The organism is Pseudomonas sp. UBT, assembly GCF_050915955.1.
In the GTDB taxonomy this organism is placed as follows: Bacteria; Pseudomonadota; Gammaproteobacteria; order Pseudomonadales; family Pseudomonadaceae; genus Aquipseudomonas; species Aquipseudomonas antarctica_A.
On sequence record NZ_CP168079.1, the window covers coordinates 4,513,820 to 4,571,490 of the forward strand.

At 60.4% G+C, this 57,671-nt stretch carries 45 protein-coding genes (1 of these 45 cut by a window edge); 19 read left to right on the top strand and 26 right to left on the bottom strand.

What is annotated here, in order from left to right; genetic code table 11:
- Window positions 1-171 precede the first annotated feature (171 nt).
- Window positions 172-1,047, bottom strand: a complete 876-nt coding sequence (locus ACDZ94_RS20855; RefSeq protein WP_064452932.1) for a Dyp-type peroxidase — start codon at window positions 1,045-1,047, stop codon at window positions 172-174.
- A 148-nt stretch (window positions 1,048-1,195) separates the two neighbouring features.
- Here ACDZ94_RS20855 and ACDZ94_RS20860 point away from each other — a divergent pair, with 148 nt between their 5' ends.
- The gene (locus tag ACDZ94_RS20860; RefSeq protein WP_221295094.1) at window positions 1,196-2,812 is read left to right on the top strand and encodes an NADP-dependent glyceraldehyde-3-phosphate dehydrogenase; all 1,617 of its coding nucleotides are present in this window, start codon (window positions 1,196-1,198) and stop codon (window positions 2,810-2,812) included.
- A gap of 186 nt (window positions 2,813-2,998) precedes the next feature.
- The gene (locus ACDZ94_RS20865) at window positions 2,999-4,060 is read left to right on the top strand and encodes an FUSC family protein (RefSeq protein ID WP_064454963.1); all 1,062 of its coding nucleotides are present in this window, start codon (window positions 2,999-3,001) and stop codon (window positions 4,058-4,060) included.
- A gap of 91 nt (window positions 4,061-4,151) precedes the next feature.
- On the opposite strand, the gene ACDZ94_RS20870 is transcribed toward ACDZ94_RS20865, so the two are convergent.
- Window positions 4,152-8,267: a YncE family protein gene (locus ACDZ94_RS20870; RefSeq protein WP_432750740.1), complete on the bottom strand. Its 4,116-nt coding sequence runs from the start codon at window positions 8,265-8,267 to the stop codon at window positions 4,152-4,154.
- Window positions 8,268-8,564: 297 nt separating this feature from the next.
- Window positions 8,565-9,317, bottom strand: coding sequence for a TetR/AcrR family transcriptional regulator (locus ACDZ94_RS20875; protein WP_064452935.1), 753 nt, complete (start codon window positions 9,315-9,317; stop codon window positions 8,565-8,567).
- Window positions 9,318-9,685: 368 nt separating this feature from the next.
- On the opposite strand from ACDZ94_RS20875, the gene ACDZ94_RS20880 reads away from it, so the two are divergent.
- Genes ACDZ94_RS20880 through ACDZ94_RS20895 form a run of 4 tightly spaced genes read left to right on the top strand, consistent with a single transcriptional unit; the run spans window position 9,686 to window position 14,333 of the window.
- Window positions 9,686-10,393: an ABC transporter ATP-binding protein gene (locus ACDZ94_RS20880; protein WP_064452936.1), complete on the top strand. Its 708-nt coding sequence runs from the start codon at window positions 9,686-9,688 to the stop codon at window positions 10,391-10,393.
- The gene (locus ACDZ94_RS20885) at window positions 10,390-11,607 is read left to right on the top strand and encodes an ABC transporter permease (protein WP_432750741.1); all 1,218 of its coding nucleotides are present in this window, start codon (window positions 10,390-10,392) and stop codon (window positions 11,605-11,607) included. Before ACDZ94_RS20880 ends, ACDZ94_RS20885 begins: the two co-directional genes overlap by 4 nt.
- Window positions 11,600-13,087: a TolC family protein gene (locus tag ACDZ94_RS20890; RefSeq protein ID WP_432750742.1), complete on the top strand. Its 1,488-nt coding sequence runs from the start codon at window positions 11,600-11,602 to the stop codon at window positions 13,085-13,087. The genes ACDZ94_RS20885 and ACDZ94_RS20890 overlap by 8 nt, the downstream gene beginning before the upstream one ends.
- On the top strand, window positions 13,077-14,333 hold the full coding sequence (locus ACDZ94_RS20895; RefSeq protein ID WP_432750743.1) for an efflux RND transporter periplasmic adaptor subunit: 1,257 nt from the start codon (window positions 13,077-13,079) through the stop codon (window positions 14,331-14,333). Before ACDZ94_RS20890 ends, ACDZ94_RS20895 begins: the two co-directional genes overlap by 11 nt.
- A 121-nt stretch (window positions 14,334-14,454) precedes the next feature.
- On the opposite strand, the gene ACDZ94_RS20900 is transcribed toward ACDZ94_RS20895, so the two are convergent.
- The 11 genes from ACDZ94_RS20900 to ACDZ94_RS20950 all read right to left on the bottom strand — a co-directional run bounded on the left by ACDZ94_RS20900 (window position 14,455) and on the right by ACDZ94_RS20950 (window position 25,461).
- Window positions 14,455-15,849, bottom strand: a complete 1,395-nt coding sequence (locus ACDZ94_RS20900) for an FAD/NAD(P)-binding protein (protein WP_432750744.1) — start codon at window positions 15,847-15,849, stop codon at window positions 14,455-14,457.
- 12 nt (window positions 15,850-15,861) lie between these two features.
- A complete protein-coding gene (locus ACDZ94_RS20905; protein ID WP_432750745.1) occupies window positions 15,862-16,629 on the bottom strand; it encodes an ABC transporter ATP-binding protein in 768 nt (255 codons plus the stop codon).
- A 3-nt stretch (window positions 16,630-16,632) separates the two neighbouring features.
- On the bottom strand, window positions 16,633-17,973 hold the full coding sequence (locus ACDZ94_RS20910) for an ABC transporter substrate-binding protein (protein ID WP_221295101.1): 1,341 nt from the start codon (window positions 17,971-17,973) through the stop codon (window positions 16,633-16,635).
- A gap of 22 nt (window positions 17,974-17,995) precedes the next feature.
- Window positions 17,996-19,045 (bottom strand): branched-chain amino acid ABC transporter permease, encoded by a 1,050-nt coding sequence (locus tag ACDZ94_RS20915; RefSeq protein ID WP_432750746.1) that lies wholly within the window; start codon window positions 19,043-19,045, stop codon window positions 17,996-17,998.
- Between the two features lie 4 nt (window positions 19,046-19,049).
- Window positions 19,050-19,931 (bottom strand): branched-chain amino acid ABC transporter permease, encoded by an 882-nt coding sequence (locus ACDZ94_RS20920; RefSeq protein ID WP_064452944.1) that lies wholly within the window; start codon window positions 19,929-19,931, stop codon window positions 19,050-19,052.
- Entirely contained in the window at window positions 19,931-20,701 is a 771-nt protein-coding gene (locus ACDZ94_RS20925; RefSeq protein WP_432750747.1) for an ABC transporter ATP-binding protein, read from the bottom strand. The genes ACDZ94_RS20920 and ACDZ94_RS20925 overlap by 1 nt, the downstream gene beginning before the upstream one ends.
- The gene (locus ACDZ94_RS20930) at window positions 20,698-21,609 is read right to left on the bottom strand and encodes an AMP-binding protein (protein WP_432750748.1); all 912 of its coding nucleotides are present in this window, start codon (window positions 21,607-21,609) and stop codon (window positions 20,698-20,700) included. The genes ACDZ94_RS20925 and ACDZ94_RS20930 overlap by 4 nt, the downstream gene beginning before the upstream one ends.
- 183 nt (window positions 21,610-21,792) lie before the next feature.
- Window positions 21,793-23,172 (bottom strand): LLM class flavin-dependent oxidoreductase, encoded by a 1,380-nt coding sequence (locus ACDZ94_RS20935; RefSeq protein ID WP_064452947.1) that lies wholly within the window; start codon window positions 23,170-23,172, stop codon window positions 21,793-21,795.
- Complete coding sequence (locus ACDZ94_RS20940; RefSeq protein ID WP_221295105.1) at window positions 23,172-23,534, bottom strand: acyl-CoA dehydrogenase; 363 nt, start codon at window positions 23,532-23,534, stop codon at window positions 23,172-23,174. Before ACDZ94_RS20940 ends, ACDZ94_RS20935 begins: the two co-directional genes overlap by 1 nt.
- 12 nt (window positions 23,535-23,546) lie before the next feature.
- Window positions 23,547-24,743, bottom strand: a complete 1,197-nt coding sequence (locus ACDZ94_RS20945) for an SfnB family sulfur acquisition oxidoreductase (RefSeq protein WP_432750749.1) — start codon at window positions 24,741-24,743, stop codon at window positions 23,547-23,549.
- Between the two features lie 154 nt (window positions 24,744-24,897).
- On the bottom strand, window positions 24,898-25,461 hold the full coding sequence (locus ACDZ94_RS20950; protein ID WP_407016719.1) for a helix-turn-helix domain-containing protein: 564 nt from the start codon (window positions 25,459-25,461) through the stop codon (window positions 24,898-24,900).
- Window positions 25,462-25,553: 92 nt separating this feature from the next.
- Here ACDZ94_RS20950 and ACDZ94_RS20955 point away from each other — a divergent pair, with 92 nt between their 5' ends.
- From ACDZ94_RS20955 to ACDZ94_RS20985, 7 genes are all read left to right on the top strand, one after another.
- The gene (locus tag ACDZ94_RS20955; protein ID WP_064452951.1) at window positions 25,554-26,483 is read left to right on the top strand and encodes a DMT family transporter; all 930 of its coding nucleotides are present in this window, start codon (window positions 25,554-25,556) and stop codon (window positions 26,481-26,483) included.
- Window positions 26,484-26,694: 211 nt separating this feature from the next.
- Window positions 26,695-29,616, top strand: coding sequence for a monovalent cation/H+ antiporter subunit A (locus tag ACDZ94_RS20960; protein WP_407016717.1), 2,922 nt, complete (start codon window positions 26,695-26,697; stop codon window positions 29,614-29,616).
- Window positions 29,616-29,960, top strand: coding sequence for a Na+/H+ antiporter subunit C (locus tag ACDZ94_RS20965; protein ID WP_007986256.1), 345 nt, complete (start codon window positions 29,616-29,618; stop codon window positions 29,958-29,960). Before ACDZ94_RS20960 ends, ACDZ94_RS20965 begins: the two co-directional genes overlap by 1 nt.
- Complete coding sequence (locus tag ACDZ94_RS20970; RefSeq protein WP_064452953.1) at window positions 29,957-31,639, top strand: monovalent cation/H+ antiporter subunit D; 1,683 nt, start codon at window positions 29,957-29,959, stop codon at window positions 31,637-31,639. The genes ACDZ94_RS20965 and ACDZ94_RS20970 overlap by 4 nt, the downstream gene beginning before the upstream one ends.
- On the top strand, window positions 31,636-32,124 hold the full coding sequence (locus ACDZ94_RS20975; protein ID WP_064452954.1) for a Na+/H+ antiporter subunit E: 489 nt from the start codon (window positions 31,636-31,638) through the stop codon (window positions 32,122-32,124). The genes ACDZ94_RS20970 and ACDZ94_RS20975 overlap by 4 nt, the downstream gene beginning before the upstream one ends.
- Window positions 32,121-32,399, top strand: a complete 279-nt coding sequence (locus tag ACDZ94_RS20980; RefSeq protein ID WP_064452955.1) for a K+/H+ antiporter subunit F — start codon at window positions 32,121-32,123, stop codon at window positions 32,397-32,399. Before ACDZ94_RS20975 ends, ACDZ94_RS20980 begins: the two co-directional genes overlap by 4 nt.
- The gene (locus ACDZ94_RS20985; RefSeq protein WP_221295109.1) at window positions 32,396-32,740 is read left to right on the top strand and encodes a Na+/H+ antiporter subunit G; all 345 of its coding nucleotides are present in this window, start codon (window positions 32,396-32,398) and stop codon (window positions 32,738-32,740) included. Before ACDZ94_RS20980 ends, ACDZ94_RS20985 begins: the two co-directional genes overlap by 4 nt.
- Before the next feature lie 27 nt (window positions 32,741-32,767).
- Here the strand turns inward: ACDZ94_RS20985 and ACDZ94_RS20990 are convergent, their stop codons facing one another.
- Complete coding sequence (locus ACDZ94_RS20990; RefSeq protein WP_432750750.1) at window positions 32,768-36,328, bottom strand: hypothetical protein; 3,561 nt, start codon at window positions 36,326-36,328, stop codon at window positions 32,768-32,770.
- A 481-nt stretch (window positions 36,329-36,809) separates the two neighbouring features.
- Window positions 36,810-37,268, bottom strand: coding sequence for an HIT family protein (locus ACDZ94_RS20995; RefSeq protein WP_064452959.1), 459 nt, complete (start codon window positions 37,266-37,268; stop codon window positions 36,810-36,812).
- A 238-nt stretch (window positions 37,269-37,506) separates the two neighbouring features.
- Between ACDZ94_RS20995 and ACDZ94_RS21000 the strand changes: the two genes are divergently transcribed.
- Together ACDZ94_RS21000 and ACDZ94_RS21005 are read left to right on the top strand one after the other, a co-directional pair.
- Complete coding sequence (locus ACDZ94_RS21000; RefSeq protein ID WP_432750751.1) at window positions 37,507-38,058, top strand: dihydrofolate reductase family protein; 552 nt, start codon at window positions 37,507-37,509, stop codon at window positions 38,056-38,058.
- A 332-nt stretch (window positions 38,059-38,390) separates the two neighbouring features.
- Window positions 38,391-38,726, top strand: a complete 336-nt coding sequence (locus ACDZ94_RS21005) for a DUF6124 family protein (RefSeq protein ID WP_432750752.1) — start codon at window positions 38,391-38,393, stop codon at window positions 38,724-38,726.
- Window positions 38,727-38,939: 213 nt separating this feature from the next.
- Here the strand turns inward: ACDZ94_RS21005 and cysS are convergent, their stop codons facing one another.
- Window positions 38,940-40,328, bottom strand: a complete 1,389-nt coding sequence (gene cysS / locus ACDZ94_RS21010; protein ID WP_064452962.1) for a cysteine--tRNA ligase — start codon at window positions 40,326-40,328, stop codon at window positions 38,940-38,942.
- Between the two features lie 21 nt (window positions 40,329-40,349).
- Window positions 40,350-42,050 carry a glutamine--tRNA ligase/YqeY domain fusion protein gene (locus ACDZ94_RS21015; RefSeq protein WP_432750753.1) on the bottom strand — a complete coding sequence of 567 codons (1,701 nt, stop codon included), beginning with the start codon at window positions 42,048-42,050 and terminating at the stop codon, window positions 40,350-40,352.
- A gap of 259 nt (window positions 42,051-42,309) precedes the next feature.
- On the opposite strand from ACDZ94_RS21015, the gene ACDZ94_RS21020 reads away from it, so the two are divergent.
- Window positions 42,310-42,813 carry a peptidylprolyl isomerase gene (locus tag ACDZ94_RS21020; protein WP_043205556.1) on the top strand — a complete coding sequence of 168 codons (504 nt, stop codon included), beginning with the start codon at window positions 42,310-42,312 and terminating at the stop codon, window positions 42,811-42,813.
- Window positions 42,810-43,559: a UDP-2,3-diacylglucosamine diphosphatase gene (gene lpxH / locus ACDZ94_RS21025; protein ID WP_432750754.1), complete on the top strand. Its 750-nt coding sequence runs from the start codon at window positions 42,810-42,812 to the stop codon at window positions 43,557-43,559. Before ACDZ94_RS21020 ends, lpxH begins: the two co-directional genes overlap by 4 nt.
- Before the next feature lie 125 nt (window positions 43,560-43,684).
- On the opposite strand, the gene ACDZ94_RS21030 is transcribed toward lpxH, so the two are convergent.
- The 7 genes from ACDZ94_RS21030 to ACDZ94_RS21060 form a co-directional block, all read right to left on the bottom strand.
- The gene (locus tag ACDZ94_RS21030; protein WP_064452965.1) at window positions 43,685-45,214 is read right to left on the bottom strand and encodes a DHA2 family efflux MFS transporter permease subunit; all 1,530 of its coding nucleotides are present in this window, start codon (window positions 45,212-45,214) and stop codon (window positions 43,685-43,687) included.
- The gene (locus tag ACDZ94_RS21035) at window positions 45,214-46,410 is read right to left on the bottom strand and encodes an efflux RND transporter periplasmic adaptor subunit (RefSeq protein WP_064452966.1); all 1,197 of its coding nucleotides are present in this window, start codon (window positions 46,408-46,410) and stop codon (window positions 45,214-45,216) included. Before ACDZ94_RS21035 ends, ACDZ94_RS21030 begins: the two co-directional genes overlap by 1 nt.
- Before the next feature lie 15 nt (window positions 46,411-46,425).
- Window positions 46,426-47,877 (bottom strand): efflux transporter outer membrane subunit, encoded by a 1,452-nt coding sequence (locus tag ACDZ94_RS21040; protein ID WP_262665304.1) that lies wholly within the window; start codon window positions 47,875-47,877, stop codon window positions 46,426-46,428.
- Complete coding sequence (locus ACDZ94_RS21045) at window positions 47,874-48,347, bottom strand: MarR family winged helix-turn-helix transcriptional regulator (protein WP_053256909.1); 474 nt, start codon at window positions 48,345-48,347, stop codon at window positions 47,874-47,876. Before ACDZ94_RS21045 ends, ACDZ94_RS21040 begins: the two co-directional genes overlap by 4 nt.
- 238 nt (window positions 48,348-48,585) lie before the next feature.
- Window positions 48,586-52,272, bottom strand: a complete 3,687-nt coding sequence (locus ACDZ94_RS21050) for a translocation/assembly module TamB domain-containing protein (protein WP_432750755.1) — start codon at window positions 52,270-52,272, stop codon at window positions 48,586-48,588.
- Window positions 52,272-53,999, bottom strand: coding sequence for an autotransporter assembly complex protein TamA (locus ACDZ94_RS21055; protein WP_221295117.1), 1,728 nt, complete (start codon window positions 53,997-53,999; stop codon window positions 52,272-52,274). The genes ACDZ94_RS21050 and ACDZ94_RS21055 overlap by 1 nt, the downstream gene beginning before the upstream one ends.
- 64 nt (window positions 54,000-54,063) lie before the next feature.
- Complete coding sequence (locus ACDZ94_RS21060) at window positions 54,064-54,714, bottom strand: GNAT family N-acetyltransferase (protein ID WP_064452970.1); 651 nt, start codon at window positions 54,712-54,714, stop codon at window positions 54,064-54,066.
- A 168-nt stretch (window positions 54,715-54,882) separates the two neighbouring features.
- Between ACDZ94_RS21060 and xthA the strand changes: the two genes are divergently transcribed.
- Both xthA and ACDZ94_RS21070 read left to right on the top strand, forming a co-directional pair.
- Window positions 54,883-55,695, top strand: coding sequence for an exodeoxyribonuclease III (gene xthA, locus ACDZ94_RS21065; RefSeq protein ID WP_064452971.1), 813 nt, complete (start codon window positions 54,883-54,885; stop codon window positions 55,693-55,695).
- Window positions 55,696-55,822: 127 nt separating this feature from the next.
- Entirely contained in the window at window positions 55,823-57,151 is a 1,329-nt protein-coding gene (locus ACDZ94_RS21070; RefSeq protein WP_432750756.1) for a substrate-binding domain-containing protein, read from the top strand.
- Window positions 57,152-57,280: 129 nt separating this feature from the next.
- Here the strand turns inward: ACDZ94_RS21070 and ACDZ94_RS21075 are convergent, their stop codons facing one another.
- Window positions 57,281-57,671, bottom strand: partial view of an acyl-CoA dehydrogenase gene (locus tag ACDZ94_RS21075; RefSeq protein ID WP_064452973.1) — the 3' portion only. It continues 839 nt past the right edge of the window; the window shows 391 of its 1,230 coding nt (coding positions 840-1,230); its start codon lies beyond the right edge, outside the window; the stop codon is at window positions 57,281-57,283.

Genomic DNA, 57,671 nt, shown 5'->3' on the forward strand with positions numbered 1-57,671 from the left:
TGGGTCAGTCAGTCTCGCTGTTACAGATACACCGCCATCGCGGGCAAGCCCGGCTCCCACATTGGAACTGCGGCAGGCGCAGGATTCAGGTCAGACACAAATAAGTGTGGGAGCTGGCTTGCCTGCGATGGCGGTGACGGATGGCGGGTGAAGACAGTTGCCACACAGTGTTTAGCTTTGCGCTGTAACGGCGAGTGCACTCAGGTCCAGATGCCCGTCCTTGAGCGGCGGGCACCAGTAGTAGCCACCGGTCAACGGCGTACTGATGCGATACAAGCCATCCACAATCCCATCCTCCAGCCCACTCATGCGCCGCAGTTGCGCTTCAAACGCCTCAAAGGAATGGCCAAACGCAAGGAACATCAGCCCCGCCTGGCCGTTCTCGGCCCACGGCATCGAGCGGCGGACCACGAAGGCTTCCGGGGTGAAGCTCTCCTGGGCGGTGCGCTTGGTGTGGGCGGATTCGGGGGCGTCGTCCAGCTCTTCGTTATCGCCATGGCGGCGGCCGATGATGTGGTCACGCTCCTGGGCCGGCAAGGCGGCGAAGCCATCGAGGTCGTGCTGCCATTGCTGGATGGCGGCGAAGCTGGCGCCGCTGTCGGTCATGGCGGCTTCAACGGCTGCGTCGTCGTGGGGGTTTTCGGTGCCGTCCTCGTAATCGGTCAAATCGAAACCGGTCTTGTAGCGGAAGCCCTCGGTCATCTGGACCAGGCGAAACGCCGGGGCCAGGGCTTTTTCAAAGGTGCGGCTGCGCAACAGCAACTCACCGCGATCCACGCCATGCAGCCACACCCACAGTGCCTGCTGAGTGGACGGGTTATGCGCACCCGGGCCGCTGACGGCGGGAAAGGCGCGCAGCCCTTCAACCTGAGTGCCCAGAGCGGTTACCAGCGGCTCACCGAAACCAACCACTGCGGCCGAATCCGTCAACTGCACCAGCGCGTCCAACGCAGCGGGCACAGCCTCCAGGGAATCCACGGCAAAAAACAGATGGCGTGCCTGCAATGGCACCGGTGCGGCAAGAATGCCCGGCTGGTACTGACTCATGTGAACTCCTTCAATAAAGGCGCGCAGTTTACTCCGACGAGCGCGGCACACACAGCGGTGCGCACAAGAAAGCGCACAAGCCTTGCCATAGAGCCAGTTGTTGGGCGACTCTCTAGTCATGTTTTGCAACTATTCCAGGGGTAGCGACATGACCACCAGTAACCTGCTCGCCCAGCTGTTTCCCGCCTCCACCGCCGTGATTCCCGAGCAATTTCGCCTGGGGGCGCCCATTGAACAGCGTGATTACCTGGTCGACGGCCAGTTGCAGGTGTGGAACGGTCCGCTGGCCCAGGTGCTCAGCCCGGTGCAACTGGGCGATGAGCGGGTGCATATCGGCAGCACGCCGCTGCTGGATGCCGACACCGCCCTCACCGCCCTGGACGCCGCCGTGCGCGCCTATGACCGTGGCCAAGGTGAATGGCCGACGATGCGTGTGGCTGAACGTATCCAGCATGTGGAAGCGTTTTTGCGCCGCATGCGCGAACAGCGTGATGCGGTGGTCAAGCTGCTGATGTGGGAGATCGGCAAGAACCTCAAGGACTCGCAGAAAGAATTCGACCGCACCTGCGACTACATCACCGACACCATCAACGCCCTCAAGGAACTCGACCGCCGCTCCAGCCGTTTCGAACTGGAACAGGACACCCTCGGGCAAATCCGCCGCGTGCCGCTGGGCGTAGCGCTGTGCATGGGGCCTTATAACTACCCGCTGAACGAGACCTTTACCACGCTGATCCCGGCGTTGATCATGGGCAATACCGTGGTGTTCAAGCCGGCCAAGCTCGGCGTGCTGTTGATTCGCCCATTGCTGGAGGCGTTCCGCGACAGCTTCCCGGCCGGGGTGATCAATGTGATCTACGGCAGTGGTCGCGAAACCGTCAGCGCGCTGATGGCCAGCGGCAAGATCGATATCTTTGCGTTTATCGGCACCAACAAGGCCGCCAGCGATTTGAAAAAACTGCACCCCAAACCGCACCGCTTGCGCGCGGCATTGGGCCTGGATGCGAAAAACCCCGGCATCGTATTGCCAGAGGTCGACCTGGACAATGCGGTCAATGAGGCGGTCACCGGCTCTTTGTCGTTCAACGGCCAGCGCTGCACCGCGTTGAAAATCCTGTTTGTGCATGAAGATGTGGTCGATAGCTTCATTGAGAAATTCAACGCCAAGCTTGCGACGCTAAAGCCTGGCATGCCGTGGGAAGACGGCGTTTCACTGACCCCACTGCCGGAAGTGGGCAAGGTCGACTACCTCAACGCACTGGTGGCCGATGCGGCGCAGCACGGCGCCAAGGTGATGAATGCCAATGGCGGCGCCAGTCGCGGTTCGTTCTTCTACCCGGCAGTGCTGTACCCGGTGAACCCGCAGATGCGCGTGTACCACGAGGAACAATTCGGCCCGGTGGTGCCGATCGTGCCTTACCGTGACCTGGAGACGGTGATCGACTACGTACTGGACTCGGACTTCGGTCAGCAACTGAGTATTTTCGGCACCAACGCCGTGGCAGTCGGGCGGCTGGTGGACACCTTTGCCAACCAGGTCGGTCGTATCAATATCAACGCCCAGTGCCAGCGCGGGCCGGACACCTTCCCGTTCAATGGGCGCAAGAACTCGGCCGAAGGCACGTTGTCTGTGCATGACGCGCTGCGCGTGTTCTCGATCCGCACGCTGGTAGCGACCAAGTTTCAGGAGAGCAACAAGGCGCTGGTCAGCGATATTTTGCGCAACCGTGACTCAAGTTTCTTGACCACTGACTATATTTTCTAAAGGCACCTCGGTTCCTTGGTGAAAGCAGTCCAGTGTGGGAGCTGGCTTGCCTGCGATGCCGGCACCTCGGTCGTGACGTCTGACCGCGGTGATGCTATCGCAGGCAAGCCAGCTCCCACACAAGCCTGGCTTCCATAATTGACCGCGTTCGCCCTGACTACTAAGGCCACTTTAATACCGATGAACCTGCATTTGCCCGTGTTCGCTCGGCGCTTGTTGCGCCCCTTGCTGGACCCGTACCGTCGCTATCGCCATGCCAAGCTGATTCACGCGGTACGCGTGTCCATCGGCCTGCTGGCGACAATCCTCCTCACCACCGGCATCAACCTGCCCCACGGTGAATGGGCCTCGGTGACCATGCTGATCGTCATCGGCGGCTTGCAGCACCACGGCAATATCGGCAAAAAAGCCGTGGAGCGCGCCTACGGCACCTTGATCGGCGCCAGCGTGGGCTTGCTGCTGGTGGTGCAACAGGCGTATTTCGGCCAACCGCTGTTGACCTATTTGTTGATGTCGGTGGTGTGCGGGTTCTTTTCCTACCACGCCATCGGCAAGGGCGGTTACATCGCGCTGCTGTCGGCGATCACGGTGTTTATCGTCGCCGGCCACGGGGACAATCCAATCTCGGATGGCCTGTGGCGCACCGTCGATATCCTGATCGGCATTGTGCTGGCCCTGGCGTTTTCGTTCGCCCTGCCGCTGTACGCCGTGTACTCGTGGCGCTACAACCTGGCCAGTGCGTTACGCGACTGCGCCCAGATTTACAGCCGGATCATCAGCGGCCAGTCGGTCACCGATGATGAACACCTCAAACTGCTCAACCGCCTGAATGCGGCGATGCTGCAACTGCGCTCGTTGATGCCGTCGGTGTCCAAGGAAGTTCGGATCTCCATGACCGAGCTGGACGCGATCCAGCGGCATTTGCGCATGTGCATCAGCACCCTGGAAATTCTTGGCAATACCCGGCCCGACCCTCGGGATGAGCAGGCGATGGCACGCATGCAGGTGATGCTGAAAGCCGAACACCGACAGATACGCGTGCAACTGGTGGGAATGGCGCGGGCGTTGAAGTCCGGGTTCACCGAACGGCTTGATCGGCCGGCCACGCAGGTGCCGGATGAAAGCGTACTGGAGGCGCCGGTGCAGAGTGCGTTGGATGGGTATCGGTTGTTGACGTTGCAGTTGGCGGGGAATGTCGACGTGATGCGTCAGCGGTTGGCCAGGACGGCTAGCCATTGGAAGATTTGAGTGGTTGATAAAAAATGGACAGTCTACGGTTAAGTAGAGCTGTCCACGGCTACGCCTCAGCCTCTAGTTTGCGGCCTGTTCCAGGACAGGCTCAAATACTGAAGACCAACAAGCTATTTTTCAAGTGAGACACGACATACAGCGTCGAACCATCAGGGGAAACAGCAACCCCCGACCAGAATGCTGTAGGCTCATTAATGGCATCGACCACCCGCCCTGTATTCGTATCAACCACTGATAGCTCCCCCCTCGCAGAGACAAAATAAGCCCGATCGACTTTAGGATTGAATGCAATATCGTAAGCCCTTGCTGGGATTTGTTGACGAATCGAGTTATCACGAAGGTCAATGGCTGCGACATTATTATTAGCCAAGAGGCTCGCATATATAACAGGCTCGTCCAAGTTACGTGGATTGCGGGTCATCCCAAAACAATTAAATGTGCTTGGAATCAAAACACTAGTCCAAGTATTGCTCACCGCATTGAAGACCTGAACCCCAATGTCAGTACCCATATAAACCCGACTACCATCTGCATTAGTCGCCACCCCCACAGTGCCTATACTTCGAGGGTTCGGAATGATGGAACTAGTAATGGCTTTTCCGGTAGCCGCGTCCGAAACATACAGCGTAGGCTTCGCAAGACCCAGGTAGGCGGGTGCGTACAAGCGATCACCTGCTGGATTGAGCACTATGCTGTAGCCGCCGCCGCGGGACACCCAGGCAGTTGCCTGAGTTGCGGTATTAATTGCGGTGACTGAGTTCCCTCTGAAGTTACTCACATAGAGACGAGAACCGTCTGGGTGCATGACCATGCCCCAAGGCGCATTAAAGCCACGCAGGGTATCGACAACTTTATGAGTGGCCGTATTAATAACCGAGACCGTGTTGCCACCGCCATTGCTCACATACGCCCGCGCACCGTCTGGGCTTACAACCACTCTGGTGGGAGATTGCCCCACCGCAAGAGTCGCCACCAGCCTCATCGAGCGCCTGACGGTATAGCGAGTTTGCCCAAACAGCACCGCATTTTCTTTAACGCTAGCGCCATCAAACGCGACGCTGACGGTCACAATAACTTCCCGGCCGTCCGACAATGCCGTCAGCCAACTTCTCAATACCGGGACGTCCGTTAACCCTTTCTCCGCTTCAACCGCGTTGATTGGATAGGCAGTCAATACACTCAGAGGCTCTACCCCCTCACTGCGCAGGGTTATCCATGCCTTCTGGCCTTCTGCACTCAAACGCCACTTGGGCAGTGCTAATTTCCCGTCGCTGGTGAAGTTCTTCAGGTCCAGCACCCCGCCTTCGGCAATCCCGTTAATCAACGCCTGCGGCAAATCCGTCGTGCGGATAGATTGCACCGTCAGTTCCTGGGATTCTGACGGGGTAGTCGTGGTCCCCGCCGTCACCTTGTAACGCAACGTGATGACCTTACCCACACTCGCCGCGATGATTTTTTCACTGATGGCAAAATCGACGCGCCCCCCTGTCACCCCGTCCTGCGCAGCAATCGTGGCCAAAGTACCATCTGGATAGAGCCATTCCAGGGCGATTTTCTGGTTAGTGGCCATGTTTGGGTAGGCCACCGCCACAAAAGCTTTTTGCTCATAGTCCAACGGGTAAATGGACAACTTGGCGCCTGGCGTGTTGGCGAAGCTTGGCGCCGGCAGGGTGGCCGCCAGCGCTTGAACAATATATTCGGCTACCCCAAACAAGACCGCCGTGTTCTTCTCGGGTATTTGCGCAAAACTGACCCAAAAGCGAATGGTCAGGAGAGTACCATCCTCGAGATTACGCAGATTGCCGACCGGTGTTAATTGGGAGATACCCTTGGCGACATCGTCTACCGTGAGCTCTTTGGCCGTGTAGGTTTGCTCGACATAAGGCGTCCCATCTTTAAAGGTGCCCTCGTAGGTCATCCATACAAATTGGCCTTTTTGCATCAGATCCCACGTCTGTACGCGGGTGAGGGTCTTATCATCCAACTGATAGATTGGCAACAGCGTCTCGCCAGCCCCATCGATGATCGGCGCCGGCAGCTTTTCAGGAGGCAGCAGCTTGATAGCCAAGGTATCGGACGTGTACGTGAATTGCCCGCGAGTGAAGTAGTACCGCACGTTGATGCTGTTGCCGCTCTGGCGAATGCCCCTGGAAATGACTTCGGGCGGGATCGTGGCATAGACCTTGTTGGTCTTTGGATCCCCGGCCACCTGCACCGTGATGCTACTGACGCCGAACGCGCCCAGCCATTCAACAAAGATCTGATCATCGGCACGCATCGGCTGGAACGCCACCTCCACAGTGGCACCTTTGAGCACGTCTTTGGGGTTGAGTTGGTCCTGATACTTATCAGCCTCCAGAATCCTGAGGGGCTCCAGCTTCACTTCCTGGCCAACGGTGAGGTTAAGCACTTGGGAGCGAAAGACCTGCTGAGGTTGGCCCGGACGCACCACGTTGTAACTGACATTGATGCTGGCGTTGATATTGTTGTCCAACACGTAACGGCCCACCGGGAAGAACACAGACGGCAAGACGGTCCCTGCATACGCCTGGTTAATCTTGATGGTGCCGCTGGCAGAGCCCTGCACGCCCCTGCCGATCACACTCCAATACAGCAGATCGCCCACGACCGTGCCTGAATAGGGAAACAACATCTGAATCTCAGGATCTACCACGTCGGCAGGGTCGATATTATTACCGCGAGAGCCCTGAACAATCGGCGCCTCCAACTCAGCCACACGATCACCCACCTGAACTTCCAGCTTCGATGATTCGTGGACCGACGCTGAAGTACCTTCGCCGTCGTCGGTGATGTAGTAAATCTGGAAGGCACCTTGGCCCTCAAAGTCCTTCAGAGTCTCTTTGGACACACGCCGGGTGCCACCCTGAACGCCTGCCGGTTGCAACTGGGTATAGTGTGTTCTGCCGTCACTGGTTTCGATCACCAGGGTTTCCAGCAAGCTTTCATCATGGGGCTGGTAGGTAGGAATTGTTACGGTGATGTCGGTATCCAGCGGGATAAGGCCCGCTTCAATCGGGCTGACCGTCACCGCCGGCATCGATACCGGCAGGCCCCCCACACTGATCGAGTTACTGCCTGATGTCCCCAGCAGCACCCCAGCGGAGGTATACGACTCGAACGCTACCTGGAACCGCCCGTTTGCCAGCCCGGTGAAGAGGTCGTAGCTGAGCGTGATCGTCTCGATACCCAGATTCCTGTCGGTAACAGGATTCAATCGTACAGTCTGGCTTCGACCTTTGTCCGGGAAAAGCGTCAAAACGACCGTGACCTGATTCGGTGGGTTGGGTTTCGGCGACTTGCGGGGCGGCGCAACCAACACCTCTAACGTGGACTGGCTATTGAGGTCGAGATCCAGTTCATCAAACTCCTCGCCATCTACCAGAAAAATTGGGATTGGGAGGGCGGCGCTCAGTTCCGAGATCAGTTTGTAGCGCTTGGAATGCACCCATTCACCTTCAGGGATGTTCCCTACCACGTCTCTAACCGTAAATACGACCTCTATCACGCCATTCTGACTGCCTTGGGCGATGACTTGCGGGCTGATAAACACCCGGATCGGCCCAGGCCCTGCGGCCTCTTCGGGGCTAACAATATGCTCGACGGAGATTCCGTCATATTTGACGGTAACGGTGTCGTTTTTGCGAATATACAGATACTTGGAAATCAAGCACCAGATTCCGTCTGCAGTATTGTCCTTGTTAAGGGACGAGCCACTGGGCAGGCCTTCAATCGACATATTCAACCCGCTGTGCCACTTCTTGGCGACCTCACGATCTCGACCACCGGGGTTGGTGGTTTTGATCAGGATGGTTTGCGTGATTGAGCGGCTCTCCTGCAAGCTATCGGCGCGCACAACCCGACCGAACATCTCGACTTCGCCCTTCGGCAACTCGTTGACCGTCAGGTAGTAAGCGTTCGAGGTAGTGTCTTTGACGACGTCCGAAGCGGCGGAGTTTTCCGGGTCATGAATGTAGATGGAGTAATTGTCAGCGAAGCCAAGTGCGGGCCATGCCCTAAAGGAGAACCTGGCGGGAGATGCATGACGGATACCCATGCCCCAAACGGCGGTTTCGGGGTATGTTGGGGGGGTATCGGTGACCTTGGGATCGAACTGGACAGCAGGAAAATACGAAATGGGCGGATCAAGATCGTAGTCAATATTATCAGCGGGTTGGCTGGCCATTTTTATCACCTTGCTCAGTTAATGCGCCATAAATCGCGCGGGGCAAGGCAGATCAAGCGCCTGAGGACCTATTGGAGTCTAGCTGTCAGAAATGACAGTGGCGACGAACGGTATGGCTTAAAGGAAAAATCCGACAGACAAAAAGGGGATTATAGATCTCTCGCCACCCAGTCTTTTTCTTACATATTTTTCACGCTTTATTCACATCCGAAGCCGTAGGGTGAAGCCTCATCCGTTACAAACGTTGCACATCAAGCCCGCCGCCCCAGCGGGCTTTTTTTGCCTGGGATTTGAGCGTTAACGCACGGCCTTGCTGGCGGGCGCGACAGCTTGCTCACGAATGGCCCGCTGGGTATCCAGCACCTTGGCCAACGCGGTTTCAGCTTCGGGGCTTTGCTGCGGTACGCGAATCGCGGCCGACACCAAAGTGATCAACTTGGCCATCACTTCAGCATCCGTGGCTGGCCGGCCCAGGCTCATGGAGTTCATCAGCAGCCGCAGTTCCGTCCCCGCCATCACCCCGGAAATGGCCTTGAGGGCAAATTGCAGGCGCACGCCCAGCTCGTTGCGTGGCAGATCCGGCAGCGCCAGGGCGAACGCTTCGAAGAAGCGCTGGAACACCGGCTGGTAATGCACTTTGAGGTATTCCTGGATAAACGGCGACGTGTCGCTGTAGACCCGCCCCAGGAAACGAATGAACGACCGCCCTTCCCCGCTGGCCGGGTCACTGCGCTCCAGGCCCATGGCCGGGGCAAACAGCACCCCAAGCAAGGTGTCGCAATCGAGCGGGCCGCTGGCTTCGGCTTCGCAGCGCGCGAGCAATTCCAGGCGTTGCTCGTTGAGCGGCTCCAGGCGCTGCATCAGCAGGGTTTTCATCAGGGAATCCTTGTCCCCGAAGTGATAGTTCACGGCGGCCAGGTTCACCTGCGCGCGCTCGGTAATCTGCCGCAGCAGAACGGCGTCATAGCCGTATTTGATGAAAAGCGCCTCTGTCGCATCCAGCAGTCGAGTCTTGGTAACGTTTGGAGCGCTGAGTTTCTTCGCGACCATAGGAGTTCCACGGGGGAAATATTGTTTTAAAAAATAATTTGATTTTTTATACCGGGGCGGCCTTTCGAAAGCAAGCAGTGACACGCCTTATCCCTGTAAAAGCCTGCATAACCGGGCTTTCTGAAGATAGCCGAAGGCACTCGTGACCGCCTGAACCGAGCCACAGAAAAAGCGTTTCAAAGGATGAAACCGCTCTACATCCATCGCTGGCGAAGCGGATTGAACGCGGTTACTATTCAAACAACATTCAAACAATATTTTAAAAACAAGAAACAAAACCAGTCCGTGACGCGTACCAGGCAGCTCCCGAACTTGTTACAAGGATTTACCGGGGGCATGACGGCACCGTCGAGACTGCAGGCGTAGTCATGATGACAGATACCCCCGCGCACCCAGGCTTGATCTCCCTGCAAGGCATCGGCAAAAGCTATCAGCTCGCCGGGCAACACCTGTCCATTCTCAATGATGTGTGCCTGTCCATCGCCAGCGGCGACAGCTGCGGCATTCTCGGTGCCTCCGGTTCCGGCAAAAGCACCCTGCTCAATATCCTCGGCCTGCTGGACCTGCCCAATTGCGGCCGGTATCACTTTGCCGGTCACGATATTTTCAGCGCGACGCCCGATGAACTGGCCGCGATCCGCAACCAGCAGATCGGTTTTGTATTCCAGAGCTTCAACCTGCTGCCGCGCCTCAGTGCGCTGGACAACGTCGCCCTGCCCCTCAGTTACCGCGGCGTGTCGCGCCATGAATCAGTGGAGCAGGCACTGCGCATGCTCGAGCAAGTCGGCCTGGCCGAACGTGCGCATCACCGCCCGGCCGACCTCTCCGGTGGCCAGCGCCAGCGCGTGGCAATTGCTCGCGCCCTGGTTGGCAAGCCGTCGGTGATCCTCGCCGACGAACCCACCGGCAACCTCGACAGCACCACCGCTCAGGAGATCATGGACGTGCTCCTGGCCCTCAACCGCGAGCAGCAGGTGACGCTGATCATCGTCACCCATGACCCGCATATCGCCGAGCGCCTGGAACGCAAGATTCTGGTACGCAATGGCGTGGTGCATGAGGCCGAGCGCCTATGAGCCTGCGGGTAGAGAGCAGCCTGCGGGTCGAACAGAGCCTCAGCCAACTGCTGCATGAAGCGTTCGTCAGCCTGCGCACCCTGGGCAAACGCTCAATCCTGGCGCTGCTGGGCATCGTGATCGGCAGTTCATCGGTGGTGGCGTTGATCAATATCGGCCACAACGCGGCGGTGGATGCCGCGATGATTTTCAAGGACATGGGCACCGACACCCTGGTCGCCCAGTTCCCGCCCAAAGGCAACAGCAACGCGCCGATGCGCGCCAGCCTTGACCTTGAAACCGTGCGCCAATCGGTGCCGGGCATCGCCCATATCGGCGCGCTCAGTGTGTTCGGCGGGCCCATCGTGTTCCACGGCCGCACGATCAGCGCCAACTTTGTCGGCACCACGCCGGACATCAAGGACGCCATGCGCCTGGCGGTACGTGAGGGGCGTTTTCTGTCCGGCTTCGACGCCGGCGAAACCTACGGCGTGGTCGGCGACCAGATCGCCCAGGCCCTGAGTAAACCGGGCGACCCGCTGAAGCTGGGCGACCGCGTGCGCATCAACGATTACCTGTTCCTGGTGGTGGGCATCCTGCACAACCAACCCCGGGCCATGCTGATGCCGGTGCAAGCCAACGAATCCCTGTTCATCCCCGCCGAAGGCATGCGCCGCATCTACCCGACCCCGCAAATCAGCAACGTGATTATCCGCGCCACCCCCGGGCAGGACATGGAACGCATCGCCCGCGACGCCGCCGTCGCACTGAAAAGCCAGCTCACCGACCACGATGTCGACATCCAGGTGCCCCAACAAATGATCGATGGCATGACCCGGCAAAGCCGCACGTTCGCCTACTTGTTGCTGGCCCTGGGCGCCATCTCCCTGGTGGGCGGCGGTGTCGGGGTGATGAACGTGATGCTGATGAATGTCTCGGAGCGTCGCCGTGAAATCGGCATTCGCATGGCCCTGGGTGCGCGCCAACGCGATATCCGCAACCTGTTCCTGCTGGAGGCCGTCACCCTGACGGCCGTCGGCGCATTATGCGGCGCGTTGCTGGGCATGACTGCCGCCTGGCTCTACGCCTGGCTGTCGGGCTGGCAGTTTGCGCTGGCTGCCGCCGCCCTGCCGCTGGGGGTCGGCAGCACGCTGCTGGTGGGCTTGTTCTTTGGCATCTACCCGGCGGTCTCGGCCTCGCGGCTGCAGCCGGTGGAGGCCTTGCGTGATGAATAAATGGCTAGGCCTACTCGTGCTGGTGAGCCTGCCGGGCATGGCCGCCGACGTGGTCATCAACCCGTCCGCCCCCAGCAGCACCCGCAGTGGTTACGATCGAAGCGTGTCGCTGAACGCGCAGGTCACCACGATGACCCTGGGCGATGCGGTGTACCTGGGCTTGCGCAACAACCCGGCGATCCGCAGTGCCTACCTGCAACGGGTGGCGCAGAAGTTCGACCTGCGGGTGGCCGAAGATACGTTCAACCCCAAGCTCACCCTCAACAGTTATTACCGCCAAAGTCGCGGCTCCATCGATAATTCGCGCAACGCCAACCTGGCCCCGAATGCAACCTTGCTCGGCGAGTACGGCACCCGGCTGAGCATGGCCTGGACCCAACAACTGAACACCGCCGACCGCGCTGGCCGCTACCGCAGCGATGGCCTGGACCTGGCGCTCATCCAGCCGCTGATGCGCGGCGCAGGTTTGGACGCCACCACCGCGCCGCTGCGCCTGTCGCGCCTGTCGGAGCAGGCCAACCGTCTGAACCTCAAGGCCACCGTGGCGCAGACCATCAGCCAGATCATCGCCACTTACCGTGAATTGCTGCGCGCCCAGGAGCAGTTGAGCATCGTCCAGGATGCCCTGAAACGTTCCAACACCCTGCTGGAAGTGAACAAGGCGCTGATCAGCGCGGGGCGCATGGCCGAGTTCGAAATCGTGCAGACCGAAGCCGATATCGCGACTCAGCAACTCGGTGTGGAAGAAGCCCGCAACCAGCTGGACACCAGCCGCCTGGCCTTATTGCGCCTGCTGGCCCTGGACCTGTCGACGCCGATCCGCGCCAGTGAGGCCCTGGAAGCCAAGCCAATGATCATCGACAAACGCCAGGCCTTCAACCTCGCGCAAACCCAGCAGCCGGAGTACCTCGCCGCCCTGCTCGGTAGCCAGCAGGCCGACCTCAACCTGGTCATCGCCAAGGATTCCGGACGCTGGCAAGTGGATCTGGTGGCCGGGGCCAACCAGGTACGCGATGCCTACAGCAACAGCAACATCGACAATGGCAACAGCAATAACCGCACATGGAACAGCTACGCCGGTGTTCAGGTGCAGATCCCGATCGGCGACATCAGCACGCGCCAGGCCGAGGTGCGAGCACGGGTGAATGTGGAGGATCAGGAGATCCGCATCACCGATGCGCGCCAGGAACTGGAGCGCAACGTCAACGACGTGGTGCGTGACCTTGGCACCCGCTGGCGCCAATATGAAATCTCCCAGCGTGCCGTGGAATTGTCACGACGCAAGATCGAGATCGAGCGGGAGAAACTCAGCGCCGGGCGCTCAACCAACTTCCAGGTGCTGAGTTTCGAGGCCGACCTGCGCAATGCCGAGAACGCGCAGCTCAACGCGCTGATCGCTTATTTGAACGCCCAGACCCAGTTCGACCTGACACTGGGCATGACCCTGGAAAGTTGGGAAATCGCCCTCAATGACTACTAATAAAAAACGCCTGCTGGGCGCTGCGTTGATCGTGCTGCTGACAGGCGCCGGCGTGACCGCGCTCAGCCACCGCAGCGATGCCGGGCAGACGAACACAGCCGAACAATGGCTGGCCGTGAAGCCTGACTCGCTGGTGCATCAGATTGGTCTGGTGGGCAAGATCGAACCCGACACCACCCTCACCCTTACCGCGCCGTTCGACGGCAACGTGCTGGCCAACCTGGTGGAACAGGGCCAACGGGTCGAAGCCGGCCAGGTGCTGCTGCGCATGGACCCGGCCACCCTTGAAGTGCAGCTGCGCGATGCCTTGTCCGCCCAGCTCAAGGCCCGGCGCACCGTGCAAGAGATGCAGGACTGGGACAGCAGCCCCGCCGTCAGCCGCGCGCGTCGCAGCCTGCGCACCGCCGAAATGACCGCCGGTAACACCCAGCGCAAACTCACCGAGAGTGAAAACCTGTTCAAGCGCGGCATCATCCCGCGCAACGAACTGGATGACCTCAAGCAACAGACCCAACAGCAGCAACTGGACCTCGCCTCTGCACGCAGCGATTTGCAGCAGGCACAGGCTCAGGGCCAGGGCGAATACAGGCAAATCGCTGATATGGAACTGACCAACGCCACGGTGAAGTACGACGCGCTGCACACGTTGCTCGATGGCAAGGAGGTCAAGGCGCCTTTCTCCGGCATCGTGGTGCCCGCCCCCGGCAATAATAATTCACCTCAAAGTGGCGGTAATAACAACGCGCCGGTCCAGGCCGGCAGCAAGGTGAGCCAGGGGCAGGTGCTGTTCGGCCTGGCCAACATCGAGCGGCTGAAAATTGTCGCCAGGGTGTCGGAGTTGGACATCAACCAATTGCACCAGGGCCAGGCGGTAGAGGTGATGGGCGATGGGTTCGACGGTGAGCGGCTGACCGGGTCCGTCAGTGTGGTCAGCGGCCTGGCGATTGCCAGCGATAGCCAGGGCAGCGCGCAGTTTCCGGTGACATTGTCGATTCCCAAGCTCACCGCCCAGCAGTTGCAGCGGGTGCGGCTGGGGATGAGCGCACGCTTGACCATTGTGACTTACAACAATGAGCAGGCGATCGTGGTGCCGAGCCAGGCCATTAACCGCGATGACATGACCGTGGAGTATCGCGCGGCGATGGATAAGCCGGTGGAGCGGGTGAAGGTGACGACCGGGCAGTCGACCGCCCAAGGCGTTGAAGTGTTTGGGCTCAAGCCTGGGTTCGTAAAAGCAGGAAGTTGAACACCGCCTCAAGATCAGTGGAGATCAAAAATGTGGGAGCTGGCTTGCCTGCGATGGCGGTGTATCAGTTGACACATTTCTAGCTGACCCACCGCTATCGCAGGCAAGCCAGCTCCCACAGTTAGCGTTGCGTCAACCTTGCCGCCAGCGCCTTGGCCTGAATCGCCACATCAGTCACCGCCGTGCTTTCCCACCACATCCCGCGTAACGGCGGGCCCATGGCGAACAGACGCTGGCTGACCTTGCCTTCGGCATCGACAACCGCGCCCGACACATCCGCCGCAATCCCCAGCGCGAGCGGCCCGGGCTGGATCAACCCGCGCTTGAGCAACTGCTGCGGCAACGGCCGGGCCACGCGGCGCCAATCGTATTCAATGCCGCTGGAATTGATCAGTGCCGCGCCCACCACCTGAGTGACCACCTGCTCGCCGCGACGACGCACGTTGATCGTCACTGCGTCATCGGACGCGACCAGGCCCTTGAACGACGCCGCCTGAATGCGTAGTCGCCCTTCCTCCTGCAACCGCGCCACCAACTGCGCACTCAACGGCGGCGAGCGATGGTGATGGCTTTCCCACCAGGGCCGTACATGGCGCACGAACTGGCGTTTCTCGCGCTCACCAGCCTGGCTCCACAGGCGAGCGATATGCGCGCGCACAGTGTCCAGCGGCGCCTGCCAGTCGATGCCCTGGGCCTGCGCGATGCGGCATTGACGGCGCACCTCACGCAGCAATTGTCGAGGGCTGCGCAGGCCGGGGTCAGCGGCGAGGAAATCCTCCCAGCTCGGCGGCTGTCGGCGCACATGGGGCAACAAACCGTGGCGCGAGAAAATCTCGATCGGCCCACGATGACCGGCCTGCTCCAGGGATACCACGGCATCCACCATGGTCAGCCCGGAACCAATGATCAGCACCGTCGATTGCGGGTCGATCCGGGTCATGGCCTGGACGTCCCACGGGTCCACCGCCGCTGCGTTCAAGCCGCTGGACTCGGTCTGTGGTGTGCGCGCCGCCGGGAACATACCGGTGGCCAACACCGCGTAGGCGCCGCGCAGTTGCTGGCCGTTATCGAGGGTCAAGCGTGTGGAGGTTTCGTCCACGATCAGGTCGACCACCTCGGCACGAATGTGCTCGACCGTGGACGCTGACAGCGCCTTAGCCTCCGCCAACCTCTGCTGCGCGTACACACCAAAAATCCCGCGTGGCGGGAACAGCTCACTGATCGGCACAGGCTGCTGGTGCGCCTGCGGCCAACCACCGGCGTCAAGGTAGCCGGTGAGCCATTGCGTCAGGTCATCCGCGTTATCCGGGTCGACACTCATGCGCGCGGCGTTACCATTGAGGGTGTGGCCCAATTCGACGGCGCTGTAGGCCTCGCCACGGCCAAGCTCGGCGCGCGGTTCGATCACCAGGATGTGCCGCTGCCCGGGCAAGCGCAGCAGTTGCACCGCCAACATCGTGCCGCTCAGACCGCCACCGATGATCAGCACATCAGCGTTGCGGATGGATTCAGTCATGCACATTCGCCCTTACTGTTTACCCAGATAAATATCATGCAAATCGCCCCGCGCCAGCAACTCTGTGGCGCTGCCACTCAAGGCCACCCGACCAGTATCCAGCACGTAGCCCTGGGACGCATAGTTAAGCGCGACGTTGATGTTTTGCTCGGCGATCAGAAAGCTCACCTGCTGCTCGCGGTTGAGCTGCGCGATGATCTCGAAAATCTCCTGCACGATCATCGGCGCCAACCCCATGGACGGCTCGTCGAGCAGCACCAACGTGGGGCGTGTCATCAATGCCCTGCCGATGGCAACCATCTGCTGCTCACCGCCAGAGGTCAGCCCGGCGCGGGTATGGCGCTTGGTCTTGAGTCGGGGGAACCAGGCGTAGAGGCGTTCCAGGTCGTGTTCCATGTCTTTGCGGCTCAGGCGCCGCACAAAGCCGCCGCTGCGCAGGTTGTCTTCCACGGTCAATTGGCCGAACACATGCCGGCCTTCCAACACATGGACCATGCCCTGGCGCACGCGCTGGCTGGGGTCGATGCCGGCCAGATCGCGGCCTGCATACTCGATCATGCCGCGGCTGACTTCGGCCCGCTCGGCACGCACCAGCCCTGAAATCGCCTTGAGCGTGGTGCTCTTGCCGGCGCCATTGGCGCCGAGCAAGGCAACGAAGGCGCCCTTGGGCACCGTCAATGAGACCCCGGCGACCGCCAGGATCGCGCCGTCGTAGATCACTTCGATGTCGTTGACCGTCAGCAGCGACGGGTGCGCGGGTTCAGCGGCGGGCTGACGCATGGCTTATTCGTCCCCCGTGCAGGTGCGCGGCGTCAGGCCTTTTTCCTTGGCGAACGCGGCGGATTTTTCATCGATCAATGGGCGCAGCAATGCACGGTCGGCGGCGATCCAGTCGCTGATCAGCGTCCAGTTGGCACCGTCCCACTGTTGCACCCGCGCCGAGCCGCCACCTTCGTGGTCGCGGCACGACAGTTTGAGGTTCTGCATCAGGCCCAGGTAGCCCATGGCTTTGAGACGCGCGTCATCGATGTTCAAGTGCTCCAGGCCCCAGCGACCTTCTTCACCATTCAATGGGCGCTTGCCGAACCTGGCCTGGGCGGTGCGAATCGCTTCCACGGCCACGGCGGCGTTTACCAGACCCGAGTTGTAGTAGACGCTGCCGAAGTTTTTCAGGTCTTTGAGGTCGCTGTGCCCCTTGTCGAGGACGGACTGCTTGAGGCGTTTGTGGATCTCGAAATCGGCACCGGCCGGGTATGGCGTGAGCGCCAGGTAACCTTTGGCAGCGGCGCCTGCGGGCAACACGTCTTCGCTGGAACTGGCCCAGATATCGCCGATGATGTGGTCCACCGGGAAGCCGAAACGCGCAGCGGTTTTCACCGCCACCGGGGTCGACACACCCCAGGTGCGCAGGAACACCCAGTCCGGGTTGGCCTGGCGTACCTGACGCCACTGCGCCGACTGTTCGTTGCCGGGGTCCGCCACCGGAATCTGGATATTTTCAAAGCCGTATTTCTCAGCCAACAGTTTCAACGGGCCGAGGGTTTCACGCCCGTAGGCCGAGTCGTGATACACCGTGGCGATCTTCTTGCCCTTGAGTTTGTCGAAGCCACCCTCGCGTTGGGCGATGTAGTTCACCAAGGTCGACGCTTCGCTGTAGAAGGTCAGCATCACCGGAAAGTTATACGGGAACACCGTGCCGTCGGTGGCTTCGGTGCGGCCGTAGCCAAGGGTAATCAGCGGGATCTTGTCCACCTCCGCCCGCTCGCTCAGGGCATAAGCGGCCGGCGCACCATTGGGCTGATAGACCGCAACCGGCGCGCCATCCAGGCCATTCTTGAAGCGCTCGTAGCACTCGATGCCCTTCTCCGCCGTCCATTCGGTCTCGCATTCCTGCCACACCAATTTGACGCCGTTGATGCCGCCTTCGACCTCATTGATATAGCGCAGGTAATCGATCATCCCGGCCCACACCTGCACGCCACTGGACGCGTAGGCGCCCACACGATAGGTAGCCAACGGGATAAATTGCTGGTCGGGCGACGCCACTGCCTGGGGTACCGCACCGGCCAGGGCAGCCAGTGCGAAGGCCGCGCCGACCAGAGAACGTTTGAAGGTTGCACGCATATTGGATGCTCTTGAGGGAATGTTAGAAGCGCAGCGGCCACTGCCGCAGACGGTCACGCAGGTTGTGCAGCAGGCGGATCAACCCCTCGGGTTCCTTGATCAGGAACACGATGATCAACACGCCAAAGATAATTTTCTGCAGGTTCTGCAACTGCCCCGCGTCCACCGAACCACCGAACAACGCCTGCCCGGCATGGCTGAGAAAGATCGGCAGCAGACTGATAAAGGCCGCGCCCACAAAGTTGCCGGCGATGCTGCCCATGCCACCGATAATGATGATGAACAGGACCTGGAACGAACGGTTGATGTCGAAGCTGCTCGCGCTGGCGGTGCCCAGGTAGGCGAAAGCCCAAAGCGCGCCGGCAATGCCGAGATAGAACGAACTGACGGCGAAGGCCAGGCGCTTGTAGCGCACTACCGGGATGCCGACCACGGCGGCGGCGGTGTCCATGTCGCGAATCGCCATCCAGTTGCGGCCGACCTGGCCGCGGACCAGGTTGACGGCGGTCCAGGTCAGCAGCAGCACCGTGACCAGGGTCAGCAGGTAGCGGCCCAGTGGCGTATTGAGGTCATGGCCGAACAGTGCGAGTTTTGGCGCGGAAATGGTGCCGGAGGAACCGTAGTTGTAGAACCAGGGGAATTTGACGAACAGCCATTCCAGGAAGAATTGCGCCGTCAGCGTCGTGACCATCAAGTAGAAGCCCTTGATCCGCGAGCTGGGCAGCCCAAATACCAACCCCACCAATGCACTGATGATCCCGCCACCGAGCAGCGCCACCGGCAAGCCCAGCTCCGGCAGGCGCAGCAGAAAGCCGTAGGTGGCAAACGCACCGACAGCCATGAACCCGGCCGCGCCCACCGAGGTTTGCCCGGTGTAGCCGGTCAACAGGTTCAAGCCCAGCCCGGCCAGTGACAGCACCAAAAATGGAATCAGGATCGCATTCAGCCAATAATCATTGCCCCACAGCGGCACCACGATAAAGGCCAGCACGAACAGGCCGATAAGGCCCCAGGGCACACGCCGCTGAATCAACAGCAACGGCGCAGTTTGTTGAGCAACGGGAATCGACATGGTTTCAGACTCGCTCGATGGCGCGCTCGCCGAACAGGCCGGCGGGACGGATATACAGGAAGGCCAGGGCCAATACATAGGCGAACCATGGCGTGATGCCGCCGCCGATCAGCGGGCCGATATACACCTCGGCGAGGTTCTCCGCCGCGCCGACAATCAGCCCGCCGACGATCGCCCCGCCGATCGAGGTAAAGCCACCGATGATCAATACCGGCAGAGCCTTGAGCACCACCAGCGACAGGGAAAACTGCACGCCCTGGCGCGCGCCCCACAACAGGCCCGCCACCAGGCCGACGATGCCGGCCACCGCCCAGACGATCTGCCAGATGCGGTTGAGGTTGATGCCGATGGACAACGCCGCCGTGGTGTCATCCGCCACCGCACGCAGCGACACACCGATGCGCGTCTTGTTGAACAGCAGCGCCAGCACGGTCACCAGCACCACGGCGGCTGCCGCGGCGATCAGGTCGAACTGGCTGAGCATCAGCGGCCCGACAAACAGCGGCACATCGTCGATGCCCAAATCCAGCGCGCGCACCTGCGAGCCCATCACGCCTTGGGCGAGGCCTTCGATAATGAACGACAGGCCCAAGGTGGCCATGAACAGGGTGATCTGCGAGCGATTGACCAGCGGCCGCAATACCAGACGCTCGATGAGCAAGGCGCCAACGATCATCACAATCACCGTCAGCAACAACGCCAGGGCAAACGGCACACCCTGGTCATGCAGGCTGACAAAGGTCAGCGCGGCAAACAGCAGCATCGAGCCCTGGGCGAAGTTGAACACGCCGCTGGCCTTGTAGATCAGCACGAAGCCGATGGCGACCAGCGAATACAGGGTGCCGGCGAGCAGGCCGCCGAGCAGGGTTTCGAAGAAGAACGTCATCAGTGCGTAACTCCCAGATAAGCCGCGATCACATCCGGGTTGGCCTGTACTTGGGCGGGCGTGCCGTCGCCAACCTTGCGTCCGTAGTCGAGCACCACCACATGGTCGGACAAGCCCATGACCACGCCCATGTCGTGTTCGATCAACACCACGGTGGTGCCCAGGTCGCGGTTCACGTCGGCGACGAAGCGGGCCATTTCCTGTTTTTCCTCGGCATTCATCCCGGCCATGGGCTCATCCAGCAGCAACAGGCTGGGGCTGGCGATTAACGCGCGGCCAAGCTCTACGCGCTTTTGCAGGCCATAGGACAGGTTGCCCACCAGCACATCGCGATGGGCTTGCAGTTCGAGGAATTCGAGAATGCCTTGAGCACGCAGGCGAAACGCTTCGGCCTCTCGACGCGCGCGCGGCAAGTCGAGGGCTTGTTCAATAAAGGTGGTGCGCATATGCCGCGACAGGCCGGTGAGGATGTTGTCGAGCACGCTCATCTTCTTGAACAGCGCGTTGTTCTGGAACGTGCGGCCGATGCCGCGACGCGCGGCGCCCAATGGGTCGATGCGGTGGAAGTGGTGTTGCTCAAAAACGATTTCACCAGCGTCAAAGCGATACACGCCGTTAAGCACGTTGAGCAACGAACTTTTGCCGGCGCCATTGGGGCCGATCAGCGCACAGATTTCGCCGCGCTGCACCTCGAAGGACAAGGCATTGATCGCCTTGACCCCTTTGAACGACAGCGAGATATCCCGCACCTGGAGAATGGCCTGGCTCATGCGATATCCCGTTTGAATTCAGCCAGCCATGCTGGGTCGTTGTGGGGCTTTTGCGTGCTGGGTGGCTGCCAGATGTAAGCCAGGCGCTGGAAGCCCAGCAGTTTGCGCACGCGGTTTTTGATCAGGCGCCGCACGCCACTTTGCGGGTGCGCAATGGCCCAATCGCACAGGCGTCGACGCCAGGTGCCGGGGGGCGCGAGGCGACGCTCGATAGCGTCGGCCACATGCTGCAAGCGCTCGGGCGACAGCAGCAGGCCGGTCGGCGCGACCTCGCTGCAATCGCGCCGGGCCGAGGCGAGGCTTTCCGGAAATGCCAGGCCGTGGCCGCTGTTCAGCCATTGCTCCAGGACCTCCTTCAGGCCGCCTTGCCAGTGAGTGCCCTCCTCACTCCACAACACGGTTTCACCGCTTGATTGCCACCAGCGACGCAGATGTTGCGCCGGGTCTACCGGGCCGAGCAGTTGGTTAAAATCCAACAGGTTGGCGGACTGCCAATGCCGCACTTGCTGACGCCCCTGCGCATAAGAATGGGTGGGATGAATGCGCCATAGCTGCTGGTACAGGGCTTCGGGCTCCAGGTCATCGGCCAGGGTCAATACTTGCCCGCCGATAGACTGTGCGGCCAGCGCCAACAGCAACAGGTTGGGCTCGAAAGCACCGCTGAGGGCCAGCCGCGATTGCGCGCCGAAACCCTGCTGGCGCAGGCCGTCGGCCAGGCGCTCCACATCGCGCAAGGCATCGATCCAGCGCCACGCATACCACTGGCCCTGGCGCTTGTGCCGCAAGGCGATGTGCAGCGGGGTAATCTGCGCCCAGTGGTGCAATTGCGCCTGGGCTCTGGGTAAATGGTCGAGCCGTTCAGCGGGCCATTCCAGCACCTGCGGACGTTTGAGTTCGTGCACGCTCATAGGGGTAATACTCCTATTGGGTGGTTAAGCGTGCGGTGGTCCGCTGGCTGAATTATTTGGATCGACAACGATTAACTGTGGGAGCTGGCTTGCCTGCGATGGCGGCGTGTCAGTTGGCAATTTTCCAGCTGCCCCACCGCCATCGCAGGCAAGCCAGCTCCCACATGCATTGAGTTTGTTCAGTTAGAGGGTGGTCGCTTTGAGGTCGCGATAGCCGGCACCCGGATGGTTCGACGCCAGCCGCGCGCCCTCGCCGAACAGCTTTTCGCGCAAGGTCCCCTGGGCGTATTCGGTCTTGTACACGCCGCGCTTTTGCAACTCCGGCACCAGCAAGTCCACGGCGTCGATAAAGGTTTCGTGGGTCAGCGCGTAGGCCAGGTTGAAGCCGTCCACATCGGTCTCTTCGACCCACTCCTGCAACAGGTCAGCCACGGTCTCGGGGCCACCGACAAACAGCGGGCCAAAGCCGCCAATGCCAACCCAATCGGCCAGCTCGTTGGGTGTCCAGACTTTGTTCGGGTCCGCCGTGGAGAAGGCTTCCACGGCCGATTGAATGGCATTGGTGTGCACATGCTTGAGCGGCTCATCCGGTTTGAACTGGCTGAAATCAATGCCGGTCCAGCCGGAGATCAGCGCCATTGCACCTTCGTAACTGACGTAGGATTTGTACTCCTCGAACTTGGCTTTCGCCTTGGCGTCGGTCTCGCCGACGATCACCGTCTGCAAGTTGAAGATCAGGATTTTCTTCGGATCACGCCCCGCCTCAGCGGCGCGGCGGCGGATGTCGGCGACGGTCTTTTTCAGCAGCACCTTGGATGGCGCGGCGACGAACACGCACTCGGCCTGTTCGGCGGCGAACTGCTTGCCACGGCTGGACGCACCGGCCTGGTAGAGCACCGGCGTGCGCTGCGGCGATGGCTCGCACAGGTGAATACCGGGCACCTGGAAGTGTTTGCCAACATGGCGGATCTCGTGGATCTTGCTCGGGTCGCTGAAAATCCGCCGTTCGCGGTCACGCAGTACGGCGCCCTCTTCCCAACTGCCTTCCCAGAGTTTGTAGCAAACTTCCAGGTATTCCTCGGCATAGTCATAGCGCGCGTCGTGTTCGGTCTGGGCTTTCTGGCCGAGGTTCTTGGCGCCGCTTTCCAGGTACGACGTGACAATGTTCCAGCCAACGCGGCCCTTGGTCAGGTGATCAAGCGTGGAAAGCCTGCGGGCAAACGGGTACGGATGCTCGAAGGACAACGATGCGGTGAGGCCAAAGCCCAGGTGTTCGGTGACCAGGGCCATCGGCGCAATCAGCGACAAGGGATCGTTGACCGGCACTTGCGCGGCCTGGCGAATCGCCGCGTCACCGTTGCCGTTGTACACATCGTAGATACCCAGCACGTCGGCGATAAACAGCCCGTCGAATTTGCCGCGTTCAAGGATTTTCGCCAGATCGGTCCAATATTCCAGGTCCTTGTACTGCCACGAGCGGTCACGCGGATGCGCCCACAAGCCGGGGGATTGGTGGCCGACACAGTTCATGTCGAAGGCATTCAAACGGATTTCACGGGACATCAAAGCACTCCGTTGAGGTGGTAGTTGCCGACAGCCTGGTATTTGCGGCGCAGCGGGTCGTCGAGGGTCGACGGCAGCGCGGTGCGTTGGCCGGTCAGTTCGAATTCAGCATTGCTGGCAGCAATGAGGGCTTCGGCGGCGGCGATTTGTGCTTCGATCAAGGCCACGGGGCTGGGATGGGTTTCGGCGCGTTCCAGCAGCGCGGCGGCCACGTCGATGCGAATCTGCACATCGCCGAAGCGGCTGATCACATAGGGGTCATCGCTGGCCTGGACAAAGCGTCGACTGTTCTCCAACAGTTGGCGCGCCTGATGCAGTGGGTGGTTCAGTGTATGGCTCAGTGCTTCGTTGAGTGCGGTCATGGGTCAGGCTCCTCAGTTCCAGGCGTGGCGTGCAGGCTTCACGCCGTTGAGCACAAAGTTGCCGATCAAGTGGTATTTCCAGCGTGCCGGGTCGTGCAGGGTGTGGGTGCGCGCGTTGCGCCAGAAGCGATCGAGGTTGTGCTTGCCCGTGACCGAGCGGGTGCCGGCCAGTTCGAAGAGTTTGCTGCTGGCGAGCAAAGCGGTTTCAGCCGACAGGACTTTGGCCTGGGCGACCACCAGCGAGGCGTTGGCCACGGTGTCTGCATTCGGCTCGGCCAGGGCCAGGTCAACCGCCTTGCCGGCTTTGGCGAGGATGGCTTCGGTGCCGTGCACGCGCCACTCCAGGTCGCCAATGGCCGCAATCGTGAACGGGTCTTGCCAGCCGTGATCCTGCTGGCTGTCGATCCACGGGCGTGCCTGGCGCGCATATGTTTTCGCCTGTTCCAGAGCGCCCAGGGCGATACCGGTATCGACGGCTGCCTGGATAATCTGCGAGATCGGGCCGTTGGCGGTGGGTTGGTCGAAGGCCAGGTGTGCGGGGATGACCGCACTCAGCGGCACACTGACGCCATCCAGCGTCACGCCGCCACTGGCAGTGGTGCGCTGGCCGAAGCCGTCCCAGCTGTCGACGACCGTGAGGCCCGGCGCATCGCGTTCGACGAACGCGATGAAGGCCTGGCCGTTTTCGTTGTTGCCGACGGTGGGCACGAGATGGGCGAACAACGCGCCGGTGCAGTAAAACTTTTCGCCGTTGATTTGCGCGGTGTCGCCCTCGAAACGGATCTGGGTGTCAAACGTGCCGGCGTTTTTGCTCTTGGCCTCAGAGAAGGCGTTGCCGAATCGGTAGCCCGCCAGGACCTTGCCGAAGTAGTGACGCTTTTGTTCCGCGCTGGCGGTTTGCAGCAGGATGTCCACCACGCCCAGGTGATTTTGCGGGATTTGCCCCAGGGACGGGTCGGCGGCGGAGATCAACTTGATCACCTCGGCCACGGTTACATAGGACACCTCGGCGCCGCCGTAGGCCTTGGGAATGGTGATACTCCACAGGCCGCTGGCAGAAAATTCGTCAAGCTCGTCGACGGGCAGGCGCCGCTCGCGGTCGCGCACGCTGGCGTCGACGGCAAAGCGGGCGGCCAACCGAGTGGCGACCTCAATGGCTTCAGCGTCCGAGCGGATGATATGGGCAGGGTGTTGAGGATGGGCTGACATGGGCCGACTCCAGGCTCCGATGAGATACCTGGGTGATTGCAGGAGTCGTGCCTGAATTTAATCAGCAATAAAATCAGTGAGTTGCTGGTAAAACACGGCGATTGACCACGCGTCAAACCAGCAAACTGTGCATCTACTGTTGCCTGGTAAACAGTTAGATCACCACGTTGCGCACAAAGCGCACGGCCACCTCACCGTCATTGCGATAACCGTGGGCCTGACGGCTGGCGAACATGTAGAACTCGCCGGCGGCGACGTGCTGTTCTTCGCCATCCAGAATCAGCGTCAGGCAGCCTTCGAAGACGAACAGCTGCACGCTCCAGCCTTCCGGGTCTGGCTCGGGGTTGTAACGATCACCTGGTTCCAGGCGCATCTCCCACAATTCCACTTCGCGGCGCGCGGTGGCTTTGGCCAGCAATACGGCTTTACTGCCGGGAATATCGCCGGCCCAGGCCAGCTCGTTGATACGGCTATGGTCACCCGCATCCGGGGCCTGGATCAGGTCGCTGAAGGCCACGTCCAACGCTTCGGCCACACGGTCCAGAGTGGACAGGCTGACGTTTTTCTCGCCCGCCTCGATAGCCACCAGCATGCGTCGGCTGACCCCGGACTTCTCCGATAGCGCGGTTTGGCTCAAGTCGGCAGCATGCCGCAGACGACGAACGTTCTGGCTGACGTGTTGCAGGACCGAGGCCCGTTGTGGATTTTCTTTGTGCACTATATTGCTCAATAGGTAGGTGTGCGCAGTATACTGCCCAGCGTGCGGCGCATTGTGCGGTCCGTGCCTTTCCCTTGCAAGACCGAGCCGCCATGACCGCCCCGAACGCTTCCACACGTTTCAACCGTTTCAGCAAAGCCGAATGCATCCTGGTGGTCATCACCATGATTTGGGGCGGCACGTTTTTGCTCGTGCAACACGCCATGACCGTCAGCGGCCCGATGTTTTTTGTCGGCCTGCGATTTGCAGCGGCGGCCATCGTGGTGGGTTTCTTTTCATTGCGCACCCTGCGCGGCCTGACCCTGTTTGAATTGAAAGCCGGCGCCTTCATTGGCACGTCGATCATGTTCGGCTACGGCATGCAAACCATCGGGCTACAGACCATTCCGAGCAGCCAATCGGCGTTCATTACTGCGCTGTATGTGCCGTTTGTCCCGCTGCTGCAGTGGCTGGTGCTGGGGCGCCGGCCGGGGCTGATGCCGGCCATCGGCATCATGCTGGCGTTTACCGGGTTGATGCTGCTCACCGGCCCGGCCGGCGCCTCGCTGAACTTCAGCCCTGGCGAAATTGCCACGTTGATCTGCGCAGTGGCGGTGGCGGCCGAAATCATTCTGATCAGCGCGTTTGCCGGGCAGGTGGATGTGCGTCGCGTGACCGTCGTGCAATTGGCCACGGCATCGCTGTTGTCGTTTTTGATGGTGGTGCCGATGGGTGAGGCATTGCCGGGGTTCTCCTGGCTGCTGCTGTTCAGCGCCGTGGGCCTGGGCTTGACCAGTGCAGTGATCCAGGTCGCGATGAACTGGGCGCAGCAAAGTGTATCGCCGACACGCGCCACCCTGATCTATGCCGGTGAACCGGTGTGGGCAGGCGTGATCGGGCGAATTGCCGGTGAGCGCTTCCCGCCGATTGCGATGGTCGGGGCGGCGTTGATTGTGGCGGCCGTGATTGTGAGTGAGTTGAAGACGAAGGGGCAGAAGGCGCTCGAACTACGCGATGAAAGGGAACAGGAACAGCAAGGGTAAGGTCAGACTGCTGGTGGTGGCTGTCAGATCGCCATCGCGGGCAAGCCCGGCTCCCACAGTGTAGGGTGTTGCTTGCTGGAATGGGTTCACTTGAAACAATGCTAAACCGGGGTTTTCGGCCTACCTTGTAGGATCCTGCCACACCTTGCCGTTTGGTGATCGAGAAAGCGGCACGTATGATGCATCCCAAACTCCCGCAGATTAGAAGCCTATGTCCCTGATAGTTCTACTGCTGCTGCCTTTTATCGGCAGCTGTCTGGCGGCCTTGCTGCCGCATAATGCACGTAACACGGAATCCCTGCTGGCCGGCCTTGTGGCCTTGGTCGGCACTATTCAAGTCGCCCTGCTCTACCCCCAGATCGCCCACGGTGGCGTGATCCGCGAAGAATTCATGTGGTTGCCCAGCCTTGGGCTGAACTTCGTGTTGCGCATGGACGGGTTTGCCTGGCTGTTCTCGATGCTGGTGCTGGGTATCGGCACGCTGGTGTCGCTGTATGCGCGCTACTACATGTCGCCGGACGACCCGGTGCCGCGTTTCTTCGCATTTTTCCTGGCCTTTATGGGCGCCATGCTCGGCCTGGTGATTTCCGGCAACCTGATCCAGATCGTGTTCTTCTGGGAACTGACCAGCCTGTTCTCGTTCCTGCTGATCGGCTACTGGCACCACCGCGCCGACGCCAGGCGCGGGGCTTATATGGCCTTGATGGTCACCGGCGCGGGCGGTTTGTGCCTGCTGGCCGGCGTGATGCTGCTGGGGCATATCGTCGGCAGCTATGACCTGGACCAGGTGCTGGCGGCGGGCGATCAGATTCGTGCGCACTCGCTGTACCCGGTGATGCTGGCCCTGGTGCTGATCGGCGCCTTGAGCAAAAGCGCCCAGTTCCCCTTCCACTTCTGGCTGCCCCACGCGATGGCGGCACCGACTCCGGTTTCTGCCTATTTGCACTCGGCGACGATGGTGAAGGCCGGCGTGTTCCTGCTGGCCCGCCTGTGGCCGTCGCTGTCCGGCAGCGAAGAATGGTTCTGGATCGTCGGCGGCGCCGGCGCGATCACCCTTCTCCTCGGCGCTTACTGCGCCATGTTTCAGAATGACCTCAAGGGCCTGCTGGCCTATTCCACCATCAGCCACCTCGGGCTGATCACCCTGCTGCTGGGCCTCAACAGCCCGCTGGCCGCCGTCGCTGCGGTGTTCCATATCCTCAACCACGCGACCTTCAAGGCCTCGCTGTTCATGGCGGCGGGCATCATCGACCATGAAAGCGGCACGCGGGATATCCGCAAGCTCAGTGGTCTGGTGCGGCTGATCCCGTTTACCGCGACCCTGGCAATGGTGGCCAGCGCATCCATGGCCGGCGTGCCGTTGCTCAATGGCTTCCTGTCCAAAGAAATGTTCTTCGCCGAAACCGTGTTTGTTTCATCGACCGCCTGGGTGGAAATCGCCCTGCCGATGATCGCGACCATCGCCGGCACCTTCAGCGTGGCGTATGCGCTGCGCTTCACAGTCGACGTGTTCTTCGGCCCGCCCGCAACCGACCTGCCCCACACGCCTCATGAACCGCCGCGCTGGATGCGCGCACCGGTTGAGTTGCTGGTATTCACGTGCCTGCTGGTGGGGATTTTCCCGGCCCAGGTAGTCGGTTCGATCCTCGCCGCCGCCGCACTGCCGGTTGTCGGCGGTGTACTGCCCGAGTACAGCCTGGCCATCTGGCACGGCTGGAATGCACCGATGATCATGAGCCTGGTGGCCATGTCCGGCGGCGTGGTGCTGTACCTGCTGCTGCGCAAGCAACTCAAGCGCGGTCGCTTCAAGTACCCGCCCGTCATCAGCTACTTCAACGGCAAGCGCATGTTCGAGCGCAGCCTGGTAGTGATGATGCGCGGCGTGCGCAAGATCGAAAAACGCATCAGCACCAAGCGCCTGCAAACTCAGCTGTTCCTGCTGGTGCTGGCGGCGGTGGTGGCCGGCCTGATCCCAATGCTCAACAGTGGCCTCAGTTGGGGCGACCGGCCGAAGATCCCGGGTTCCATCGTATTCGTCACCCTATGGCTGCTGGCAATCGCTTGCGCCTTGGGCGCCGCCTGGCAAGCCAAGTATCACCGGCTGGCAGCCCTGACCATGGTCAGCGTGTGCGGCATGATGACGTGCATCACCTTCGTGTGGTTCTCGGCGCCGGACCTGGCGCTCACGCAACTGGTGGTCGAAGTGGTGACCACCGTGTTGATCCTGCTGGGCCTGCGCTGGCTGCCACGACGCATCGAAGAGGTGTCGCCACTGCCCAGTTCGCTGCGTAAGGCACGCATCCGTCGCCTGCGTGACTTCCTGCTGTCCACCGTGGTGGGCGGCGGCATGGCGCTGTTGTCCTACGCGATGCTGACCCGCCAGACGCCCAACGATATCTCCTCGTTCTACCTCAGCCGCGCCCTGCCCGAAGGCGGCGGGAGCAATGTGGTGAACGTGATGCTGGTGGACTTCCGTGGCTTCGACACCCTGGGCGAAATCACCGTACTCGGTGCTGTGGCGCTAACCGTCTACGCCCTGCTGCGTCGGTTCCGCCCCTCGAAAGAAAGCATGCAACTGCCCGCACAACAGCGCCAGTTGGCGCCGGACGTGGCCACCGACCTGGTCAACCCGCGCCAGGCCAGCGACACCGCCCTGGGCTTCATGATGGTGCCGGCGGTGCTCGTGCGCCTGCTGCTGCCGATTGCGCTGGTGGTGTCGTTCTATCTGTTTATGCGCGGCCACAACCAGCCGGGTGGCGGGTTCGTCGCAGGCCTGGTGATGTCGGTGGCGTTTATCCTTCAATACATGGTGGCCGGCACCCAGTGGGTCGAGGCACAGATGAGCCTGCGGCCGATGCGCTGGATGGGCTTCGGCCTGCTCTCTGCAACATTGACCGGGCTTGGCGCATTGTTTGCCGGGTACCCCTTCCTCACGACCCACACCTGGCATTTCAGCCTGCCGGTGCTGGGCGATATCCATATTGCCAGCGCACTGTTCTTCGACATCGGCGTGTACGCCATGGTCGTCGGTTCGACGCTGTTGATGCTCACCGCCCTCGGTCACCAATCCGTGCGGGCCCATAAACCGAGCAACCAGGCGAAAGCCGTTGCCGCAACGGAAGGAGCCGCCTGATGGAAGAAGTCATCGCAATTGCCATTGGAGTCCTGGCGGCCTCCGGCGTCTGGTTGATCCTGCGACCACGGACGTTCCAGGTGGTGATGGGCCTGTGCCTGCTGTCGTACGGGGTCAACCTGTTCATTTTCAGCATGGGCAGCCTCTTTATCGGCAAGGAGCCGATCATCAAGGACGGCGTGCCGCAAGACCTGCTGCACTACACCGATCCCCTGCCACAAGCCCTGGTGCTGACGGCGATCGTGATCAGCTTCGCCATGACCGCCTTGTTCCTGGTGGTGCTGCTGGCTTCCCGGGGCCTGACCGGTACGGACCATGTGGACGGCCGGGAGCCCAAGGAATGAATTGGGTCAACCAAATGATCGTTGCGCCGATCCTGCTGCCACTGCTGACGGCCGCACTGATGCTGATGCTGGGCGAAAAACGTCGCCCGCTGAAGGCAAAAATCAACCTGTTCTCCAGCATTGTCGGCCTGGGCATTGCCATTCTGCTGCTGTACTGGACGCAACAAGGCGGCCCCGGCTCAATCGGCGTGTACCTGCCAGGCAACTGGCAGGTGCCGTTCGGCATCGTACTGGTGGTGGATCAACTCTCGGCATTGATGCTGGTACTCACCGGCATTATCGGCGTGAGTGCGCTGCTGTTCGCCATGGCCCGCTGGGACCGTGCCGGTACCAGTTTTCATGCGCTGTTCCAGATCCAGATGATGGGCCTGTACGGCGCCTTTCTCACGGCAGATTTGTTCAACCTGTTCGTGTTCTTCGAGGTGCTGCTGGCCGCGTCCTACGGCTTGATGTTGCACGGCTCGGGCCGCGCGCGGGTGTCGTCAGGGCTGCATTACATCGCGATCAACCTGCTGGCGTCGTCGCTGTTCCTGATTGGCGCGGCGATGATCTACGGCGTGACCGGCACGCTGAACTTTGCTGACCTGGCACTGAAAATCCCGCTGGTGCCGGAGGCGGATCGCGGCCTGTTGCACGCAGGCGCGGCGATTCTGGCGACGGCATTCCTGGCTAAAGCCGGCATGTGGCCGTTGAACTTCTGGTTGGCGCCCGCCTATTCCTCGGCCAGCGCACCGGTGGCGGCGATGTTTGCGATCATGACCAAAGTTGGCGTGTACACCGTGCTGCGCCTGTGGACCCTGCTGTTCTCAGGCCAGGCCGGTGCTTCGGCGCTGTTTGGGGGCGACTGGCTGGTGTACGGCGGCATGGCGACCATTATCTGCGCGGCGCTGGCGATGTTGGCCGCGCAACGGCTGGAGCGCATGGCGAGTTTGAGCATTCTGGTGTCGGCCGGGATCCTGCTGTCGGCCGTGGGTTTTGCCCAGCCAAGCCTGACCGCCGGCGCGTTGTTCTATCTGGTCAGCTCAACCCTGGCCTTGAGCGCGCTGTTCCTGCTGGCTGAGTTGATCGAGCGTTCGCGCTCGGCCAATGACCTGCCGTTGGATGAAGAAATCGATGCCCTGCCCAAAGCCATGGAATCTCTGCATCCGCGTCCCGGCGTCAACCTTGATGACGAGCAGAAAGCCGTGGTCGGCCAGGTGATTCCCTGGACCATGGCCTTCCTCGGCTTGAGCTTTGTCGCCTGTGCGCTGCTGATTATCGGCATGCCGCCGTTGTCCGGGTTTATCGGCAAGCTCAGCTTGTTGAGTGCGCTGGTCAACCCAATGGGCCTGGGTAACGCGGTGGATGAACCGATCCGGCCGGCCGCCTGGGGCCTGGTGGCGCTCCTGATCCTGTCCGGCCTGGCTTCGCTGATCGCCTTCGCCCGCCTGGGCATCCAGCGCTTCTGGACCCCGGAAGAGCGTCCATCGCCCCTGCTGCGTCGCTACGAGTGCTTGCCGATCTTCTTCCTGCTCGGCCTGAGCATCATTCTGACCTTCAAGGCCGAACCGTTGATGCGCTACACCCAAGCCACCGCCGAGAGCCTGAACAATCCGGAACACTATGTGATGGCGGTAATGGCGACGCGTCCGATACCGAGCCCTGAAGCCAAAACCGCGGCGTTGGAGGTGCAGCCATGAAGCGTCTGTTGCCTGCCCCATGGTTGTCGCTGGCATTGTGGGTGTTGTGGCTGGTGCTGAACTTGTCGATCAGCCCCGGCAACCTGTTGCTGGGCGCGCTGCTGGGTTTTCTCGCGCCGCTGCTGATGGCACCGCTGCGCCCGTTGCCGATCCGCATCCGCCGCCCAGGCGTGATCATCCGCCTGTTTTTTCGGGTGGGGCGCGACGTGATCGTTTCCAATCTGCATGTGGCATGGGGCGTGTTGGTCTGCGGCTCGCGGCCACCGCGCTCGAGGTTTGTGAAAATCTCGCTGGACCTGCGCGACGCCAACGGCCTGGCCGTGCTGTCGATGATCACCAGCGTCACGCCCGGCACCGTCTGGTCGGAACTGGCGCTGGACCGCAGTATTTTGCTGATCCACGTGTTCGACCTGGATGACGAAGCGCAGTTTATCCAGCACTTCAAACACGCCTACGAGCGGCCCCTGATGGAGATCTTCGAATGAGCGCCCTGCTCTCCAATGCGATCCTGCTCAGCCTGTTCCTGTTTTCCCTGGCGATGGTGCTGACGCTGTTACGCCTGTTCAAAGGCCCTTCCGCGCAGGACCGGGTCCTGGCGCTGGATTATCTGTACATCCTGGCGATGCTGATGATGCTGGTGCTCGGCATTCGCTATGCCAGTGACACCTACTTTGAAGCGGCGCTGCTGATTGCGCTGTTTGGCTTTGTCGGGTCGTTCGCCCTGGCCAAATTCCTGCTGCGTGGCGAGGTGATTGAATGATGCCGTTATGGGTTGAAGTGAGCGTGGCGCTATTGCTGGTGCTGAGCAGCCTGTTTGCGTTGATCGGTGCAATCGGGTTGCTGCGCATGAAGGACTTTTTCCAGCGCATGCACCCACCCGCGCTGGCCTCGACGCTGGGCGCGTGGTGTGTGGCGTTGGCGTCGATTATCTACTTTTCGGTACTCAAGTCCGGGCCGGTATTGCACGGGTGGTTGATTCCGATTTTGTTGTCGATCACGGTGCCGGTGACCACGCTGCTATTGGCGAGGACGGCGCTGTTCCGTAAGCGCATGGCCGGCGATGATGTGCCTGCCGAGGTGAGTAGTCGCCGAGCCAAATAGCCGAGCGACTCCATCAGCCCGTCGGCACTAGGGGGTTTGAGGGGTAAAGCCTTGAAGTGGCGAGCCGAACGGCACACCGCTATCGGGATCGATCGCATACCATTTTTCCTGCTCCCTGATGGCCTTCAGCGTTACCTGGTTAACCGTACCCTGTATGGGCGTCACCGGCTTGGCGTTCGCCTTCTTGAGCATCTCGGATACGGTGGGAGCAGCATCATTGGCAAAGCGAGCCTTTGCGAAAAGATCAACAGGTACGTACACCCCCATCCCGATCCCGACGGGAACGCCCTTGCGCGCACGTCTTAGAAAATCTCCCAGTCGACTCGGCTGGTTCGGCAGACCAAAGAAGCCTTCACTCGGATTAAATATCCCACGCAGCAATGCAGTGCCTTCCTTGAGTACAGAGACACGAAATGCCTGCTTGTTCAGCCGTGATGCAAACCTGATCGCGTTCCATGCTTTGCGGGTGGCCTGTAATCCTCCCGCGCCAATAAACAGCAACGTATCAATTGCCAAGCCTTTCAAGCCGTCTTTGATATTGCCCTCATAGATGTCAACCAATGGGCCGATGAACGAAATCATCGACACCAGCGCGCGACCATTTTCTTTGCTCATCAGACGATTGACGTAGCCCCGAACGTTATCTTCGCTGGGCAGCACTGCATTCGCATGATCAATGAATGCCTGGCGATGCCCGCTATAGTTGCCTATGTAATTACCCGAAAGTATAACGTCGATAATCGCCTGGCTTTTGGCGGAGCCAAAGGTGTCAGGCACCCACTCATTGCGGTTGTCACCCGACCCTTTCGACGCAGCCCCCGCCATGGAAGCCCCTACTTTGGAAATGATCACCTTCGACGAGGTATTGTTACGAGGCGCCTCCCCCGTGAGGTATGCGTTGAAATCAAAAGGTGCTTGAGTGCCCCGCAAATACCGAAGTGTCTTCGTGCCACTTCGCCATCTGGGCACGGTCTCTTCTTCGATGACACCCTCATTCAGGCTCAATCTTTTCCCCGCCAAACTGGCCGTGCGATCAATAACCGTCCCGGACGTGGGGAAAAACTCAAGCAACCGATTTTTTCCCTCGTATTTGATGACCAGCAACACCCCGTGCCAACCCCGATTCTCGGCGACTTTACTTCCCCTGCCGGCGTCTTCGGGCTGCGTCTCACCGGTTTCCCGACGCAGCCTATAGACCTGGACCTCGCCCCATTCCATAGCCTGCCGAACGTCAAGCGGCAAGTCTGCAAGACTCATCTTCATGAGTGAGGGCATCGCCCCTTTGACATTACTCAGATAGTGATCGACTGCACCCCCGACCTGATCGGCAATAGGAGGAAGTGTCTTTATCCGGGCGTCAAATTGCGCTTGTGTAATCCGAGGATGACTGAAGGAAAACCAATGCTGATGCAGATCCCCCGTTGCATACGCCTCAACCAACGTCGGCCACTTCGTATTAATGCCGACACCTGAGAGGCTGCGTTGAGTGGCGGGCTTTCTCACTGTGATTGTTTCTATCTCACTGTCAGTCAACTCCGGGAACGCTTGTTTCAGCGCCTTGATTGCGAGGCTGCTACGGGTGGGCGGTGCCGTCCCCAGGGTGACTATGGATTGCTCGACCGCCTCGGAACGACGAGTAATGCCGTCAGAAGCCAACTGATAATCGCCGGGCGTATAGTTACCGTCGCTACGCCGGGGCACAGTACCGGTCATGATTCCCACATCGAGCACCCGCTTTGCACCCAGCGCTATAGCCAGGGCTTGCTGTTGCGGCTGGACGGCTTCCAGGGTGGTCAGTGCTCCAAGCTCATTCAGGCTCATGCCGCGACTGGCTCCAGCACCGCCCCACACTTCGGCCAATGCACTGCCCAGGCTAACCGTCATCCACGCAGGGCTGCCTACACGTATTTTGTCTGGAGACTGACGTAGCGGCTCAGGGAGCTTTGTTGACTCCTGCTGGTCAGGTTTCACCAGAAACTCCGGGGCGGCGTGTGCCAGGAACAGATGAGCCACCAACGGCGCAGCACGTGCGCTCACGCCTTTTTTCTCGATTAAGTGTTTTTCAAAGTCTTTGCGTACAGCCCGCATTTCACGACCCATATTGGCCGGAGTGTAAAATTGATAACCGGCGGCGCTTCCCTGGGCGGCGGGAACATTAGGCTCGACACTGAGCATGATGGCGGCGGTCAGCAGACTTTTGCGTTGCGCGGCATCGATATCGTCATCACCCTCCCCCTTATACCAACCCAACGCCTGGGCGAGTTCCCGACCCCACTGCTGGGCCTGCGGGGTGTTGAGTAGTTCGTCCCAGATCGGGTCTGCCCTGGCTGCTGTTTCCTGCGGGTCGACTTGCGTCACGATCTGACGCCCCCATGCGAGCCCTATGGTATTGGCGCCATACTTCTGATTCGTCGCCAGCGAAATCAACGTAGTTTTGTCGCTCGCCGACAAGGTGCCCGCAGCCCATGCCTGGGGCAGCAACTTCGCATAATTGCCGACAGGCGCAGTCGGTGGGAAGTGGGTGCGCAACCATTGAGCGGCGGCGCGAGCCTGCCCTGCGGTATCGAGTGCACCCAGGCCCATCGACCTCGCGACCTGCCGCAGATCGTGGCGATCGTCTGAGTAGAGCGCGTTACCCGTCTGCTCGCTCAACACGACAACCGCCGCTAATGCGTCTTTCAACGGCTGGCTCCAACGATCACTGACAGGTACATCCAGCCACTGATTCAGGGTCGGTTGCAGCACTTGCAGGTGGCCTTCGCTGATACGAACCGTCTGGTCCGGCAAGGTTTGCCCCAGATCCGCCAGAACACCCTGCATCTCAGGCAGTGCAACCAGCTCGGCCAGGCGCCTGCGGGCCTCACCATCAGGTTTCAACGGGTTTGTTCGAGAGACCTCAAACTCGGTACCCGATAACGATAATGGCCTACTGTCCGCAACGCCCAGCGCCGTGCGTTCCAGCGCGTCGGCGAGGTTTTCTCGATCATCGAGCTCATTGATAACACGCTTTGACCATTCAGACCGGAGTGGGTAATTGCGTGTTTCCGCTGCAGACAACGCAGGCCAGCCTGCCTCCAGGCTTGTCACAAGCGCATTCGCTTGCTCGGCGGTATGTGGCGGACTGACGCCATAAAACAAGCTCGCCACATTCCGCGAAATTTGCTGGCTGTTGATAGACACATAAGGCACACCCTGGTGCGTGGGGTCTAACGCCTCAAGCGCGTGCATCACACGCGCCGATACCTGCCACCAACCGGAGGTGTCTTGCAGGGTGTATGCCTGATGAGAGGTCACGCCATTATGGGTAACAAGGCCCGATACAGCGTTTTTGCCGATCGTCACCGAGCCCAGGGAAAAACCCTTGCCCCTCAACCAGGCTAAAACCTCGGGCTGATTCAGCACCCGCTTGTAGATGTCGAACGGCTGAGAAATCAGCGACCGCACGGGCACGGTCACCAGCGCATCCGGCACACTGCCCATCTGCGCAATCAACTGCGCCTGAAGGGTTTCATCTGCATCGGCGGAGTGAGAGTGCGCACCCGCCAACAGGCCCAGCGTGTTGCGCGCAGGTTTGTCAGGCGTCTGCACAAGCGCGCGTTTCTCGCGCCGTACAGCGACAGGGTCGGTACCCTCGGAAGGTTGCCCGAATCGCCCGGGCGATCTCAGGCCTCCACGTGTTTCGATGGGCGCGAACACGGGCAATTGTTTTTGATCGCCTTCCGGTGCAGGCGGCGCAAAACCGCCCAGGCTTTGGCGTGCAGGTTGGGGAGACTCGGAGGATGAAGCGAATGTGAAAGGTGAATTATCCGCGGGCGATGAGCGCCCACTTTGAGAATTGGCGTACGGGATAAGGGAAATTGGCATAATCAATCCTCTGCAACAGAGCCACTGAAAAGTGTCCTCGTCCTAAGAACCGTTGCAGCCAAACTAGGAAAAAAAACCCGCCCCCTCTATAAGAGAATTCTGATCCTCCCATTAAAAAATCCAGGCAACCGAAGCCCCCTCACCGTTCTTTATATTTCTCAGGCCTGCCCCCACATTTGGATGGGGGGATAGCGCCAGATAATCCTTAAGCAAACGAGCGGATGCGCGCCGCCAACTGCGCCAATTCGGCATCATCTGCCCGCACGAAATCGTGGGACGAGATATAGCCCTCATAGGCCTCAAAAAATTTATCCACTTTGGAACTGATGGGCTTGAATGCGCTGTCCTGACCCGTGCCATGCATGGGGAACAGCTTCGCGTGCAGATGATCCACGCCGTACCCTTCCAGCATCATCCCCGTGCGCGCCACGTCAGGAAACGCCCGATCAATCTGCAGCGCGGTTTTCTTCGCCGCCACGACTAAATCAGCCAGCACGGCATCTGACTGCGCAAACGCATAGCTGCCGTAATGCTGCTTGGGGATCACCACACTGAAACCCGGCGTGTTGGGGAAAATCGACAAGAACGCCATATGGTGTTCGTCCTCCCACAGAATGTGGGCGGGAGAGGTCCTTCGGACAATGCTGCAAAAAATACAATCCATCTTGGATATCCACCGGTTTCTTCATGAGTTTGGTCGTCGCCGCCCTATAAAACCATGATTCGGCGGGCGTCAAAAAATGTATTTCCACAAAGTTCCTCGACAAAAGCCGCCTAAGCGTTATGAATCGCCAGCAAAGGCGGTGCGACGGTTGAGCAGTTGGCGAGTATTGCGGGCTTTGGGATACGGGCGGTTGGTGCAAAACTGTAGAGGACTATGTGTTCAAGGAGATTTACTTTTAATGGATATCAAATGCTCCGTCTTCATCGCGGCCAGCGTCGACGGTTTCATCGCTCGGGCAGACGGTGATATCGAGTGGCTGCACCGGCCAGAGTACGAAACCGCGCAGTTGAATGGCCTGACCTACGACAGTTTTATCGCCACGGTCGATGCGCTGGTGATGGGCCGCAAAACCCTGGAAAAAGTCGTGTCCTTCCCGGAGTGGCCCTATAAAGGCACGCCTGTCATCGCCCTCTCGCACCAATCATTAGCGCTACCCGCCCATGTGCAGGGCAAGGTTGAGGTGATGTCGGCGGACGTCACCACCCTCGTCAAACAGTTAGCCGAGCGCAACATGAAACACCTGTATATCGATGGGGGCCAAACGATCCAGGCGTTTCTTGAAGCAGGCCTGATCGACGAGTTGATCATCACCCGTATTCCGGTTCTGTTGGGCAAAGGGGTTCCCCTGTTCAGCCAGATCGGCAGTGAGCGTGAACTGCGCCATGTCGGCACGTATGTGTCGCAGAATGGGTTTGTTCAGAGTACGTATCGGGTCGTTGAAGCAACCTGACGCTCCTATAGCGATGCGGTTAACCGCCATGCCAACACTCGGAAGTTTCCGACAGCTTTTTAGGGTTACCCCTCGGAAGATGGCTGCCTAATCTTCCGGGGTCGCTGCAAATTCAGCGACCGGGTTTCACAGCCCGGTTAAACGCTAGACGCACAGCGTCCACCTCAAGATAGCGGGCGCTTTTTTATGCCTGATGTTATGGCGGCTGTGCGCGGGATACCTTCGGGTATGCCGGGTGCCTAGAGTCCCGGTCTGCGAACCTGCGTACAGCTGCCACCCGATTATCGTTTCGCAGCGATGGGTGGTGACGCCAATACTCTAGGCGCTTCGCCATGATTAAAGACAGTCCAAACCCGCCGTCAGATTCAACCGCGTTTCACGCTGCTGCTCATCGAGCAATTAACCATTATCTGAATCCTTCCGAGAAACCAGAGCCGTCTGCTGAAAGCCCTGGTGTGTTTACCGTGCGCGAAGGATTAGACGTCGAGACGCTGCTGGTCAATGCTTCGGAGAATCTTGCGTCAGTTCAAGCGCTGGCAAGCCATTTGGCGTTTGAGGTAGACGGCAATCCCCGCAGCGTGGTGCTCGGAATTTGCCGGATGCTGGAGGGAATCCAGTTGATGGTGGAAAAAATACTCAGCCTCAATTCCAGCCCAACGCTGGGATAAATTCAACAACAGCGGGCATGCAGAGCGAGCACGGTAAAATGTGGGAGCGGGCTTGCTCGCGAAGACGGAGTGTCAGTTGATACATCTTTAACTGATCCACCGCATTCGCGAGCAAGCCCGCTCCGACATTTGGGTTGAGTAGGTCGCTGAAATAACACCGGCAAAAAAAACGCCCCGAACCAGTCGGGGCGTTTTTTATTCAGCGTTTACCGATCAGGCCTGATCGGCCAACCGCCACGTTGTCCCGCCCTTGCCGTCTTCCAACACCACACCCATCGCGGTCAGTTGGTCACGGATACGGTCGGATTCCGCCCAGTCTTTATTAGCTCGGGCAGCCAAACGCGCCTGAATCAACGCGTCCACTTCAGCCGCATCCACACGCCCTTCGGCGCCGGCTTGCAGGAAGTCGTCGGCTTCCATCTGCAGAACACCCAGCACGCTGGCCAGCTCTTTCAGGCGCGCAGCAAGCCCTGCCGCCGCGTCGAGATCAGTCTCGCGCAGGCGGTTGATCTCCCGCACCATCTCAAACAACACCGCGCAGGCTTCCGGCGTGCCGAAGTCGTCGTTCATGACTTCGGTAAACCGTGCCACGAATGCTTCACCGCCGGCAGGCGCCACGGCTGGCAGGCCTTTCAACGCGTGGTAGAAACGCTCCAGGGCGCCTTTGGCGTCCTTGAGGTTGTCTTCCGAATAGTTGATGGCGCTGCGGTAGTGGCTGGACACCAGCAAATAACGCACAACCTCAGGAGGGTACTTTTCCAGCACGTCGCGAATGGTGAAGAAGTTGTTCAAGGACTTGGACATCTTCTCGCCATTGATGCGGATCATGCCGCAGTGCATCCAGGCGTTGGCGTAGGTCTTGCCGGTAGCCGCTTCGCTTTGGGCGATTTCGTTTTCGTGGTGCGGGAACTCGAGGTCACTGCCGCCGCCATGAATGTCGAAGGTCTCGCCCAGGCAGCAGGTGGACATCACCGAGCATTCGATGTGCCAGCCCGGACGCCCGGCGCCCCATGGCGACTCCCAGCTCGGCTCGCCGGGCTTGGTGCCTTTCCACAGCACGAAGTCGAGCGGGTCTTGCTTGGCTTCGTCGACTTCGATGCGCGCGCCGATGCGCAGGTCTTCGATTTTCTTGCGCGACAGCTTGCCGTAGCCCATGAACTTGGCGACGCGGTAGTACACGTCGCCATTGCCCGGGGCGTAGGCGTAACCCTTGTCGATCAGGGTCTGGATCATCGCGTGCATGCCGGGGATGTGGTCCGTGGCGCGCGGTTCCATGTCCGGCTTGAGGATGTTGAGGCGCGCCTCGTCCTCATGCATGGCAGCGATCATGCGCTCGGTCAGCGCGTCGAACGACTCGCCGTTTTCGTTGGCGCGGTTGATGATCTTGTCGTCGATGTCCGTGATGTTGCGCACATACGTCAAGTCATAGCCGCTGAAACGCAACCAGCGCGTCACCAGGTCGAAGGCAACCATGCTGCGGCCGTGGCCGATGTGGCAGTAGTCGTACACGGTCATGCCGCACACGTACATGCGCACCTTGTTGCCATCCAGCGGCTTGAAGACTTCTTTGGTTTTGCTGAGTGTGTTGTAGATCGTTAGCACGACGTATCCCTTAAGACTTGATCACTGGCCCCACGAATCACGCAAGGTCACGGTACGGTTGAATACCGGAGCACCGGGTTTCGAGTCCTTGATATCCGCGCAGAAGTAACCTTCGCGCTCGAACTGGAAACGGTCTTCCGGCTGTGCGTCGCCAAGCGATGGCTCGGCACGACAACCTGTAAGCACTTGCAGCGAGTCAGGGTTGATGTTGTCGAGGAAACTCGCGCTGTCTTCGGCCTTCTCAGGGTTGGCCGAACGGAACAGGCGATCGTACAGGCGCACTTCGCATTCGATGCTCGCAGCGGCCGGCACCCAGTGCACGACGCCTTTGACCTTGCGGCCTTCCGGGTTCTTGCCCAGGGTGTCCGGGTCGTAGGAGCAACGCAGTTCGACGATGTTGCCATCGGCGTCCTTGATGGCTTCGTCGGCACGGATCACGTAGCTGCCGCGCAGGCGCACTTCGCCGTTCGGCTCCAGGCGCTTGTAGCCTTTTGGCGGCTCTTCCATGAAGTCATCACGGTCGATGTAGATTTCGCGAGCGAACGGCAGCTTGCGCACGCCCAGCTCTTCTTTCTGCGGGTGACGCGGCAGCTCGAGGTGGTCGACCTTGTCTTCCGGGTAGTTGGTGATCACGACTTTCAACGGACGCAGCACGCACATGGCGCGCGGCGCGTTCGCGTCCAGATCCTGACGGATGCTGAACTCAAGCATGCCGTAATCGACCACACCGTCAGAACGGTTGGTGCCGACCATGTCGCAGAAATTGCGGATCGACGCCGGGGTGTAGCCACGACGACGGAAACCCGAAAGGGTCGACATGCGCGGGTCGTCCCAGCCATGCACGTGCTTTTCATCGACCAGTTGCTTGAGCTTGCGCTTGCTGGTGATGGTGTAGTTCAGGTTCAGGCGGCTGAATTCGTACTGACGCGGGTGCGCCGGTACCGGCAGGCTGTCGAGGAACCATTCGTACAGTGGACGGTGGCTTTCGAACTCCAGGGTGCAAATGGAGTGGGTGATGCCTTCGATGGCGTCCGACTGGCCGTGGGTGAAGTCGTAGTTCGGGTAGATGCACCACTTGTCACCGGTCTGGTGATGGTGGGCATGGCGAATGCGGTACATGATCGGGTCGCGCAGGTTCATGTTCGGCGAGGCCATGTCGATCTTGGCGCGCAGCACGCGGGCGCCGTCCGGGAACTCACCGGCGCGCATGCGGTTGAACCAGTCCAGGTTCTCTTCCACCGAACGGTCGCGGAACGGGCTGTTCTTGCCAGGCTCGGTCAGGCTGCCACGGTATTCCTTGGCTTGCTCGGGGGTCAGGTCGTCAACGTAGGCCTTGCCAGCCTTGATCAACTCGACGGCCCAGTCGAACAACTGGTCGAAATACTTGGATGCATAGCGCACTTCACCGGACCATTCGAAGCCCAGCCACTTGATGTCGCTTTCGATGGCGTCGATGTATTCCTGGTCTTCCTTGGCCGGGTTGGTGTCGTCGAAACGCAGGTGCGTGACGCCACCGAACTCCTGGGCCAGGCCGAAGTTCACACAAATCGACTTGGCGTGACCGATGTGCAGGTAGCCGTTGGGCTCTGGCGGGAAACGGGTGACGATCTGCGTATGCTTGCCCGAATCCAGGTCCGCCTGGATGATCGGGCGCAGGAAATTGACCGGGACGGCAGGTCCGGCCTTGGAATTCGAGGTAGGGTCGACAGTGGGCTTGCTCATAGGATCCTTGAACAGACAGGTTCGTGGCCAGGTGGGGCCAGATAAAACAAAGGGCTCATAATAGCCGAAGCAGTCAAGACACTGACAGGCTGGGACCAAAAACTGCTGTTTAATTCCTCTTTTAATGACCGGGGCGATAAAAAACCACCTCGAAATTCCCGCCGGGCACGCTAAACTGCGCGCCTTGGCCCTCGTTTAGCCAGACAGGTAAGACGCCCCGGCGTCCAAACCCACGAATTCCCTGAAAAGAGTAGTGAACATGACTCAAGTCAAACTGACCACCAACCACGGTGACATCGTCATCGAGCTGAACGCCGAGAAAGCGCCGATCACCGTCGCCAACTTCATCGAATACGTTAAAGCCGGCCACTACGAAAACACCGTTTTCCACCGTGTCATCGGCAACTTCATGGTCCAGGGCGGCGGTTTCGAGCCCGGCATGAAAGAAAAGAAAGACAAGCGCCCAAGCATCCAGAACGAAGCAGACAACGGCCTCTCCAACGACAAGTACACCGTCGCCATGGCCCGTACCATGGAGCCACATTCGGCCTCCGCGCAGTTCTTCATCAACGTGGCCGACAACGCCTTCCTGAATCACAGCGGCAAGAACGTGCAGGGTTGGGGTTACGCGGTATTCGGTAAAGTGACCGAAGGCCAGGACGTCGTCGACAAGATCAAAGGCGTGCAAACCACCGGTAAAGCCGGTCACCAGGATGTTCCGGTAGAAGACGTAATCGTCGAGAAAGCCGAGATCGTTGGGTGATATTGCTGATTTCAGATTTGCATCTGGAAGAGGAGCGCCCGGACATCACCCGGGCGTTTCTGGATTTGCTCCACGGCCGCGCCCGTGGCGCCCAGGCGTTGTACATTCTGGGGGACTTCTTTGAAGCCTGGATTGGCGACGATGGGATGACTCCGTTCCAGCGCTCGATTTGCGAGGCTCTGCGTGAGCTGAGCGACAGTGGCACCCCGATTTTTATCATGCATGGCAACCGGGACTTCCTGATCGGCAAGGCATTCTGCAAAGCGGCAGGCGCCACCTTGCTCAAGGACCCCAGTGTCGTGCAGTTCTATGGCGAGCCTGTGCTGTTGATGCACGGCGACAGCCTCTGCACCCGCGACGTCGGCTATATGAAGCTGCGGCGCATCCTGCGTAATCCGATTGTGCTGTTTATCCTGCGCCACCTGCCCTTGCGTACCCGGCACAAGCTTGCCCGCAAGCTGCGCAGCGAGAGCAGCGCCCAGGTACGCATGAAAGCCAACGACATTGTCGATGTGACGCCCGAGGAAGTGCCGCGGGTGATGCAGCAGTTCGGCGTGCGCACCCTGGTCCACGGCCATACGCACCGCCCGGCCATTCATAAGTTGCAGATTGGTGACCAGGCGGCCAAGCGCATCGTGCTGGGGGATTGGGACAAGCAGGGCTGGGCCTTGCAGGTGGATGAGCAAGGGTTTCAGTTGGCGGCGTTTGACTTCGTCAATCCGCAACTGGCGTTGCCCAGCGCATAACTCAAGCACAACCCCAATCAAATGTGGGAGCTGGCTTGCCTGCAATGCAGACAACTCGGTACATCAATACTCCGAGGTGATGCTATCGCAGGCAAGCCAGCTCCCACATTGATTGAGTACACCCGTTAGTGGCCGGAAGCCTCCGGCCCTGCCTTCGCCGCAAACGGCGGTTTCGCCAGCCACACAATCACGATCAAGCCCATGAACATCCACCCCAGCAACGTGAAGTAATCCACGGTGGACATCATGTACGCCTGGCTGGTGAGGATCTGGTCCAACTGCGCATACGCCTTATGCCCTGCCCCGCCAAGCGCCTGCAGCGCATCGCGGGTCGCCGAGTCATAGGTGGTCATGTTCTCGCTCATGTACGCATGGTGCTGATCCGCGCGGCGAATCCAGATCCAGGTGGTCAGCGATGCCGCAAAACTGCCGCCCAGGGTCCGCAGGAACGTCGCAAGGCCCGCGCCATCGGCGATTTGTGCCGGCGGCAAATCGGACATCAAGATGCTCAAGGTCGGCATAAAGAACAGTGCCACACCAATACCCATGAACAGTTGCACCAGGGCGATGTGCTGGAAGTCCACCTCATTGGTGAAGCCCGCGCGCATAAAGCAGCTCAAGCCAATCGCCAGAAATGCCAGGCCGGCCAGCAAGCGCAGGTCGAACTTGTGCGCGTATTTGCCCACAAACGGCGACATCAGTACCGGCAGAATCCCGATCGGCGCCACCGCCAGACCTGCCCAGGTAGCGGTGTAGCCCATTTGGGTTTGCAGCCATTGGGGCAGGATCAGGTTGATCCCAAAGAACCCGGCATACCCCAGCACCAACACAATGGTGCCGATGCGGAAGTTGCGGTAGGCAAACAGCCGCAGGTTGACCACCGGGTGTTTGTCGGTGAGTTCCCAGATGACGAACACCGCCAGGGCGACGGCCGAGATCGCCGCACCGATGATGATGAAGTTGGACTCGAACCAGTCCAGGTCGTTGCCCTTGTCGAGGATGATCTGCAAGGCGCCGACACCGACGATCAAGCTCAGCAACCCGACATAATCCATCGGCTGGTAGCTGGTCACCACCGGACGCTTCTTCAGTTGCGAACGCACCACCATCACCGCAAAGATGCCGATGGGCACGTTGATAAAGAAAATCCAGGGCCAGCTGTAGCTGTCAGTGATCCAGCCGCCGAGGATTGGCCCGGCAATCGGCGCCACCACCGTGACCATCGCCAATAACGCCAGGGCCATGCCGCGCCTGGCTGGCGGGTAGACCGCAATCAGCAAGGTTTGGGTCATCGGGTACAACGGCCCCGCGACCAGGCCTTGCAGCACCCGAAAACCAATCAGCTCGGGCATCGAAGTGGAAATACCACAGAGGAACGACGCCAGCACAAAGAGGATGGTCGCCCACAAAAACAGCTTCACCTCGCCAAAGCGCCGGCTCAGCCAGCCGGTGAGCGGCAAGGCAATCGCGTTGCTCACCGCAAACGAAGTGATCACCCAGGTGCCCTGCTCCGAGCTCACACCCAGGTTGCCGGAGATGGTCGGCAACGCCACGTTGGCGATGGTGGTGTCGAGCACCTGCATAAAGGTCGCCAGCGACAGGCCAATAGTGGCCATCAACAGGCTGGGTGGCGTGAAGGAGGCGTTATTGCTCATCAGCGTTGCACAGCCTTGGGTGCGGCGAGGCTGTTGTCATGGATCAGTTGGCTGATCATGGCGTCGGCTTCGGCCAGTTGGCGGTCATACACGTTGGTGGTGAACGAGGCCTTTTGCGGCGCCTGTTGCGCCAGTACCGGGCCGCTCGTATCGTGCAGGTCCACATTGACCACGGTGCTCAGGCCCACCCGCAGCGGGTGCTGGGCCAGCTCATCGGCGTTGATATGGATACGCACGGGCACCCGCTGCACGATCTTGATCCAGTTACCGGTGGCGTTTTGCGCCGGCAGCAGGGCGAACGCGCTGCCGGTACCGGCGCCCAGGCTATCCACGGTGCCGCTGAACTTCACGTCACTGCCGTAGATGTCGGACTCGATGTCCACCGGCTGCCCAATACGCATATCGCGCAGTTGGGTTTCCTTGAAGTTGGCGTCGATCCACAGTTGGTTCAGCGGGATCACCGCCATCAACGCAGTCCCCGGCTGCACGCGCTGGCCCAGTTGCACGGTGCGCTTGGCAACGTAGCCGGTGACGGGGGCGATCAAGGTGCTGCGAGCGTTGGTCAGGTAAGCCTGACGCAACTGCGCGGCGGCGGCCTGCACGTCCGGGTGGGACGAAATCACCGTGTCATCCACCAGCGCGCTGCTGGTCTTGAACTGTTGCTGCACGTTGGCCAGGGCATTTTGCGCCGAGGTCAGGTCGTCACGCGCATGGGACAGTTCTTCCTGGGAAATCGCGCCGCCGGCAGCCAGATTCTTACGGCGATTGTAGTTGTCCTGAGCCTTTTGCACGTTGGCCTGCTGGGCCAGCACTTGGGCTTTCATGCCGTCGACATTGCTGTAGAGACCACGCACCTGACGCACGGTGCGCGCCAGGTTGGCCTGCGCACTTTGCAGGCCGACAGCGGCGTCATTCGGGTCAAAATTGATCAGCACCTGGCCCTCGTGGACCAGGTCGCCATCGTCGGCGCCGATGCTGACTACCGTGCCGGTGACCAGCGGGGTGATTTCCACCACGTTGCCGTTCACGTAGGCGTCGTCGGTGCTTTCGTTGAAGCGACCGTAGAACTCATACCAACCCCACACGCCCAGCACGCCGAGGATGACGATCAGCGCCAGGCCGATCAGCATGATTTTGCGTTTGCGTGGGTTGTTATCCGGTTTTTCAGTGACGTTGTTGCTGTCGGCAGTGGCCATGACAAATACCTCAAATTATTCCGTGCGTGTGGCTGGGGTGGTCGCGGCCACGTTATCGGCGTTGAACCCGCCACCCAGGGCCTGCATCAATTGAATCGACAGATCGATCTGCGCAGCATTCAGGGTCGCCAGCTGACGCTGGGCCTGCAGCAATTGCTGCTCGATGCTGAGCACATCCAGGTAATTACCGATGCCTGAGCTGTAACGCTGCACCCCGGTGTCGTAAGACTGCTGGGCAATGTCCGCGGCATGTTGCTGTGCCTGGATCTGCCGCCCGGTTTCGCGCAACTGCATCAGGGTGTTACCGATATCGCCCAAGGCTTGCACCAGGGTTTTGTTGTACTGAGCCACCGCCAGGTCGTAATCGGCGTCGCGGGCATCCAGGTCGGCACGCAAGCGGCCACCGTCAAAGATCGGCAACGAGATCGTCGGCGCAATGCTGAAGAAACGACTGGCTGAGCCAAACATCGCATCCCCCAGCAACGACTCGGCCCCGGCGCTCGCGCTCAGGTTGAGGTTGGGATAGAAACGGGTTTTGCTCGCGGCCACGTTCTTGCTCGCCGCCTCCACCCGCCAGCGCGCGGCGATCAGGTCCGGGCGACGGCCGAGCAGTTCGGCCGGCAAGACTGAAGGCACGGCAACGACGCTGGGTTTCAACACGTTCGGGCGCACCAGCTCACTGCCACGGTCCGGGCCTTTGCCGAGCAATACGGCGAGGGCAATCTTGGCGCTTTGCAGTTGTTTTTCCGCATCGATCAATTGCGACTGGGAGCTGGCTTCCAGGCTTTCGGTCTGTTGGTACTGGTACTGGCTGTCGATGCCGGAGCTGAGGCGGCGCTTGCTCAAGTCGAGCATCTGGCGGGTACGCTTGAGGTCGTCATTGGCCAGGTCACGCACGATATGGGCCTGGCCCAGGTCGCTGTAGGCCTTGGCTACGTTGGCGGCCAAGGTCAGGCGTGCGGCTTGTTGATCGACTTGGGCGGCACGCGCCTGGCCCAAGGCGGCTTCCCAGGCGGCGCGCTGGCCACCCCAGAGGTCGAAGTTGTAATTGAAGCTGGCGCCAATATTACGCACGGTGGCGTAGGCATCGCCCTCGCCGCGCGGGTCCTGGTCCTTGGCCAGGCGCGAACGGCTCACGCCAGCGCTGGCATCCAGGGTCGGCATGCGTGCCGCGTCGGCGGCATAGGCAGCGGCTTGCGCCTGGTGGGCACGGGCGCTGGCGACTTGCATGTCGGGGCTGTTTTGCAGAGCTTCATGGATCAAGCCGTCGAGCTGTGGGTCGCCCAGGCTTTTCCACCAATCGGCACTCGGCCATGCGGCAGTGGACAGGGTCACGCCGCTGAGGGATTTGCCGGTTTGCAACGTGTTGGCGTCGAGGCGTTGGCCTTGGGTGTCGAGGCCGCTGAAGTTGGCGCAACCGGCCATGCTCATCGCCACCAGCACCAGGCTAAGTGCACGTGTGTTCATTTATTACCTACCCGCTGGATGACGATGGCGTCACCGGCAGCTACCAGAATTTTTGTGAGGATGGCTTCCAGGGTCTGCAACTCACCGGGCTCGAGGGCACCGGCCAGTTCGTTCATTGACTGGGCGCCGATGTGCGGGAGCATGTCGGCCAGGCGCTGGCCGTCTTCGGTGAGCACCAGCTGCACCTGGCGCCGGTCCTGTTCGGAACGCTTGCGCGCCAGCAGGCCCTTTTGCTCCAGACGATCGAGCATGCGGGTCATGGAACCGCTGTCCAGCGACAAGTTGCGGCACAGCTCGGCCGGGGTATCCACATCAAACTGGGCAATGATGATCAACACCTTGAACTGCGCGGCCGTCACGCCGTGAGGTTCCATGTGGGTGTCGATAATGCGGTCCTTGAGCAGCGCCGCGCGGCCCAGCAACAAGCCGAGGTGGCAGTTGCGAAAGCTGTCAGGGGTGAAGTGGGTCATCGAAAGTCACCTTATTACTGCCTAGGCAGTGAATGTATGACAAGATGTTACTGCTTAGGCAGCGAATGTCAAATGGAATTATTAGCTTGCTTGCTAATTTCACGACAGGTGGGCTGCAATGCAAACACATGTGGGAGCTGGCTTGCCTGGGATGGCGGTGTGTCAGTCAATAAATCATCGACTGATGTACCGCTATCGCAGGCAATCCAGCTCCCACATTGTTTACCCGGTACGGGGCTTAGAAATCCCGTTTGTAGAAGATATCCAACGAGCTGGCCACGCCACTGGCCACTTCCAGGTAGACCTTCTTGCTCAACAAGTAGCGCAAGGCAATGGTGCTGGCCGGCTCGAACACGCCTACCCCGTAACGCAGGCTGAGTTTTTCGGTGATCTTGCCGCTGGCCACCACGGCGGTGGTGTTGCCACTGCCTTGGGTATCGAGGTCGAAGTCCTGGATACCCAACTTGTTGGCAATATCCGAGGTCACCCCGGCGCTGCCCATCAAGCCCAGGCCCAAGGCCGCTTCGGCGAGCATGTTGTTGTCTTCACCGGTGTTGTTACGCGAACGCCCCAGCACCAGGTACGACAATGCATCCTCCTGGGGCATGGCCGGCTCGGAGAAAATCTGCGTGGTCGGCTGTTCAGCGCTGCCGCTCAGGCGAATCCCGGCCGTGACTGTTCTGGAAGGTTCGGTAACGACACGCACGGCTTCGATGTCCAGGAACGGTTGATCCAGCGGCCCGGCGAACAACAGCCGCGCACGGCGCACGTTGAGCCTTTGGCCATAGGCGCGGTAGCGGCCGTCGTTGAGCCACAGCTCGCCACGGGTGTCCATGTTGTCGCCGATATGCACATGGCCCTGCACCTTGGCAGTCAGGCCAAAGCCCGCGAAGTTAAGCTGGTCTTCGCCCACCTCCACGTCGATATCCATGGCCATCGCCATTGGCGGCTTGCCCTCCTCGGTCTGGCTGCCGACGATCAGCGTGTCATCCGAGACCTTGACCGTCGACGGCGGCAATTCACGCACGGTGATGTCGCCCCGCGGGATGTGCACCTTGCCGGCAATCGCCAACTTGTCGTTTTTGAGGCTGATCTTCAGGTCGGGCGCCACTTCCAGCGTGGCATAAGGCTCTACCGTAACCGGCAGTTGCGAGCCTTGCAGGCTGAGGTCCACCACCAGGGCCTGGCCCCAGTCGACCTGCCCCTTGAGGCTACCCTGCCCGGCTTTGCCACTGTGCCAGGCGCCGTTCAACTGCACGCTTTCGCCGGCAATCAACGCCTGTACGTTCAAGCCTTCAAGGCTGATCGGTAATTCAGGCCCGGCAATCTCCCCGCCGACGAGGTTCACGCTGCCATTGACCTGCGGCGCCAGCAAACCACCGGAGATGCGGCCGTTGCCGTTGAGCTTGCCGTTGAGTTTTTCCACCATCGGCACAAACGGCCGCGCCACTGCGAGGTCCAGCCCGTTGAGGCTGAAGTTACCGGTAATCGGCTTGTTCTTCGGCAGCGGATTGATCTGCGCCTGCAACAGTAATTCACCGAGCTTGCCGCCGCGGAAGTTGAGCTGAGTGTCGATGCGCTTGGGGTTGAGGGTGGTTTCCAGCTTCAAGGTGTCGTAGGGGAAATCCAGCCACTGGTCCTTGTCTTTCACGCGCAACGTGCCGCCGCTGGCGTCTATCGACACCACGCCTTTAGGCCCGCTGGCGGGCAGGTCGAGCTGCACATCGGCGTTGAGCTTGCCCTGCCAGGCGAAATCTTTAGGCAAGAAGGCCGCCAGGCTGTCGATGGGGAATTGCTTGAGGTGGTAACGCAGTTTCGGCTCAGGCATCAGCCGCTGATCTTCGCCGCACAAGCTGGCAGGGCCAGACACCCAGCAATGCGCCGCAAAGGTCAGCTTGCCGTCGGCCAGGCGCTCGATCTTCGCCGGGGCCTGCAGCTTCCAGTCCTGGCCACCGGCCTGCACCTCGCCGCTGGCCAGGCGCCCGCGCCAGTTGCCTTTGTCGAGATTGCCGTCCAACGCCAGGGCTAGCTTGAGCAGCGGCCCCGCCAGATCCAGCTGGACCTTCTGGCTCTTGATATCGCCTTGGGCACTGGCGGTCAGGGTGCCAACCTGGGTATCGCCGGCTTGGATGCCAGTGCCCTTGAGGTCGATCTTCGCGCGCTGGGCGTTGTCGAGCGTCGCGTCGAGGTTGAGGTTTTGCAGGTGATTGTCGGCGAAGGCCAGTTGCTGACCTTTAAGGTCGAGCTTGCCTTGGGGTGCCTTCAGCGTCCCGGCCACATCGACCCGCCCATTGATTTGCCCACGTAACTGCGGCCACAACTGGGCCAGGCGCGCCAGTTTGATATCGATCTGACCGGCCAGGCGTTGTTGCAGGCTGCCGCTGCCATTGATGCGGTTGTCGCCCAGGCGGATATCCAGGTTGGCGAGGGTCCATTGCTCACCCGCGCCTTCGGCCTTGGCCGCCAGCACAGCGGTTTGGCCGCGCAAACGGCCCTTGAGGTCGAGGTCGGCGTTCAGCTTGAGTTGTTCATTTTTGAACTCGCCCTTGCTGCGCAGCGGGCCGGCCAAGGTGCCGGGTAATTCCGCCACCCAGTACGCCGGGTTCAGCGCCGACAGGTCCAGCGCCGTGTCCCAGGCAATGCCATCGGCAAATTGCAGGTTCAGATGGCCTTCGGCTTTGCCTTGGCCTGCGGTCAATTTCAACTCGGGCAGGAAGACCTGCTTGAGGTCGCCACTGAACGGCGTCACCACATTGAATTTACCGGCCGGGCCGTCGAGGTCGGCCTTGAGGTTGCCGAGGTAGTTGCCGTCCTTATAGGCGATCTCGCCATTGAAGGTGCGTAACGCAACCTGCGGTTCATCAATCAAGGGGTAGAGGCGGTGCCAGGGGAAATCCAGCCAGTCGATCTTGGCGTCGGCACTGAAGCCTTGCTGCCAGTCCAGATTGGCGCTGAGTTTGAGGCTTTGCTTGTCCCCGGCACTCAAGTCCAGGCCAGCGATCTGCGCGCCCTTGGCGTCGACTTTGCCTTGCAACAGCAAGTCCACCGGACCTTTGTCCGCCGGCAGCACGGCTTTGCCCAACAGTTGGTAGCCGTTGCTCAGGTCGCCCTTGGCGGTGAGGTCCAGTTGATTGAGTTGCAGGGTGTCAGGCAACTCGGCGCTGGGCTTGAAGCCATCGGCGGTGATGTGCAACTGCGCGGGCAGGTTCTCCGCCAGCGGTTGCAGCTCGCCACTGAGTTTGGCGGGCAAGTAGCCACTGCTGTCGGCATCGAGCTTGAGGGTCTTGAGCAGGTCGCCGTCCACCTTGAGGGCCACCTTCCACGGCGCGCCGCCGGGGGCGTAAGGCAGGCTCAGGTTGCCGGTGGCATTCAGCGGCCAATTGCCGGTGGGTTGCAACAGACCGGCGAGGTCCAGCACCAGGTCGTCGCGCTGCACGTGCACCGAGTCGATCTGCATACCGGCAGCCGTCCAGTGCGCGGCCAATTGCAGGCCTTTGAGCTCTTCGCTGCCGTTAAACAGCAGGCTGCCGACGCGAACGTCGCCCAACTGGATCGCTACCGGCAGTTTCAGCTCCGGCAATTGGATCGGCCCGCTGCTACTTTCTTCTGCGCTGGGTGGAAACTGCAGGCTGACCTGCTCCACGTCCAGCTGATTAATGCACAAGGTCATGCGCAGCAGGCACGCCGGCGACCAGTCAAACTTCGGTGCGTTGAGCTCGACCCGGCTGGCGTCCTGCTGCCACAGCAGATGATCGGCACTCCATTGGCCACCCAAGTGGCCCTGGAAATTCTCTACCGTCAAACCCGGCACTTGGTTCAGGACCCAGCGGCTGCCCGCCTGGGTGCCGAGCACGGTCCACAGCGCCAACAACGCTAAGACGAGGACAGCCACGATGGCCAGCCCTGCTATTTTCAAACCACGCATCACAGCTCAGGCCCCATGGAAAAGTGCAAACGAATACCGCCCGGGTCTTCCAGGGCATGGGCCAGGTCAAGGCGAATCGGCCCGACGGGCGAGACCCAACGTATGCCCACGCCAACACCGGTTTTCAGGCTTGGCATTTCCAGGGTATTGAAGGAGTTGCCCTGGTCGATAAAGGTCGCGATCCGCCATTTTTCGGCGATTGAATATTGATACTCAGCGCTCAACGCCACCATGTAGCGGCCGCCAATACGGTCACCACGGTCATTTTCCGGCGACAGCGTCTGGTACTCATAGCCCCGCACGCTCTGGTCACCACCGGCAAAAAAGCGCAACGAAGGGGGCACGGACTGGTAGCCATTGGTGGCGCTGCCGCCGAACTGCGCACGGCCCAGGAAACGGTGGTTATCCCACACGGTCGTCAGGCCTTTGATCGTGGCAGTGCCGTAAAGCAGGTTGGTGTCGGAGCCAAGCCCTTCCTTGGCAACCTTGGCGTCGAACATCAGGCGATAGCCATTGTGCGGGTCGATGCGGTTGTCGCTGCGCAGGTAGGAATAATTGATCCCCGGCATCACCAGGTTACTCAGGCCCGAGTCATTGCCCAGGCGGTATTCCTCGCGCTGGTATTTGAGCGAGATCACACGGGTCCAGCCGCTGGGCAGTTTGCTGTGCCATTCCGGGCCAAGGGTGAGCAGTTTACTCAGGGTGTCGGTGTTGGCCAGTTCTTCATTCTGGTAGCCACCGGCGAAGCGCAATTTGTCGGTCAACGGTGGGTCCAGCGGAATGTCGTACCACAGCCCGACGTTCTGCCGCGGCGCCGACAGTTCGGCTTCCCAACCATAGCTGTGGCCCTGAGGGTTGACCCAGTGGCGGGTCCAGTTGGCCTTGCCACGCGGGCCGACGTCGGTGGAGTAACCGAGGCCCAGGCCCATGGTGCGTGGCTTGCGGGTTTCCAGTTGCACGGCCACCGGGATCACGTCATTGGCCGAGCCGGCGGGCGTGGCGTCCACGCGCACGCCTTCGAAGAAGCCGCTCGATTGCAGGTTCTGATTGAGTTCAGCGATCAATTCGGAGTCGTAAGGCGTGCCGCTTTTGAACGGCACCATGCGTTGCAACAGGTCTTCATCAAACGGCGTATCGCCGGTAAAGCTGACGTTACCCATGGTGTAGCGCGGGCCACTGTCGTACACGAGTTCGATATCGGCGACACCGGCTTTCGGGTCAACGATGAGTTTCTGGCGGGTAAAGCGCCCGCTGAAAAAGCCGTAGCGCGAGGCCTGGTTCTGGATCAGACGCTTGGCGTCTTCATAGTGGCCGTGGTTGAGCACGGCACCGGAGGTGAGGTCGCTGCCTTCGGGCACGCGAAAAGCCTTGAGGCTCGCGGCCTGGCCGTCGACCCGAATGGTCACGTTGCGCAAATGCACCGGTTCGCCGGGGTCGATGGTGAGGACCAGGCGCGGGTTTTTACCGCCCTTTACATCACTGCTGATCAGAGGCTGATAGAAGCCCAGAGCCTGGGCCGCTTTGCGGGCCTGCTCTTCGGCGCCACGGCTGAACCGCAGCAAGGCTTCTTCATCGCGATCGCCTACCCCGCCAATATAGCCTTCGATGTTGGCTTTCAACGCGTCGTTTGAAGGCTTGATTCGCACGTCCAATTCGCTTTGCGCCAATGCGCCGCAGCTTGTGAACAGCAGAATCAAGCCGCTGGTAAATCTTCCTGGGAGCTTCATACGCGCGGATGCTACACGACCTTGGGAGGCTCTTTGAACCCGGAATTATCTGAATAATTCTGTATTAAGCCGTTGCAGCATGTAACGACTGCGGATTGGGGTGAAAAAAAACGTGTTCCAGGATGGGGCCTATCGCCACTTCACCAATTTCCTCATAGCCCTGGCGCTTGTAGAAATCCAGATAGCGCGAATCGCCAGTATCGAGCACGACGCCTGAAGAGTGCGGGTCATCGGCGCACCAGTTGTGCACGGCTTCCAGCAACTGTTCGCCGTAATGTTTGCCCTGAAATTGCGGGTGAATGCCCAACAGCGGCAGCACATGCACCGACTCGCTGGGCAGGCACGCCAGCACTGCGTAATGGTATTCCAAGTAACGCCGAGTACCGCGCACCCCGGTGCTCAACCACATCCGCAATTGCCAGGCCCAGCTCTCGGTGATGCCCAGGCGCCGCTGCGGTGGCGCGATCAGCGCGATGCCGATCAGCCGGTCGTTGACGAACAGCCCGATGGCGGGAAGTTTCTGAAAGAAGTGCTGCTTGACCAGTTCGCGCACGGTGGCCCGTACCCGCTGTTCATAACCCGAACGCTCGGCCTCGAAGATATAGGCGAAGGTCGGCTCATGCCGATAAGCCTGGTACAACAAGGAACGCGCCTCGCGGGAATAGCCGCTGTTGAGCAGGCGAATGTCGGCGATGGCAGTCGAAGTGTCAGGCATGCAGTTAATCTCCCTGGGCGCCATTCAAAAGATGGCGTTCTTATGGGTACGAACCTACGCAGCACCAGTCGTTCCCAGACATTAGCAGTGCATCCGCCCTACCGCCACGCTGGCCCCCGTCCGACTTGTCGGCTAGCATCGCCTTTTTGCCAGACTGGACTGCCGACCATGAAAATCGTCTCCTTCAATATCAACGGGCTGCGCGCCCGCCCTCATCAGCTGGCGGCGCTGATTGAAAAGCATCAACCCGACGTGATTGGCCTGCAGGAAACCAAGGTCCACGATGACCAGTTCCCGTTGGCCGAAGTGCAGGCACTGGGCTACCACGTGTACTACCACGGCCAAAAAGGCCACTACGGCGTGGCCTTGCTCTCGCGCAAAGAAGCATTGAGCGTGCACAAAGGGTTTGCCAGTGATGAAGAAGACGCCCAGCGCCGCTTTATCTGGGGCACCTTCGCCGATGAGAACGGCAACCCCGTGACCGTCATGAATGGCTACTTCCCCCAGGGCGAAAGCCGCGACCACCCCACCAAGTTCCCTGCCAAGCAGCGCTTCTACGCAGACTTGCAGCACCTGCTGGAAAGCCAGTTCAGCAATGACCAGGCGCTGGTGGTGATGGGCGACGTGAACATTTCCCCGGAAGATTGCGACATCGGCATCGGCGCCGACAATGCCAAGCGTTGGCTGAAAACCGGCAAGTGCAGCTTCCTGCCGGAAGAACGCGAGTGGATGGCGCGCTTGAAGAACTGGGGCCTGGTCGACAGTTTCCGTCACTTGAACCCGGACGTGACCGACCGCTTCAGCTGGTTCGACTACCGCAGCCGTGGTTTCGAGGACGAGCCCAAGCGTGGGCTGCGCATTGACGTGATCATGGCGTCCAACGGCTTGCTGTCACGGGTCAAGGATGCCGGTGTGGACTACGATTTGCGCGGTTTGGAAAAGCCATCGGACCATGCGCCGATCTGGCTCGAACTGAGCTGACACCATTACTCAGTGCGGGAGTTGGCGTGCCAGCTCCCACGCGTTGATCAGCGGCGTACCCGTCATATTTATGCAACCTGCCTGACTTAATCTGGCGGCACTCCCTTTGGCTTAAGAAGGTGCCGGCATGATGCTGCGCGTTCTGCTCCTGTTGCTCCTGCCCCTCTACGCTGTCGCCACTCCCCTGCCCGTTCCCGATCAAGGCCCCGCATTGCGTATCCAGGGCTCCAATACCATTGGCGCGGCCTTGGGGCCCGCGCTGGTCAAGGGTTTGATGGAGCACCAGGGCTTGCAGACGGTACACAGCGAGCCCGGCGATGGCGCCAACGAACGACGAGTGATCGGCACGACACGTCAGGGCAAGACCGTGACTATCGAGGTGGCCGCCCACGGTTCCAGCACCGGGTTTAGCGCGCTCAAAAACGCCAGCGCCGACCTCGCGGCGTCGTCCCGGCCGATCAAGGACAGCGAACTGGTTGACCTGGAACCCCAGGGAGACCTGAAAAGCCCCGAGGCCGAGCAAGTGATCGCCATTGACGGCCTGGCAATCATCCTGAATCCGCAAAACCCGTTGAATACCTTGAACACCGACCAACTGGCGCAGATCTTCAACGGCGAGGTCAGCACCTGGGAGGCGCTGGGCGGCACCGGCGGTGCCATTCATTTATATGCCCGGGATGATCAATCCGGCACCTACGACACCTTTAAGGAACTGGTGCTACGCCTGCGCGGTAAGCCTCTCGCAACGTCCGCCAAGCGCTTCGAGTCCAGTGAAGCGTTGTCCGACGCGGTGAGCCATGACCCGCAAGGCATCGGGTTCATCGGCCTGCCTTATGTGCGCCAGGCCAAAGCCGTAGCGATTGTCGACGGTGACTCACAACCCATGCAGCCGCTGACCAGCCTGATTGCCACCGAGGATTACCCGCTGTCACGCCGGTTGTATTTCTACTGGCCGCCATCAAGCCGTAACCCCTGGGCCAAAGCATTGGTGGACTTTACCCAGAGCAGCAAAGGCCAGGCGATTGTGGCTGCCAACGGTTTTATCGCACAGCAAGTACAGGCAATTGGCGTGGAGCCGCGCAACTCAATGCCCGAGGACTATCAGGCCATCGCCCGTGATGCCCAGCGCTTGACGGTGAATTTTCGTTTCGAGGAAGGCAGTGCCAGCCTGGACAACAAGGCTCGCCAGGATTTGCAGCGGGTGGTGGCTTATATCCGCAGCCACGGCAAGCTCGACAGGCACGTAACCCTGGTGGGTTTTGGTGATGCCAAGAATGACCCGCAGCGTGCGGCGCTCTTGTCAAAATTGCGGGCGATGGCGGTGCGCCGGGAATTGGTCAAAAGCGGCGTGGTGCTGCGCGATATTCGCGGGTTCGGCGCGCAGATGCCGGTGGCGGCGAATACGGCGGATGAGGGCCGGATCAAGAATCGGCGGGTGGAGGTTTGGGTGTACTGAACCTTGAGTTTTATGGTGTAAACACTGGCCTCTGCGCGGGCAAGCCCGCTCCCACATTCGACCTCATTCTCATGTTGGAAATCGGTCAATTGTGGGAGCGGGCTTGCCCGCGATAAGGGCGACGCGGTGTTACTGCCCGCTGCGCATGAGCTCTTTAGGCACATACTTGCCGATCTCGAACTTGCCGATCGCCGCACGGTGTACTTCATCCGGGCCGTCGGCCAGGCGCAAGGTGCGTTGCATGGCGTACATGTAGGCCAGCGGGAAGTCGTTGGACACCCCGGCACCTCCGTGGATCTGGATCGCGCGGTCGATCACCTTCAACGCCACGTTCGGCGCCACGACCTTGATCTGGGCGATTTCGCTTTTCGCCACTTTGTTCCCGACGGTATCCATCATGTAGGCCGCCTTCAAGGTCAGCAGGCGCGCCATGTCGATTTCCATCCGCGAGTCGGCGATCTTGTCGATATTGCCGCCCAAGCGTGCCAATGGCTTGCCGAACGCGGTACGGCTGACGGCG

What these genes read in the sequence shown, in the direction of transcription:
- ACDZ94_RS20855 (WP_064452932.1), bottom strand. Translation starts at nt 1,047, where the DNA reads ATGAGTCAGTACCAGCCGGGCATTCTTGCCGCACCGGTGCCATTGCAG.
- ACDZ94_RS20860 (WP_221295094.1), top strand. Translation starts at nt 1,196, where the DNA reads ATGACCACCAGTAACCTGCTCGCCCAGCTGTTTCCCGCCTCCACCGCC.
- ACDZ94_RS20870 (WP_432750740.1), bottom strand. Translation starts at nt 8,267, where the DNA reads ATGGCCAGCCAACCCGCTGATAATATTGACTACGATCTTGATCCGCCC.
- ACDZ94_RS20875 (WP_064452935.1), bottom strand. Translation starts at nt 9,317, where the DNA reads ATGGTCGCGAAGAAACTCAGCGCTCCAAACGTTACCAAGACTCGACTG.
- ACDZ94_RS20880 (WP_064452936.1), top strand. Translation starts at nt 9,686, where the DNA reads ATGATGACAGATACCCCCGCGCACCCAGGCTTGATCTCCCTGCAAGGC.
- ACDZ94_RS20885 (WP_432750741.1), top strand. Translation starts at nt 10,390, where the DNA reads ATGAGCCTGCGGGTAGAGAGCAGCCTGCGGGTCGAACAGAGCCTCAGC.
- ACDZ94_RS20890 (WP_432750742.1), top strand. Translation starts at nt 11,600, where the DNA reads ATGAATAAATGGCTAGGCCTACTCGTGCTGGTGAGCCTGCCGGGCATG.
- ACDZ94_RS20895 (WP_432750743.1), top strand. Translation starts at nt 13,077, where the DNA reads ATGACTACTAATAAAAAACGCCTGCTGGGCGCTGCGTTGATCGTGCTG.
- ACDZ94_RS20900 (WP_432750744.1), bottom strand. Translation starts at nt 15,849, where the DNA reads ATGACTGAATCCATCCGCAACGCTGATGTGCTGATCATCGGTGGCGGT.
- ACDZ94_RS20905 (WP_432750745.1), bottom strand. Translation starts at nt 16,629, where the DNA reads ATGCGTCAGCCCGCCGCTGAACCCGCGCACCCGTCGCTGCTGACGGTC.
- ACDZ94_RS20910 (WP_221295101.1), bottom strand. Translation starts at nt 17,973, where the DNA reads ATGCGTGCAACCTTCAAACGTTCTCTGGTCGGCGCGGCCTTCGCACTG.
- ACDZ94_RS20915 (WP_432750746.1), bottom strand. Translation starts at nt 19,045, where the DNA reads ATGTCGATTCCCGTTGCTCAACAAACTGCGCCGTTGCTGTTGATTCAG.
- ACDZ94_RS20920 (WP_064452944.1), bottom strand. Translation starts at nt 19,931, where the DNA reads ATGACGTTCTTCTTCGAAACCCTGCTCGGCGGCCTGCTCGCCGGCACC.
- ACDZ94_RS20925 (WP_432750747.1), bottom strand. Translation starts at nt 20,701, where the DNA reads ATGAGCCAGGCCATTCTCCAGGTGCGGGATATCTCGCTGTCGTTCAAA.
- ACDZ94_RS20930 (WP_432750748.1), bottom strand. Translation starts at nt 21,609, where the DNA reads ATGAGCGTGCACGAACTCAAACGTCCGCAGGTGCTGGAATGGCCCGCT.
- ACDZ94_RS20935 (WP_064452947.1), bottom strand. Translation starts at nt 23,172, where the DNA reads ATGTCCCGTGAAATCCGTTTGAATGCCTTCGACATGAACTGTGTCGGC.
- ACDZ94_RS20940 (WP_221295105.1), bottom strand. Translation starts at nt 23,534, where the DNA reads ATGACCGCACTCAACGAAGCACTGAGCCATACACTGAACCACCCACTG.
- ACDZ94_RS20945 (WP_432750749.1), bottom strand. Translation starts at nt 24,743, where the DNA reads ATGTCAGCCCATCCTCAACACCCTGCCCATATCATCCGCTCGGACGCT.
- ACDZ94_RS20955 (WP_064452951.1), top strand. Translation starts at nt 25,554, where the DNA reads ATGACCGCCCCGAACGCTTCCACACGTTTCAACCGTTTCAGCAAAGCC.
- ACDZ94_RS20960 (WP_407016717.1), top strand. Translation starts at nt 26,695, where the DNA reads ATGTCCCTGATAGTTCTACTGCTGCTGCCTTTTATCGGCAGCTGTCTG.
- ACDZ94_RS20965 (WP_007986256.1), top strand. Translation starts at nt 29,616, where the DNA reads ATGGAAGAAGTCATCGCAATTGCCATTGGAGTCCTGGCGGCCTCCGGC.
- ACDZ94_RS20970 (WP_064452953.1), top strand. Translation starts at nt 29,957, where the DNA reads ATGAATTGGGTCAACCAAATGATCGTTGCGCCGATCCTGCTGCCACTG.
- ACDZ94_RS20975 (WP_064452954.1), top strand. Translation starts at nt 31,636, where the DNA reads ATGAAGCGTCTGTTGCCTGCCCCATGGTTGTCGCTGGCATTGTGGGTG.
- ACDZ94_RS20980 (WP_064452955.1), top strand. Translation starts at nt 32,121, where the DNA reads ATGAGCGCCCTGCTCTCCAATGCGATCCTGCTCAGCCTGTTCCTGTTT.
- ACDZ94_RS20985 (WP_221295109.1), top strand. Translation starts at nt 32,396, where the DNA reads ATGATGCCGTTATGGGTTGAAGTGAGCGTGGCGCTATTGCTGGTGCTG.
- ACDZ94_RS20995 (WP_064452959.1), bottom strand. Translation starts at nt 37,268, where the DNA reads ATGGATTGTATTTTTTGCAGCATTGTCCGAAGGACCTCTCCCGCCCAC.
- ACDZ94_RS21000 (WP_432750751.1), top strand. Translation starts at nt 37,507, where the DNA reads ATGGATATCAAATGCTCCGTCTTCATCGCGGCCAGCGTCGACGGTTTC.
- ACDZ94_RS21005 (WP_432750752.1), top strand. Translation starts at nt 38,391, where the DNA reads ATGATTAAAGACAGTCCAAACCCGCCGTCAGATTCAACCGCGTTTCAC.
- ACDZ94_RS21015 (WP_432750753.1), bottom strand. Translation starts at nt 42,050, where the DNA reads ATGAGCAAGCCCACTGTCGACCCTACCTCGAATTCCAAGGCCGGACCT.
- ACDZ94_RS21020 (WP_043205556.1), top strand. Translation starts at nt 42,310, where the DNA reads ATGACTCAAGTCAAACTGACCACCAACCACGGTGACATCGTCATCGAG.
- ACDZ94_RS21030 (WP_064452965.1), bottom strand. Translation starts at nt 45,214, where the DNA reads ATGAGCAATAACGCCTCCTTCACGCCACCCAGCCTGTTGATGGCCACT.
- ACDZ94_RS21035 (WP_064452966.1), bottom strand. Translation starts at nt 46,410, where the DNA reads ATGGCCACTGCCGACAGCAACAACGTCACTGAAAAACCGGATAACAAC.
- ACDZ94_RS21040 (WP_262665304.1), bottom strand. Translation starts at nt 47,877, where the DNA reads ATGAACACACGTGCACTTAGCCTGGTGCTGGTGGCGATGAGCATGGCC.
- ACDZ94_RS21045 (WP_053256909.1), bottom strand. Translation starts at nt 48,347, where the DNA reads ATGACCCACTTCACCCCTGACAGCTTTCGCAACTGCCACCTCGGCTTG.
- ACDZ94_RS21050 (WP_432750755.1), bottom strand. Translation starts at nt 52,272, where the DNA reads ATGCGTGGTTTGAAAATAGCAGGGCTGGCCATCGTGGCTGTCCTCGTC.
- ACDZ94_RS21055 (WP_221295117.1), bottom strand. Translation starts at nt 53,999, where the DNA reads ATGAAGCTCCCAGGAAGATTTACCAGCGGCTTGATTCTGCTGTTCACA.
- ACDZ94_RS21060 (WP_064452970.1), bottom strand. Translation starts at nt 54,714, where the DNA reads ATGCCTGACACTTCGACTGCCATCGCCGACATTCGCCTGCTCAACAGC.
- xthA (WP_064452971.1), top strand. Translation starts at nt 54,883, where the DNA reads ATGAAAATCGTCTCCTTCAATATCAACGGGCTGCGCGCCCGCCCTCAT.
- ACDZ94_RS21070 (WP_432750756.1), top strand. Translation starts at nt 55,823, where the DNA reads ATGATGCTGCGCGTTCTGCTCCTGTTGCTCCTGCCCCTCTACGCTGTC.